Source organism: Paenibacillus terrae (assembly GCF_000943545.1).
Lineage (GTDB): Bacteria > Bacillota > Bacilli > Paenibacillales > Paenibacillaceae > Paenibacillus > Paenibacillus terrae_A.
The window spans coordinates 1-57,671 of sequence record NZ_JTHP01000002.1; the positions used below are offsets into that span (position 1 = coordinate 1).

At 47.1% G+C, this 57,671-nt stretch carries 57 protein-coding genes, 1 pseudogene and 1 riboswitch (1 of these 59 running past the window's edge); of the genes and pseudogenes, 14 read left to right on the top strand and 44 right to left on the bottom strand.

Annotation, left to right across the window (positions count from 1 at the left end; genetic code table 11):
• Positions 1 to 437 precede the first annotated feature (437 nt).
• The 15 genes from QD47_RS01360 to uptA form a co-directional block, all read right to left on the bottom strand.
• Positions 438 to 1,316: a nucleotidyltransferase-like protein gene (locus QD47_RS01360; RefSeq protein ID WP_044644433.1), complete on the bottom strand. Its 879-nt coding sequence runs from the start codon at positions 1,314 to 1,316 to the stop codon at positions 438 to 440.
• A 133-nt stretch (positions 1,317 to 1,449) separates the two neighbouring features.
• Entirely contained in the window at positions 1,450 to 3,168 is a 1,719-nt protein-coding gene (locus tag QD47_RS01365) for a glycosyl hydrolase family 18 protein (protein ID WP_044644434.1), read from the bottom strand.
• Between the two features lie 165 nt (positions 3,169 to 3,333).
• Positions 3,334 to 3,780, bottom strand: coding sequence for a peroxide-responsive transcriptional repressor PerR (gene perR, locus QD47_RS01370; protein ID WP_044644435.1), 447 nt, complete (start codon positions 3,778 to 3,780; stop codon positions 3,334 to 3,336).
• Between the two features lie 109 nt (positions 3,781 to 3,889).
• On the bottom strand, positions 3,890 to 5,293 hold the full coding sequence (locus tag QD47_RS01375) for a DUF4097 family beta strand repeat-containing protein (RefSeq protein ID WP_044644436.1): 1,404 nt from the start codon (positions 5,291 to 5,293) through the stop codon (positions 3,890 to 3,892).
• 7 nt (positions 5,294 to 5,300) lie between these two features.
• Positions 5,301 to 5,954 carry a hypothetical protein gene (locus tag QD47_RS01380; protein ID WP_044644437.1) on the bottom strand — a complete coding sequence of 218 codons (654 nt, stop codon included), beginning with the start codon at positions 5,952 to 5,954 and terminating at the stop codon, positions 5,301 to 5,303.
• Between the two features lie 81 nt (positions 5,955 to 6,035).
• A complete protein-coding gene (locus QD47_RS01385) occupies positions 6,036 to 6,749 on the bottom strand; it encodes an MgtC/SapB family protein (RefSeq protein ID WP_044644438.1) in 714 nt (237 codons plus the stop codon).
• Between the two features lie 76 nt (positions 6,750 to 6,825).
• A complete protein-coding gene (locus QD47_RS01390; RefSeq protein WP_044644439.1) occupies positions 6,826 to 7,287 on the bottom strand; it encodes a GNAT family N-acetyltransferase in 462 nt (153 codons plus the stop codon).
• Positions 7,288 to 7,449: 162 nt separating this feature from the next.
• Positions 7,450 to 8,895 carry an Asp-tRNA(Asn)/Glu-tRNA(Gln) amidotransferase subunit GatB gene (gatB, locus tag QD47_RS01395; RefSeq protein WP_044644440.1) on the bottom strand — a complete coding sequence of 482 codons (1,446 nt, stop codon included), beginning with the start codon at positions 8,893 to 8,895 and terminating at the stop codon, positions 7,450 to 7,452.
• A 26-nt stretch (positions 8,896 to 8,921) separates the two neighbouring features.
• Entirely contained in the window at positions 8,922 to 10,379 is a 1,458-nt protein-coding gene (gene gatA, locus QD47_RS01400; protein WP_044644441.1) for an Asp-tRNA(Asn)/Glu-tRNA(Gln) amidotransferase subunit GatA, read from the bottom strand.
• A gap of 27 nt (positions 10,380 to 10,406) precedes the next feature.
• Positions 10,407 to 10,694, bottom strand: a complete 288-nt coding sequence (gene gatC / locus QD47_RS01405; protein ID WP_044644442.1) for an Asp-tRNA(Asn)/Glu-tRNA(Gln) amidotransferase subunit GatC — start codon at positions 10,692 to 10,694, stop codon at positions 10,407 to 10,409.
• Between the two features lie 365 nt (positions 10,695 to 11,059).
• Positions 11,060 to 11,446 carry a hypothetical protein gene (locus tag QD47_RS01410; protein WP_014278076.1) on the bottom strand — a complete coding sequence of 129 codons (387 nt, stop codon included), beginning with the start codon at positions 11,444 to 11,446 and terminating at the stop codon, positions 11,060 to 11,062.
• An 80-nt stretch (positions 11,447 to 11,526) separates the two neighbouring features.
• Entirely contained in the window at positions 11,527 to 11,736 is a 210-nt protein-coding gene (locus tag QD47_RS01415) for a hypothetical protein (protein ID WP_044644443.1), read from the bottom strand.
• Positions 11,737 to 11,980: 244 nt separating this feature from the next.
• Positions 11,981 to 12,610 carry an MBL fold metallo-hydrolase gene (locus QD47_RS01420; protein WP_044644444.1) on the bottom strand — a complete coding sequence of 210 codons (630 nt, stop codon included), beginning with the start codon at positions 12,608 to 12,610 and terminating at the stop codon, positions 11,981 to 11,983.
• Positions 12,611 to 12,613: 3 nt separating this feature from the next.
• A complete protein-coding gene (locus QD47_RS01425) occupies positions 12,614 to 13,183 on the bottom strand; it encodes a thioredoxin family protein (protein ID WP_044644445.1) in 570 nt (189 codons plus the stop codon).
• A 1-nt stretch (position 13,184) separates the two neighbouring features.
• The gene (uptA, locus tag QD47_RS01430) at positions 13,185 to 13,799 is read right to left on the bottom strand and encodes an undecaprenyl phosphate transporter UptA (protein WP_044644446.1); all 615 of its coding nucleotides are present in this window, start codon (positions 13,797 to 13,799) and stop codon (positions 13,185 to 13,187) included.
• 143 nt (positions 13,800 to 13,942) lie between these two features.
• Here uptA and QD47_RS01435 point away from each other — a divergent pair, with 143 nt between their 5' ends.
• The gene (locus QD47_RS01435) at positions 13,943 to 14,266 is read left to right on the top strand and encodes a hypothetical protein (protein ID WP_044644447.1); all 324 of its coding nucleotides are present in this window, start codon (positions 13,943 to 13,945) and stop codon (positions 14,264 to 14,266) included.
• A gap of 120 nt (positions 14,267 to 14,386) precedes the next feature.
• On the opposite strand, the gene QD47_RS01440 is transcribed toward QD47_RS01435, so the two are convergent.
• From QD47_RS01440 to yyaC, 4 genes and pseudogenes are all read right to left on the bottom strand, one after another.
• Positions 14,387 to 15,601, bottom strand: a complete 1,215-nt coding sequence (locus QD47_RS01440) for a class I SAM-dependent methyltransferase (RefSeq protein WP_044644448.1) — start codon at positions 15,599 to 15,601, stop codon at positions 14,387 to 14,389.
• Positions 15,588 to 16,244: a DUF6483 family protein gene (locus QD47_RS01445; RefSeq protein ID WP_044644449.1), complete on the bottom strand. Its 657-nt coding sequence runs from the start codon at positions 16,242 to 16,244 to the stop codon at positions 15,588 to 15,590. Before QD47_RS01445 ends, QD47_RS01440 begins: the two co-directional genes overlap by 14 nt.
• Positions 16,245 to 16,447: 203 nt before the next feature.
• Positions 16,448 to 17,242: an alpha/beta fold hydrolase gene (locus tag QD47_RS01450; RefSeq protein ID WP_044644450.1), complete on the bottom strand. Its 795-nt coding sequence runs from the start codon at positions 17,240 to 17,242 to the stop codon at positions 16,448 to 16,450.
• A gap of 86 nt (positions 17,243 to 17,328) precedes the next feature.
• Positions 17,329 to 17,995: pseudogene (yyaC, locus tag QD47_RS01455) on the bottom strand (spore protease YyaC).
• A 42-nt stretch (positions 17,996 to 18,037) separates the two neighbouring features.
• On the opposite strand from yyaC, the gene QD47_RS01460 reads away from it, so the two are divergent.
• The 5 genes from QD47_RS01460 (at position 18,038) to QD47_RS01480 (ending at position 20,708) form a co-directional block, all read left to right on the top strand.
• Complete coding sequence (locus QD47_RS01460; RefSeq protein WP_044644451.1) at positions 18,038 to 18,265, top strand: DUF1128 domain-containing protein; 228 nt, start codon at positions 18,038 to 18,040, stop codon at positions 18,263 to 18,265.
• A gap of 354 nt (positions 18,266 to 18,619) precedes the next feature.
• A complete protein-coding gene (locus tag QD47_RS01465) occupies positions 18,620 to 19,333 on the top strand; it encodes a phosphatase PAP2 family protein (protein ID WP_044644452.1) in 714 nt (237 codons plus the stop codon).
• Between the two features lie 158 nt (positions 19,334 to 19,491).
• A complete protein-coding gene (locus QD47_RS01470; protein WP_044644453.1) occupies positions 19,492 to 19,749 on the top strand; it encodes a GlsB/YeaQ/YmgE family stress response membrane protein in 258 nt (85 codons plus the stop codon).
• Between the two features lie 41 nt (positions 19,750 to 19,790).
• Positions 19,791 to 20,195 carry a YtxH domain-containing protein gene (locus QD47_RS01475; RefSeq protein ID WP_044644454.1) on the top strand — a complete coding sequence of 135 codons (405 nt, stop codon included), beginning with the start codon at positions 19,791 to 19,793 and terminating at the stop codon, positions 20,193 to 20,195.
• A 99-nt stretch (positions 20,196 to 20,294) separates the two neighbouring features.
• Complete coding sequence (locus tag QD47_RS01480; RefSeq protein WP_043922285.1) at positions 20,295 to 20,708, top strand: DUF5665 domain-containing protein; 414 nt, start codon at positions 20,295 to 20,297, stop codon at positions 20,706 to 20,708.
• Between the two features lie 91 nt (positions 20,709 to 20,799).
• On the opposite strand, the gene QD47_RS01485 is transcribed toward QD47_RS01480, so the two are convergent.
• The 11 genes from QD47_RS01485 to QD47_RS01535 all read right to left on the bottom strand — a co-directional run bounded on the left by QD47_RS01485 (position 20,800) and on the right by QD47_RS01535 (position 32,849).
• Positions 20,800 to 21,768 (bottom strand): magnesium transporter CorA family protein, encoded by a 969-nt coding sequence (locus tag QD47_RS01485; RefSeq protein WP_044644455.1) that lies wholly within the window; start codon positions 21,766 to 21,768, stop codon positions 20,800 to 20,802.
• Positions 21,769 to 21,878: 110 nt separating this feature from the next.
• Positions 21,879 to 22,652, bottom strand: coding sequence for a sigma-70 family RNA polymerase sigma factor (locus QD47_RS01490; RefSeq protein WP_044644456.1), 774 nt, complete (start codon positions 22,650 to 22,652; stop codon positions 21,879 to 21,881).
• Positions 22,649 to 23,101, bottom strand: a complete 453-nt coding sequence (rsbW, locus tag QD47_RS01495) for an anti-sigma B factor RsbW (protein ID WP_044644457.1) — start codon at positions 23,099 to 23,101, stop codon at positions 22,649 to 22,651. The genes QD47_RS01490 and rsbW overlap by 4 nt, the downstream gene beginning before the upstream one ends.
• Before the next feature lie 18 nt (positions 23,102 to 23,119).
• Positions 23,120 to 23,458 carry an STAS domain-containing protein gene (locus QD47_RS01500; protein WP_044644458.1) on the bottom strand — a complete coding sequence of 113 codons (339 nt, stop codon included), beginning with the start codon at positions 23,456 to 23,458 and terminating at the stop codon, positions 23,120 to 23,122.
• Positions 23,459 to 23,570: 112 nt separating this feature from the next.
• A complete protein-coding gene (locus QD47_RS01505) occupies positions 23,571 to 25,241 on the bottom strand; it encodes a response regulator (RefSeq protein WP_044644459.1) in 1,671 nt (556 codons plus the stop codon).
• A gap of 19 nt (positions 25,242 to 25,260) precedes the next feature.
• The gene (locus QD47_RS01510) at positions 25,261 to 26,130 is read right to left on the bottom strand and encodes a CheR family methyltransferase (protein ID WP_044644460.1); all 870 of its coding nucleotides are present in this window, start codon (positions 26,128 to 26,130) and stop codon (positions 25,261 to 25,263) included.
• A 79-nt stretch (positions 26,131 to 26,209) separates the two neighbouring features.
• On the bottom strand, positions 26,210 to 29,908 hold the full coding sequence (locus tag QD47_RS01515) for a response regulator (protein WP_044644461.1): 3,699 nt from the start codon (positions 29,906 to 29,908) through the stop codon (positions 26,210 to 26,212).
• Positions 29,892 to 31,073, bottom strand: a complete 1,182-nt coding sequence (locus QD47_RS01520) for a PP2C family protein-serine/threonine phosphatase (RefSeq protein ID WP_044644462.1) — start codon at positions 31,071 to 31,073, stop codon at positions 29,892 to 29,894. Before QD47_RS01520 ends, QD47_RS01515 begins: the two co-directional genes overlap by 17 nt.
• Positions 31,074 to 31,315: 242 nt before the next feature.
• Positions 31,316 to 31,657, bottom strand: coding sequence for a YflT domain-containing protein (locus QD47_RS01525; RefSeq protein WP_025684488.1), 342 nt, complete (start codon positions 31,655 to 31,657; stop codon positions 31,316 to 31,318).
• Between the two features lie 100 nt (positions 31,658 to 31,757).
• Positions 31,758 to 32,276, bottom strand: coding sequence for a hypothetical protein (locus tag QD47_RS01530; protein ID WP_044644463.1), 519 nt, complete (start codon positions 32,274 to 32,276; stop codon positions 31,758 to 31,760).
• A 51-nt stretch (positions 32,277 to 32,327) separates the two neighbouring features.
• Entirely contained in the window at positions 32,328 to 32,849 is a 522-nt protein-coding gene (locus tag QD47_RS01535; protein ID WP_044644464.1) for a DUF948 domain-containing protein, read from the bottom strand.
• Positions 32,850 to 33,109: 260 nt separating this feature from the next.
• Between QD47_RS01535 and QD47_RS30430 the strand changes: the two genes are divergently transcribed.
• Positions 33,110 to 33,277, top strand: a complete 168-nt coding sequence (locus tag QD47_RS30430; protein ID WP_044644465.1) for a DUF1328 family protein — start codon at positions 33,110 to 33,112, stop codon at positions 33,275 to 33,277.
• A gap of 139 nt (positions 33,278 to 33,416) precedes the next feature.
• On the opposite strand, the gene QD47_RS01545 is transcribed toward QD47_RS30430, so the two are convergent.
• Together QD47_RS01545 and QD47_RS01550 are read right to left on the bottom strand one after the other, a co-directional pair.
• A complete protein-coding gene (locus tag QD47_RS01545) occupies positions 33,417 to 34,586 on the bottom strand; it encodes a C40 family peptidase (RefSeq protein ID WP_044644466.1) in 1,170 nt (389 codons plus the stop codon).
• A gap of 191 nt (positions 34,587 to 34,777) precedes the next feature.
• Positions 34,778 to 35,647: a cation diffusion facilitator family transporter gene (locus QD47_RS01550; protein WP_044644467.1), complete on the bottom strand. Its 870-nt coding sequence runs from the start codon at positions 35,645 to 35,647 to the stop codon at positions 34,778 to 34,780.
• Positions 35,648 to 36,174: 527 nt separating this feature from the next.
• Between QD47_RS01550 and QD47_RS01555 the strand changes: the two genes are divergently transcribed.
• Positions 36,175 to 36,360 (top strand): hypothetical protein, encoded by a 186-nt coding sequence (locus QD47_RS01555; RefSeq protein WP_044644468.1) that lies wholly within the window; start codon positions 36,175 to 36,177, stop codon positions 36,358 to 36,360.
• A 178-nt stretch (positions 36,361 to 36,538) separates the two neighbouring features.
• Here QD47_RS01555 and QD47_RS01560 read toward each other — a convergent pair whose 3' ends face one another.
• The 8 genes from QD47_RS01560 to isdC all read right to left on the bottom strand — a co-directional run bounded on the left by QD47_RS01560 (position 36,539) and on the right by isdC (position 47,659).
• Positions 36,539 to 38,167: an ABC-F family ATP-binding cassette domain-containing protein gene (locus QD47_RS01560; RefSeq protein ID WP_044644469.1), complete on the bottom strand. Its 1,629-nt coding sequence runs from the start codon at positions 38,165 to 38,167 to the stop codon at positions 36,539 to 36,541.
• A gap of 258 nt (positions 38,168 to 38,425) precedes the next feature.
• Complete coding sequence (locus tag QD47_RS01565; RefSeq protein ID WP_044644470.1) at positions 38,426 to 39,229, bottom strand: ABC transporter ATP-binding protein; 804 nt, start codon at positions 39,227 to 39,229, stop codon at positions 38,426 to 38,428.
• The gene (locus QD47_RS01570; RefSeq protein WP_044644471.1) at positions 39,219 to 40,202 is read right to left on the bottom strand and encodes a FecCD family ABC transporter permease; all 984 of its coding nucleotides are present in this window, start codon (positions 40,200 to 40,202) and stop codon (positions 39,219 to 39,221) included. The genes QD47_RS01565 and QD47_RS01570 overlap by 11 nt, the downstream gene beginning before the upstream one ends.
• A gap of 14 nt (positions 40,203 to 40,216) precedes the next feature.
• Positions 40,217 to 41,152, bottom strand: a complete 936-nt coding sequence (isdE, locus tag QD47_RS01575) for a heme ABC transporter substrate-binding protein IsdE (RefSeq protein ID WP_044644472.1) — start codon at positions 41,150 to 41,152, stop codon at positions 40,217 to 40,219.
• A 158-nt stretch (positions 41,153 to 41,310) separates the two neighbouring features.
• A complete protein-coding gene (locus tag QD47_RS01580) occupies positions 41,311 to 45,981 on the bottom strand; it encodes an NEAT domain-containing protein (protein ID WP_052646705.1) in 4,671 nt (1,556 codons plus the stop codon).
• 93 nt (positions 45,982 to 46,074) lie between these two features.
• Positions 46,075 to 46,572, bottom strand: coding sequence for an NEAT domain-containing protein (locus QD47_RS01585; RefSeq protein ID WP_044644473.1), 498 nt, complete (start codon positions 46,570 to 46,572; stop codon positions 46,075 to 46,077).
• 32 nt (positions 46,573 to 46,604) lie between these two features.
• Complete coding sequence (locus QD47_RS01590; protein WP_044644474.1) at positions 46,605 to 47,072, bottom strand: NEAT domain-containing protein; 468 nt, start codon at positions 47,070 to 47,072, stop codon at positions 46,605 to 46,607.
• Positions 47,073 to 47,143: 71 nt separating this feature from the next.
• Positions 47,144 to 47,659 carry a heme uptake protein IsdC gene (isdC, locus tag QD47_RS01595; protein WP_044644475.1) on the bottom strand — a complete coding sequence of 172 codons (516 nt, stop codon included), beginning with the start codon at positions 47,657 to 47,659 and terminating at the stop codon, positions 47,144 to 47,146.
• Positions 47,660 to 48,056: 397 nt separating this feature from the next.
• On the opposite strand from isdC, the gene QD47_RS01600 reads away from it, so the two are divergent.
• Genes QD47_RS01600 through isdG form a run of 4 tightly spaced genes read left to right on the top strand, consistent with a single transcriptional unit; the run spans position 48,057 to position 51,185 of the window.
• Positions 48,057 to 49,037, top strand: a complete 981-nt coding sequence (locus QD47_RS01600) for an ABC transporter substrate-binding protein (protein WP_044644476.1) — start codon at positions 48,057 to 48,059, stop codon at positions 49,035 to 49,037.
• A gap of 3 nt (positions 49,038 to 49,040) precedes the next feature.
• Positions 49,041 to 50,039 (top strand): FecCD family ABC transporter permease, encoded by a 999-nt coding sequence (locus tag QD47_RS01605; RefSeq protein ID WP_044644477.1) that lies wholly within the window; start codon positions 49,041 to 49,043, stop codon positions 50,037 to 50,039.
• Positions 50,036 to 50,827, top strand: coding sequence for an ABC transporter ATP-binding protein (locus QD47_RS01610; protein WP_044644478.1), 792 nt, complete (start codon positions 50,036 to 50,038; stop codon positions 50,825 to 50,827). Before QD47_RS01605 ends, QD47_RS01610 begins: the two co-directional genes overlap by 4 nt.
• A 1-nt stretch (position 50,828) precedes the next feature.
• Entirely contained in the window at positions 50,829 to 51,185 is a 357-nt protein-coding gene (gene isdG / locus QD47_RS01615; protein WP_044644479.1) for a heme oxygenase, read from the top strand.
• A gap of 113 nt (positions 51,186 to 51,298) precedes the next feature.
• Here the strand turns inward: isdG and QD47_RS01620 are convergent, their stop codons facing one another.
• From QD47_RS01620 to QD47_RS01630, 4 genes are all read right to left on the bottom strand, one after another.
• Positions 51,299 to 52,309, bottom strand: a complete 1,011-nt coding sequence (locus QD47_RS01620; RefSeq protein WP_044644480.1) for an MBL fold metallo-hydrolase — start codon at positions 52,307 to 52,309, stop codon at positions 51,299 to 51,301.
• 194 nt (positions 52,310 to 52,503) lie between these two features.
• A complete protein-coding gene (gene cydS / locus QD47_RS34005; protein ID WP_404520786.1) occupies positions 52,504 to 52,614 on the bottom strand; it encodes a cytochrome bd oxidase small subunit CydS in 111 nt (36 codons plus the stop codon).
• A 6-nt stretch (positions 52,615 to 52,620) separates the two neighbouring features.
• Positions 52,621 to 53,652, bottom strand: coding sequence for a cytochrome d ubiquinol oxidase subunit II (locus QD47_RS01625; RefSeq protein ID WP_044644481.1), 1,032 nt, complete (start codon positions 53,650 to 53,652; stop codon positions 52,621 to 52,623).
• A complete protein-coding gene (locus QD47_RS01630) occupies positions 53,649 to 54,995 on the bottom strand; it encodes a cytochrome ubiquinol oxidase subunit I (RefSeq protein ID WP_044644482.1) in 1,347 nt (448 codons plus the stop codon). The genes QD47_RS01625 and QD47_RS01630 overlap by 4 nt, the downstream gene beginning before the upstream one ends.
• Before the next feature lie 463 nt (positions 54,996 to 55,458).
• On the opposite strand from QD47_RS01630, the gene QD47_RS01635 reads away from it, so the two are divergent.
• Together QD47_RS01635 and QD47_RS01640 are read left to right on the top strand one after the other, a co-directional pair.
• Positions 55,459 to 56,592 (top strand): virulence factor, encoded by a 1,134-nt coding sequence (locus QD47_RS01635; protein WP_044644483.1) that lies wholly within the window; start codon positions 55,459 to 55,461, stop codon positions 56,590 to 56,592.
• 122 nt (positions 56,593 to 56,714) lie between these two features.
• Positions 56,715 to 56,916: riboswitch (Lysine riboswitch) on the top strand.
• 134 nt (positions 56,917 to 57,050) lie between these two features.
• Positions 57,051 to 57,671, top strand: the 5' portion of a protein-coding gene (locus QD47_RS01640) for an amino acid permease (RefSeq protein ID WP_044644484.1). 846 nt of this gene lie beyond the right edge of the window; only the first 621 of its 1,467 coding nucleotides appear in the window; it begins with the start codon at positions 57,051 to 57,053; the stop codon falls past the right edge of the window.

The window sequence follows — 57,671 nt, forward strand, 5'->3', positions numbered from 1 at the left end:
GTTGGCTTCCATTTTATACAGCCTGACGGCATGTACCAAAATCTCAGCTTGGATTTTGTAAACAAAATCCGTACTCACTCGTTGTTCAGTTTTCAAAGATCAAACCTACATTATGTTTTGCTTTTGTCTTACTTCGTTTCACCACCGCGTCTCAGCGGCGACTTAAATAATGTAACACATAACCTCATTTTACGTCAAGCTTTTTTTGTAAAATTTATTTTCATGCTTGTTTGCAATATATTTATCCTGCTGTAAACAGGTCTAAATTATTCATGCTGCTTAATGGGGCGAGTTATAACTTAGCATACCTTTTATAAGCTCGTCAACCTTTAACGACAATTTTTATGTTTTGAGCGTCAAAGTGACTCTATTACGCATAAAAAAAGGAAGAAAAACCCGTTTTAACGGACCTTCCTCCCGCTGATTCGATGTATCAATTAAATAAGGGAATAACGTAATTCACTATGGTGTCCGCGATTCCTGAGATTCCCGCCAGTCGATTCCCTGATCAATGAGCGGTATACGAGCTTACGTAGCACTACGGTAAGATCCAGTTGGAGATTTTTTAGCTCAGGATGATTGATAAGCTCATCTATGGACCAGGGCTCCCGTCTGCTGCCTAAAATGCGGAATAGCGGTGCTGAGCACCCCTCCATTTTAGACATCACTGAAAATTCGCAAGCAAGCAGCACAAGCTCAACCCGCTGCTCAAGAGTTTCCGTACTTAACGTGAGTTCGTTGTACAGCTTGTAGATCGTCCGATCCAACGGCTGTGTCTGAACCCACAAGTGAACCGTCGGATAAATCCCCCGCTCAATAAGCTCAATGGATGCCCAATGATCCAACGCCTTCAGAATACTCTGATGAGCGTCAATAATCCGACCTTCTCGCATCGCTCTTTTACCATGAACGTAATTAGCCAGAAAACGGGCGAACTCATGAAATTGCTTTTGCTCCCGTAACGGGCCGTTGAATTCGATAATTTCCCGCCTTAAAAGACTGACCCTTTCATCCCGCTCCCACATGATGCGGCCTTCCAGTAAATAATCTATTATGTTGGCATGTACACCGGCGATAATCCAGCCTTTCAGACAATCCAGTGTTACGTACAACACCTGACACCTTAAGCCATTAATCAGTAAATGCTGAATGGAACGGGCTGACTTCCGAACTTCTCCAATAATTAGAATGAGTTCATCAAAATCGTACAGCATGGCTCCATGAAAATATTCGCTCGGCTTTCTATACAAAATAATACCGATCGAATCTTCCTGCAACAATTCATCATACATCAAGCTTAATTTGGTTAGCTGCACTTCTCCCTCCATACCTGCAAGGCGGCCATTACCGCTAAATTTGGATATATGTGAGCATTTCTACATAAAAAAAAGAAATTTCCTTCTTCAAATCTATAAATTTTATGTTTTATTTCAGGATTTTGCAAATTCCTCATTTGCTTATTTCTTTTAAAGTATCCCAAGCGGCTTCATCCGCAAAGGTCCGGTTCCATACACCGATTCCCCCAAGTTTCAATGACTTGGCAAGTTGTACCCTCGCTTCCAGCGATACACGATCCTCCAGCCAAATCTTTTTAACAATGCCGTCTTCATTATACTCGACATAATTCTGGCCTTCCGACGCTCTGAATTTAGGCTTCAGCTTAAATTTCTCGATAATCGCTGCTGCTGACTCCATACCAAGTGATTTGGAGCTAACCTTGATGGTGTCCCCTTTAGGTGTTTCAGACCATACACGAGTGTATAGCGGAATGCCCAAGACAACTTTTTGAGATGGTACTTCATCCTCCTGAATGATTCGCTCGATCGACGCTTCCACCCACGGCAGTGAGGCGACTGAACCAGCCTTCGGGCTGGCTGCCCAATGCTCATCATAGGCCATAACCATGAGATAATCCGTAATGGAACCCAATGATTTTCGATCCAGAAAAGCAGACCACATCTCACTTTGAGATTTAGGTGTTACGTCGATAGACAATATCAAATCATGTTCACGTGCCATCGGCTTAAGCTCTCGCAAAAATTGGGTGACATTGGGTCCATCCTTCGTATGAACATTTTCAAAGTCAATATTGATACCGTCCAGACCATTTTCCCCGGCAAGTGTAATCATCTGATCTATAATCGACTTGCGCCGTTCAAAGGTAGACAAGGCCTCTGTCGTTAATTCAGGATTAAAGCTGTTGCTCAACAAACCCCATACCTCCATCCCCTTGCGATGCGCCCAACTGACATAGGCAGGGTCCGCTTTGCTTTGTACGGTGCCCTCATTATCTATGACACTGAACCAGGTGGGACTCACCACATTCACTCCAGGCATAGGGTCAAATTTGGAAGGATCAGGTTTACGGTTGTAAACGGCCTCCCAGGCGAGATTGACAGGCCTACCCTCCCAATGCTTCTCTGAGATGGATGGAGCATCTTTAACCGCGGCCACCGCAAGTTCCTCTCCTTCAGAGACATTGGGCGCCTGCACATATCCAGCGTAGCCATTATCAAGTTGAACAAAATACCAATCAGCCTGTTTGGACCAAATACGCACGTTCGTTTGTTGAGGTATATCCGTCAAAATAAAAGACAGGCTGGAGGCTTCTTTACGCAAAGCAATTTTGGCATCCTGTCGTCCATCCTTCTTCTCCACGTTCCCCAGTTTGACTTTCTCTCCGGCTTTCATCAGGATGACTGCACCCGTCACTGTGTCTTCATGAACGGATACACCATATACTTCACGAACAGCTTGCATAGGTATATAAACTGATCCACTAATAATCTGGGGAGCTGTGCTGAGCGTATATGATGTTCCATTCAATTCCCCTTGGGGCTTCGAAACGGTCATATGCAGCAAATTTTGCCTCGTAGCCAAAATAATAGTTTGGCTGTCGCCCTCATAACGAATCGCAGGATCAATTTTACTTTGCACAAATTTGAGCGGTACCAGCATGTTCTTGCCAGAGTTTTGGGCTTCATATCCGGTCAACTTTCCCTGGATAAAAATAGGACGGACACTGCCTTGCCAATCGGGTTTTTCATGCAGCGGATTACCGAACCATACGACAGTAATTGCGCAGATGATCGCTGCGAACAATAGCAAGCTTGCTGCCCCTTTGAAACGCGAACGTTTACGGCGGCTTCTGGAATGATTTCTGGCCAATATTCAACCTCCATTGTCGGAACTTTGAATTACAGGATAACGTAAACTGAACTGGTTGCTGACAGACAAGTTATTTAAACAAAAAAACGCGGTAAATCCCCGCTTGTGGGGAATTTCTCACGTTTCCAACCCATTAGAATATATACATACCGCACCAAAAAACTTCTATTCCTTGTTTTGCTGAATTTCCTTGTTAATACAAGCTTTGCACACTCCGTATAACTCCATACGATGTCCATGCACTTCGAAACCAGTCTCTAACGAGGCATGGTGTTCCACATCAGCCAAGTACGGATAACTGAAATCTTCAATCTTTCCGCATTTTTCGCAAATGATATGATAGTGCTCCGAAACATTGCCATCATAACGACTGGCGTTATCTCCATAGGTCAACTCATGTACCATACCCGCTTCTATAAACATCTTTAAGTTATTATAAACCGTAGCCACACTCATGCTTGGAAACTTGGATTCGAGCGCACGATATATTTCATCTGCGGTCGGATGTCCCATAGATTCCATCAAATAGTTTAATATGGCATGGCGCTGGGGTGTTATGCGTACACCTGTCTTCTTTAGAAGTTCCAAAGCATGCTGGACGCGAGCTGCCATATATGTCCACCGCCTTATCCCTTACTTACTATTCGCTTTATTACAAACATTTACATTCTATTCACGTTGTAAGGTCTATCCACATTGTACGGTCAATTCAAGTTTCTTGTCAACGCGCCGCATTATTGCTGGATGTCCCGTTGGAGGCCCCGGTAGCGGGAGATTCAGAATCAGCCGAAGGCGTTTCTGATGCATCAGGCACACTCGATCCCGCCGACTCGTCCAAGCCAGGTAGCGATGGCATCAGTAGCCTTTTGATCGTTAAATTACTGTTGCCTTCCACGTTGACCGTATACTTACCTGTCCCATTTTGGCCTGAGATACTTTTACTGTCTATTTTAAAAGGGAAGTCTGATCGAAGGTTACCGTAACTGCTGGACCCCTCCAACTGAAAGTCACCATTCGAAGGAAGGTCCAATGCAATATCACCGACGGCACTGTATATTTTCCAATCTCCGCCTACCTGCTCGCTATGCACTTTGATCCCACCATTGAGCGAATTTGCATTCAGCTTGGCTGTGGGATTCAGAACGTTCATGTCACCATTTTGGGTATCAACCGTAATATCACCTTCCGAGCGGGCAATCTGAATGTCACCTACCATCGTACGCAGCGCAACTGTTCCTTCAATATCCCCTGCCTGCATATCGCCGCGATTGGTTCGAACATCTACATCTCCAGTGATACGATGCAATTTGATCTGACCGTTCAAGGTAACTCCTTTGACATTGCCGATAGCATCATTAACCGTCAGATTCCCATTTCCGCTCTCAAGCCGGATGCTGTCGATGGCATCTACTCCGTTCAGGGTAATATCCCCGTTGGAGGTTCTGATCTGCATATTAAATCGCCGATCCTCCGGCACTGTAATTAGCATATTCGTACGGGGCTGACGTCTGCTCGATGCTCCGTATGACTGTACCTCAGGACGAATCTGAATGGTCTTGCCGTCGGTAGAAGTCAGCGAGGAGGCTTGAGCAATCTTGTCCGCTTCGGCAGCAGGCGCTTGATCCACCCACAAGGTCGCACGTACCTCTACATTGGATACAGGTCGTCTGATCAGCGTTACATCACCATTGACCGAATCAACTATCAAATCGGACGTCTGCATCGTTACAGGCACCAGGACGCCGCCCATATCATATCGGTTTCCTTTCGCCTGACTAAAATCCATGGACGCCGCGGTCAGATTCAAACTAACCTGGTTCCACAGGTACATATAATGATTTTGTTGGGTCATGGTAAAAACAGCAGCGGCCACTACCAATGCGGAGACAATTCCCTTCAGATCAGGTCTGAAACGCCGTCCGTTGTCGGGCTTGCCCTCCTTGCGGTAGTACACCCAAAAAAAAATCAGATACTCCAGTCCCCACAGCACAAAAATAATGGGCCACCATACGAGCAGCAAAAGCATATATTCGGTATGTTGAACAACATCCAGGATAAGCAGAACGCCTACAGCCATCAACAGAAGTGAAGAGGTGTAGCGCCCGACTCTTATTTTGCGGTGCACGCCAGCTTCACCCTCTTTCCTTAACCTTTTTACGCTTGACCGACAAGCCGACTTCTCGCAAAAAGACTAATAGTCCGATCAGCATTAATAAAATAGCTAACGTCAAAAAGCCATAATCCTCGAAAAAGTTGCCTAGCCAGCGTGGTTTCATACGAAACAGAATCATAAGTCCACCACCCACCACGAGCAGCACGGCAAAAGACAAGCCTCTCTCCCAAGCATAAAATGGACTGCTTTGTTGTCCTCGTGCATCCATCTGTGCATTACGATCCGGCTTACGGCGATAACGAACCATATAATCCGCTGATTGTAACACGTCATATACATTATAAAAATATAAAACAGGAATGAACAAGCCGAGCAAAATAAGCAACGGAATGTTAATCCTCAAACCGTCAGAAACAACATACAGCATTGCAAAAATATCTAACAAAAGCAATACGATAAATGTAAGCCCTCTAATGAAGAGCCCTAAAAAAAAATGTCCCAGCCCGGGTAACAATGCTGCCATTATGATGGCAATACCTTTGCGAAATTTAGTGTATTTCAGACGCTTTCCCTGTTTGGGGTGTTCCCGCTGCTCCAGCTCCGGTGACTGTTGTCCCTCTCCAGACAGTAACGGTTGTTCCGAGTTCATGCCATCCTCCCCTTTGAATTCCATGCGTGATCCGCAGCAAATGCTCCAATGGTTAGATAGTACCCCAATCGGATTCAAGAGTAACTGAAAAAATGTGGTAAACCATCATTCCACAGAAACAGCCGCTACATCCTCCCACTGCCGGAGATCAGCTGCAATACGCACTGGATTAAAATCGCCGCGGGCCAGCACCTCCAAGGAAACCTCCATGCTCTGCCGATCCGGGTGGACCTCGTGAAAAGGTACATTTTCATGCTCTTTGATCACTATTTTACGTATTTCCACCTTTTCTTGCTCTAAATAAGTCGAAATTTGCTCCAGTAATCCGTGAGAGGACAACCCGTACAGTGTAATGAGATGAGGCTGGCGTCCTCGCATATACCGCAACTCGATTTTGTTAAACACCCATAGGTTTAGAAATACGAGTACAGTCGCCACTATAGATGGAAAATAAAACCCTGCTCCGATTCCAAGGCCAATAGCTGCTACCACCCAGATAGAGGCGGCTGTCGTTAAACCAGTGATGGACTTGCCTGTAAATATAATAGTTCCAGCGCCTAAAAAACCCACTCCCGTAATCACAGCCGTAGCCAAGCGAGCCGGATCAATACGTACATTGGCTTCTTTGATAAAATCGGCAAAGCCGTAAATGGAGAGCAGCATAATAAGCGTCGAACCGAGACTGACCATAATATGAGTCCTCAAACCAGCCGCATGCTTTGAACGCTCGCGCTCAAAGCCAATGCATCCACCGAGGAGCATGGACAGCAAAAGCCGTAAAATGATATGCGAATTGTCTATAACCCAAGGATTATCCATAAAGCTCCCTTCTCCGGTTATGTTGTGCTTCCCTCGCCGGGTTCGTGGTTTCTGTGCTAGTAAGGCTATTTGAGTGCTATTTCACGTTATGCAGGTGGAATGTGGTTAATTCCACGCCCGGAGCCACCTCCACCGCCGATACAGGGCGAAAGCCATGTTTTCGATAAAGGGCCACCGCAGGAGCATTTAAAGTTCCTGTAGATACGATAAACAGCGGTATATGATGATATTCATTCAAAACATGCTTCATTAAGGAGTCGGCAATCCCTTTGCGAAAATGGTCCGGAAGAACCATCATACGTGTAAGAGTGAGCGAATCGGACGACTCAGACTGCACCGCCAGCGCCCCTAGCAGGTCGCCGTCCTCAATCCAGCCATAGAATGTCTCTCCGCAGCTTCGCAGCGTATCAAACGTATCCATAAGGGGTGGTATTTCATCAAAACCGATCCGCTCAGCCTCCAGTCTGTAAGCGATGTGCTGAAGATGCCATATCTGACTGACCATTTCATCATCTTCCAATGAACATATGCTAATCATACTGTATCCCTCCTTTTATTCAGGGCAGGCTGTGCTACTGTTTTCTATAGAAAAACTCGTAACATGCCATTGCACTTCCAAATTCCGTACCGCAGCTCATCACAGAGCCTATATAAAAAGGGGCCTGTCCCTATAAGACAAGCCCCTTTCAAATCTATGCCATTAGCGGTTTAGCACTTCCGTCAGCAGCTTGTTGGCGAGGCCAGGGTTTGCTTTGCCCTTGCTCTCCTTCATCACTTGACCAACCAGGAAGCCAATGGCCTTCTGCTTGCCAGCTTTGTAATCCTCAACCGATTGCGGGTTAGCCGCTACTACCTGCTCGACGATCGTCAGGATCGCGCCCTCGTCACTGATTTGCACAAGCCCTTTTTCTTCAACAATTTGCTGCGGCAGTTTATCACTCTCCAGCATTTCCTTGAAGACCGTTTTAGCGATTTTACTATTGATCGTCCCCTTTTCCAGCAGTCCGATCATTTCACCCAAGCCCCGACCTGTCAGTTTAACCTGCAACAGCTCCACACCGGCACTGTTCAAATACCCGAGCAAATCCCCCATAATCCAGTTGGATACTGCTTTGGCATCCTTCGTGTATTGGAGACTATCCTCGAACAAATCGGCCAGTGGCTTGGAAGACGTAATTACCAGTGCGTCATACTCAGGCAATCCATATTCCGAGGTGTAGCGTGCTTTACGCTGGTCAGGCAGTTCAGGAATCGAAGCACGGATGCGTTCTTTCCATTTTGCATCAATATGCAGCGTAACGAGATCCGGGTCCGGGAAATAACGATAGTCATGCGCCTGTTCCTTACCGCGCATGGACTGAGTTTTACCTTGGGCCTCATCCCAACGGCGTGTCTCCTGTACTATCGTTCCGCCTTCCTCCAGCGTCTGTTCCTGGCGGAACTGCTCATATTCCAATCCGCGCTGTACGCCACGGAAGGAGTTCATGTTTTTTAGCTCTGCTTTAGTACCCAGCTCTTTCTGTCCATGTTGACGAAGGCTGATGTTCGCGTCGCAGCGAAGCGAGCCTTCCTCCATCTTTACATCGGATACGTCACAATACTGCATGATCGCACGTATTTTTTCCAGGTAAGCCTTGGCTTCTTCCGGTGAAGATATTTCCGGTTCCGAAACGATCTCGACCAACGGTGTACCGACACGGTTAAAATCAACCAAAGACGCATAGCCGCCATCGACATGTGTTAATTTACCTGCGTCCTCTTCCAGATGCAGTCGGGTAATGCCGATACGCTTAGTCTCGCCGTTCACTTCAATATCAATCCAGCCATGCTCGCCAATCGGCTGATCGTATTGCGAAATTTGGTAAGCTTTGGGCGAATCGGGGTAAAAATAGTTTTTGCGGTCAAACTTGCTCACATCAGCAATCGTGCAATTAAGCGCCATCGCCGCTTTCATCGCATAATCAACGGCCTGACGGTTTAATACCGGCAGTACCCCCGGATGTCCAAGACAAATAGGACATGTATGCGAGTTTGGCGGTGCTCCGAAGGATGTCGAGCATCCGCAAAATATTTTAGACTTCGTATGCAGTTCCACATGGACTTCCAGTCCGATGACCGTCTCATATTTGGATGTAGTTGTAGACATAAATGGGTTCCCTCCTTTTCGGCAAATTACAGCTGCGGACGCTGCTTGTGAAATTCGGTATTTTGTTCAAAGGCATGTGCTACACGCAGCACGGAAGACTCGTCAAAGGCTTTTCCGATAATTTGCAGTCCAACCGGCAATCCATCCGCAAAGCCACAAGGGATGCTGATGGCCGGCACTCCAGCCAAACTCACCGGAATCGTCAAAATATCGTTCAAATACATCGTTAATGGATCATCCACTTGCGAACCGATTTTAAAAGCTGTTGTCGGCGCAGTAGGTCCGATAATGACATCATATTGTTCAAACACACGATCAAAATCCTGTTTGATCAGTGTACGCACTTTTTGAGCTTTCAAGTAGTAAGCATCATAGTACCCGGAACTCAGCGCATAGGTGCCCAGCATAATCCGGCGCTTCACCTCGGGGCCAAAGCCCTGCGTGCGGGATTGATGGTAAAGATCCAGCAGGTTGTCCGGGTTGTCTGCACGTACGCCATAGCGTACACCGTCAAAACGGGCCAGATTGGACGATGCTTCGGATGAAGCCAGCAGATAGTATGTGGCTACCGCATATTCGGTGTGCGGAAGAGAAACCTCTTCCCATACCGCGCCCAGTCCTTCCAGCGTTTTCAGCGCGTCCAGCACCTTTTCCTTGACCTGTGGATCGACACCCTCACCCAGATACTCCTTAGGTACAGCAATACGAAGTCCTTTTACATCTCCGGTCAAAGCGTTCAAGTAATCAGGAATGTCTACCTTCGCAGAAGTGGAGTCCTTGTGATCATAGCCTGCAATGGCTTGCAATACGTACGCCGAATCCTGAACATTCTTCGTAATCGGTCCAATTTGGTCCAAAGAAGAAGCAAAGGCCACCAAACCAAAACGTGATACCAGACCATAGGTTGGCTTCAAGCCGACTACGCCGCAATAAGAAGCGGGTTGGCGAATGGAGCCGCCTGTATCGGAGCCGAGGGTGAAATAAGCCTCGCCTGCTGCTACAGCCGCAGCCGAGCCGCCACTGGAGCCGCCGGGAACGCGTTCCAGATCCCAAGGATTTCGTGCCGGGAAGAAGCTGGAATTCTCGTTAGAGCCGCCCATCGCGAATTCGTCCATGTTCATTTTGCCCAATGTTACGGTTTGCGCCGCACGCAATTTGCCGACAACCGTTGCATCGTACACGGGATCAAAATTCTTCAAAAACTGACTGCCGCACGTTGTACGCAGCCCTTCTGTCACGATGTTATCCTTAATGCCAACCGGCAGGCCAAACAGCAAACCTCGTTCCTCTCCCAAGATCAGATGATCGTCCAGCTGACGTGCGGATGCACGTGCCTGCTCCTCGTCAACCGTAATATAGGCCCTGATCTTGTCTTCCCGCGCACCAATCGTCTCCAGAGCGTGACCCACCAGGTCACTCACGGAAATTTCCTTTTGATGCAGCTTGTTATGTATTTCCGGCAATGTGTTATCAAACAAGCTCAATTTGCATCCTCCTTTCAAATGTGAAATCTATTCCAAAACAGCAGGAACTTTAAACTGTCCGTCTTCTTCTTCAGGTGCATTGCGCATCACTTGCTCGTGTGTCAAACTTTCGCGAACTTCGTCGTCCCGCATGACATTGCTGACGTGCAGCACATGAGTGGTCGGTTTTACCTCTTCCGTATCCAACTCATTCAGCTTCTCCGCATAATGAAGAATAGCGTTCAATTGCCCTGTCATCGTGTCTTCCTCGGCTGCGGTCAGATTCAACCGGGACAGCTTGGCTACGTGACGGACATCTTCCGTGGAAATGTTCATACAAAAACCTCCTCGTGTATAAGAGGATTTTGCAAAAATCCAATAAGCGACTTCCAATGAACAATCTATAGATCGAAAGGGTCTAGTTCGTCTATATATTGCACTTCGGAGCGACTTGAATCGAATTTTGCAAAATCCTGATATCAAAAATGCTGCACCGAACTTTGAAATAACGTTTTTAATTATAGGATAGAACCCTTTACAATTCAATCTTTGACGCGGTACAGAATCAAACTGTATAGCCGAGCAGTAAATGTTACTAAATGTATAAAAAAAAGCACCTCTCGGTGCTCTTTCGAAAAGCGATAGGAGCTAAGAACGTGCTAATTATATATTCTTCAAAAGAGTCGGCATTAGCCGCCCCCCTATATCCAAGCACGTAAATTGACTTGTCTAATAAAATCAGCCTGTGACAACAATTCTGTCGCGGTTTCTTCTTCCTCAACCTCTACCGAATCAAGACCACCGTTCATCACATGTCTGAACAGCTTCTCATTATGCGTAGCAAGGGCGTAATCTATCAGCGCTTCACGCTCAATCCGCTCGGCTTCCAGCTTCAAAATACTTTCTTCCAGCTCAATGTCCCCGGAAGGTACAAAAAAGTTGCGATTCACCTTCGGGACGCGAATGACATAGTCAAAAGCATTGTCCGCATTACGGTCATAAGCGATGATATAACCATGTTCGCCCACAGGAAGATTCTGCTCAAAAGCATCCGCGACGATCATAATTCTAGTTCCTAAATGATGCATCGTTAGCCCCCCCGTTTGTCTGAACTTATCTGCTAAGTCTACTAAAAAAAAAGTAGCTTGTCTATATCATCTATGTATCTTCAAAACTGTCCGTCTCCACGTCCCAGCCTGTACTCATTTAGCCTTGCGTGCCAACTCTGTGCAATGGTTCCGTCCTGTTTTGTTACCTTTTTCCAAGTTATTACCTTCGGTTCAGAACCTTGCACAGAAGCTCCGTCTTCTGTCTTTATGGAAAAATGGCGGCTATCTCCATTCTCACGATGTAACCCAGATATATACTTCCTTTTCATTGATGCTCCCCCTTGTGATCTGACGGCCAAATGCCTCTTTATCCTCTTAATGGGCAAAAAAAAGAACGCAAACCGGGATTCATCCACAGCTTGCGTGCTTCGCGAGTTTAGTATGTAACTTCAATATGTGTATGTTAACAAAAATAAAAACCTTTGTCTATACATTATTTATAATTTGTTGTCGAAATGGGGCAAAACCTGTCACAACCTTGATTATGCCCCAGCCGAAAACATTCATCACTTTTTATCGTATATACGGATTGTTGGCTTTCTCATACCCGATGGACGTTTTGGGACCGTGACCGGAATACACCGTAATGTCATCTCCAAGCGGGAACAATTTGTTCTGAATGGAATCGTACAAGTCCCGTTCCCGCCCACCTGTCAAGTCTGTGCGGCCAACACCCTGACGGAATAATACATCGCCGGAGAACAAGTCCTTACCACACAAAAAGCTGACGCTTCCGGGTGAGTGCCCAGGTGTATGGAACACCTTGAATGTATGCCCGATCAGGTTCAATTGCTGACCTTCCGCCAAATCATATTCGGCAGGCTCCGTCGAGATCGGCGGGGATGCCTCGGGCCACATCAAAGAGCCGTTTAATTTAGGGGATGTAAGCCAGTCCTGCTCCAAAGGGTGCAGATAAACCGGACAACCCTTCGCTTTGCGAATCTCATCCACTCCACCGATATGATCAAAATGAGCATGGGTCAGCAAGATGGCTTCAATCTTCAGTGACTCAATGGCTCTCAGCAAAGGACCCGGATTCATGCCAGGATCAATGATAACGGCACGCTGCGGGTCATCCCCCTGAAGCAAATAGGCATTCGTTTGGAGCGGGCCCAGATTAAAGCTGCGAATAGACAACGTCATATTTTAAAATCCCGAGATTAGCTCGCGCAATTCCTGAACAATTACAGGATGAACCTCGGTTCCCTCCCCATATTTCTCAGCCATTTCTTTACGGGCCACCGCAATTTTTTCTTGATAATCATCGGCTTCCCGATCTGGATTTTCACGTTTGAACCCGATCATAATTTGTTGGACATGTGCAGGACGCGGTCCCCAGTGACCCAGTACATGGCCCCCTGTATCGGCAAAAATCACAATCGGTACAGCACGTCCGCCCATCGTCAGGAAGTCGTCCATCAGCGCTTGATGATTTTCCAAAATCAATACTTCAGTCGGAATCCCGCTATTCTCCAGCGCACGGAATACAACCGGCACGTTGCGTACTACATCTCCACACCAGTCGGCGGCCAAAATGAGTACATGCAGGTCATCCCGATGGTTCAGGCTTTCAAAATACTCACGGTCCTCTTCACGGTTCCACACAAACTGATCATACCCGGAGCGGAAGGCTTCCTTGTTCTTTTCCATCCCCTCCATAAACTGTTCGGGGCTTAGACCTTTTCCAAAATATTGTGACACGTTAGTACGACTCATGTTATACACTCCCTTTCTTCTTTTTGGACACAATCCATTTGATAACAAAATAAATGATCAAGAGCGCAAGGGCAACCAGCAAAATCGGTTTGATATAAGGTGCTGCCACTTCGTCAATCTGCTCCCACTTGTCTCCAAGCAGCATTCCTAAATATATAAACAGAACAGACCAAGGTATAACTGCCAGCGTCGTCAAAATAATAAAACGCCATACACTCATGCGAGCCAGCCCGGCAGGGATGGAGATCGCGTGACGCACAACAGGGATAAAGCGGGCTGTGAAAATGACCCCTGTGCCGTATTTGTTAAACCAGGCTTCGGCGTGGTCGACATGGCTTTTTTTGATGAGTATGTATTTTCCGTACTTATCCAATACCGGTCTGCCGCCATAGCGTCCAATCCAGTAAATAAACAGTTGTGCCAGCACTCCGCCGATGGTTCCAAACACGACCGCACCAAAAAAATTAATGTGACCCGAGGAAACTAAAAAGCCGCCATAAGCGAGGACAATTTCACTTGGAATGACCTCAACCATCAGGCCTAGCATAATACCAAAATACCCAAGACTACGAATGATCTCAAACAAATAATTAATGATACTAGATATATGGTCCATTTTACTTCCCACTCCCTGCCTGTTCTCTATTTCCATTAGTGTATCACAGCGGCAGAACAAGTCGCCACTTCGCCCAAACAGGGAGGTGAGTGACCCCCGCTCTTCTGCCCGCATAAGTTGAGAGAGAGAGGAGGGGATATGATATGCCTCCCGGCAAAATCCCCAAACATAACAATCCACAATCCCGTCTACCCACGGCTCGTGGTATCCGGCGCGCATGCAGCAAAGAGCTGTACAGAACCTGCAAGCGTCTGCCCGTTCACATCGCCCCCGATCTGGTCAAGCAGGGCGAGGAGCTGTACTGCCGCAAGGTCGCCGGACACCTCATCTGGATCGCCGAAAACCACAGCAACCGCAGACTACTATGCGACTGGTGGGATGAAGATGTCAGCGAGGAACTCGCAGCATTGTGGCAGGTGGATCGCGCCGTTTTGTGCACTGCCTTTAGAAGTGCCTATGGCGGATAGTTCTGCGCATCCAAGGATATGCGAAGCAAGGGAAGCATCTCAATCTGTAACTGCAAACTGTAAACTGTGATTTACAAAAAAGTGGAGCCACCCCGCAGTGGCCCCACTTTTGCTATATTTCTATCCCTGTTTCTTCGTCTGCCCTGCTCCCTCGGGAAGCAAATCCGCACAAGCACGCTCCAAATAAGGATCAGCATGAATAAAATCCCGAAATGCCGTGTATTCACGCCATAAAACAGAACGTTCCCCTGCTTGGCCTTTGACGGCACGGATCAAAATATTTTTAGGCGTATGCTCCATGTCGATAAATTCCAGCAACTGTGTCCGGTATCCCATCATGTCCAGCAGCTTGGCTCGGATACCGTCTGTTGCCAGCGCTGAAAAGCGCTCCTTCAAAATACCATGGGAAAGCAGCGGCTCCAGCACCGGATTTTCCAGCTGGCTGAACAGCTCATGCTGGCAGCACGGAACGGACAAAATGACAGATGCATCCCAACGAACTGCCTTCTCCAACGCGGCATCCGTTGCGGTATCACAGGCATGCAAAGTCACAACCATATCCACCTGCTCCAGCTCGTTATAGTCCGCGATGTCACCGACCAAAAACTCCAATTGGCGGTATTGCAGCTTTTGAGCCAGAAGATTACAGGTTTCAATAACATCTGCCTTCAAATCCAGACCGACGATCTGCAAAGGTCGTTTTTGCTGTACTGCCAAGTAATGATACAGCGCAAAGGTCAAATATGATTTGCCGCAGCCAAAATCCACAATTGTTAAAGGACGACCTACGGGAAGGTTAGGCAGTACATCCTGCACCATTTCGAGAAAACGATTGATTTGGCGGAACTTATCATACTTGCGGGCTAGTACCTTGCCGTCCTCATTCATGATCCCAAGCTCAATCAGGAAAGGAATCCGTTCCCCTTCCTCCAGCACATATTGCTTTTTGCGGTTATGAGACAGGTCGGCTGTACTTTTGCTCGGTGATTTTGTCAAAATAGACACTTTATATTTTTTACTGATCAGCACCTGATAGTCCGCATTCTTCGCACACAAGAGTCCTTGACGGAACGTGTCCTCAAACAAGGCGGTCATGCGCTCGTTAGCTTCGTCAGGGGGCAAGTTTTCATGAATGACTTTGTTGCTGTAATGAAAAGCAAACTGGTAATGCAGCTTGTTCTTCAATTCCACAGGCTTGATTTGCACTTTAGTAAAGGAAGCATCCTCCCGTTTACGAAGCTGACTCAGCGTCGCGGTTATGAGGGATCCTCCTGTAGTTAGTTGGTATATAAGTTCACGCAGTGAATCCAAAAGGTACATCTCACTTTCTTTCATGTAGTTGGGTAATCTCGACCAAACCCTCGGTTACTTCCCGGCGTGAAAGTCCACCCCGTTGAAGCTCCGCATCAGTCTTATCCAGCAATTGATTATAAAATGCCTCTGCTTCCGGCAACAGCTCCGGCTGCTCCCATGCCAGTCCGAACCAGACATCAGCGGCCTCGTCCAGTCTGTCCTCTCGCTCGTAATGGACAGCCAGCAGCTTGCTTGTATCGGCTGGTAGCTCATATTCCCGAACCAAATTGACGATACACGCAATTCGTTCAGGCAGAACCTGAATGTCACGGGTCGCGCCATTCAAATCACTGTACAAGTATAGATGAAGGGATTTAATCAAGATTCGTATCCCCTCGTCTGTTCTGTCGGTTTCCAGGTAAATAGCGGCTTCTTCTTCCAAAATGCGAGCCACCTGCTGAAGCTTGTCCGCTTCAATACCGGGACCCAGTCGGAAAAGCTCAATAATTTGTTCCGGCGGCAATCGTCTGAGCAAATCTGAACGAAGACGAAACTGCTTGTTAAGCAGGTCATCCAGTTGTTTTAGCGCTTCGACGTGTTTATTTTCACGCCTTAGACCGAGTACTGATGCCACTGCCGATGTCATTTCTTCCATCATACTGAGCAAATAATCTTTTCTAAGCAAGCCGTTCGCTTCCTTTCATCCCGATGCCTCGACAACCAGGAACCATTACATTCTGATTGTAAGTCATCCTTGTGCAAAAGCCAAATGACTCAGTCAAGACGGAAACCAGTTTGTACAACCAAAATCAATTTAAAACGCAAAAAAGCCGGAGACCCTCTGTATTTGCACCAGATGGTTCCGGTTTTTGGCTTTGCTGCTCGGGCTTACTGCTGGATGTTTTGTTGTAAAAATGCCAAAATGGCATGTGCCAGTTGTTCCGGCGCTTCGAACAGGCTCATATGGCCAACTTCGGATATAGTGACCTGAGTGACCCCGGCCCGATCTGTCGTAAACGTCCGGGCGGGAGGAACCGCCTGATCCTGCTCACCCGCCACTAACAGAGTTGGCAAGGTGGAGGCCGACAGCACGTCGCGGCGGTCAGAACGCTCACGCATGGCCAAAGATGTGCCCACGGCTCCTTGCGGCGGCGTTTTATAACCGATTTCTTTGACCTTGAGTACCTGATTCGATAAGGACTCTACATGTTCTGGAGCAAATAGTCTGGGGACGAGTCCATCTACAAATGTTGTAATCCCTTCGGTTTGAATAGTGGATACGGCCTTGTTCCGTTTTTCTTTTCCTTCCTCCGTATCCGCGTAGGCAGTGGAGTGAATCAGTCCGAAGGCTGTAAGCCGCTCGGGATGGCGCTGTACCGCAGAAAGCGTCAAATAACCCCCGAGGGAATGACCAAACCAGGCAGCCTTTGGGATGTCCAGTTGCTCTTGAAGCTTAAGCACATCGTTCGCCATTTGATCAATCGTGTAGGCTCCAAGCGGAGCATCGCTACGTCCATGACCACGCAAGTCCGGAACAATGCAGCGATAGCTTTGGGACAGCAATGGAACAACCTCATCCCAATAGGAAGAACTTCCACAAAATCCGTGCAACAGGATGATGGGCTCTCCTTTTCCCTGTTCGGCATAGCAGATTGTCGTTCCTTCACATAGTACCTTTTCCATGTAGAACCCTTCTTTCTCTGTATATAATCTATTGGTGCGAATATATTATGATTAGAACATGCTGATGTATATTATTAAGCAGACCATCAATATCTGAAACGGTAGCTCTCTGGAAATTCTTGCGAATCTGCTCTTAAGCCAAACCCGCAAGACGCAGCATGGACTATGTGTGCAGCCATCGTCATGACGAGATGTAGTGATGTCATTTGCAATGTCCAGTAGGGTTTGGGACTACGCTCATTCACAATAGCTGCGACGCTGTAATCTCCGACAGACGGCAGCCAGTCCGACCGAACGCGCCGGAGTTAGCGGCTCATGGGCAACCAGAAACATCCCCGCCGATCCTTGCTGCCCCAGACAAGCGTCGATGGCAATCACATGATGGTCCTGGGGAATACGCTCCAAATACGAAACCAGATGATCCGCGTCGCACGGCTCAGTCATGGTGCCGATGACGTGCGGAAAGCCCTGTTCCATAAGCATGGTGCCGACCAGCGGTCCCAGCGAATCGCCTGACGAACGATCCGTGCCGATACAAACAAAGGTCAGCTTATTCATCTCATGCTGAGAATGAATTCCCCGAAAAAACGGTACGAGCCCTTGGCGATCTGTTTTTTCCGCATTACTGTCTATAGGAGAGCGCCTGGATACAGAAGCCCGATTATACAAAGACACCTTCGTCCATCCTCCTTGATCCGGCCGTTGACCGATAATCTGACTTTCAGTACATTCTACAATAAAAACATGATACAATACAGGCAACTTCCCCTGATATGAAAGGATGGAACATTAACGATGGATTTGTCTGTACCGTCTCATGCCAACATTGAACATATGATTGAAGGCATCAAAACCAAGCTTCGTATGGCGAGTGGCGCTGCTATGCAGTCCTCCGCTTTCTCTCTGGAGCAATACGAGGATCTCCGTGATGTCTATGATATGGTGATAAACAAGCCTAATCTGAGTATTTCAGAAGTCGAGGCCATCGTCTCCGAGCTGGGCAGATTACGTAATCCCTCCTAATCAGAAGACAAATGCACGCCGTTTAGCTTACTTACAGCCTATCATCTTGGGTGACACTGTTCATGGTAGCGGCCTGTGCCCGTAAATAAAGCTCGTATCTCCGTTCGCATCAACAGACGCGCAACGGGATACGAGCTTTATTTTTTATCATTCTCTGATGGATTTCTTCGCGGATGTCTTTATGATAAATCTGCCAGCACCAGTTCAGACACTTCCTCATTACCTGTAGCTTGTATTTTTAATTGACAGAGCGGTGCTCCAGTCACGTTTTGCTCTCAAGTTCAATATTGGTTAAGTTTATAGTACAAAAAGATAAATCTATGTACGAAGCCATAAGGAGGAGATTCCCTACATATGCTTTCCCAAGAACCTCAGCCATCCCGTTTTTTTCCATACTATTTACGTCGCAGTCTGTACGCGTCCATCGTTATGATTGGCGTTTTGCTTTTCATTGCCTACACTGTTCGATGGATCGGTACAGCTCCTTTTTTATATTGGGATGAACGCATTCAGGCTGCAATCTTTCCAGACACAACGGCGGCTCATCACAAGCTCCTGCCTGTCGCTGTATTCATTACGTCTTTCGGTTCCTTCCGTGTCTCTTTACTCATTGCCCTGGGTATTGCCGCCTTGTGCCGGGTATATCTCCGTTCGAGAGCTTATGCCTTTGCAGTAATAAGCAGCTTTACGGCCATGTGGGTGTTGAACACGCTCATTAAAGAAGTTTTGCAACGGGAGCGCCCATCCCTTCAACATTTGGTAGAAGTCGGCGGCTATAGTTTTCCCAGTGGGCACGCCATGATTTCCATGGGATTTTACGGCATGATTTTTGCCATTTGGGCGATAGAACGAAAAATTCATGAGCGCTCTATCTTCCTTCCCTGCGTTCTTGGCACCCTTTTGATTCTCCTGATCGGGCTAAGCCGTGTCTATCTGGGGGTTCACTTTCCAACCGACATAGCGGGTGGTTATATCGCCGGAATCATTTGGCTCGTGTTTACCGTTCCTGTTATCTATTGGCGAGCACGGCTGCAGGGTTCTCTGCCTCCTTCTGTTCCCCGCCCGTAAGCGGTTCGAGACGGTTTCTTGTTTCACACGGAGTCACGGCGTTTATATACGAAGTAAGCAAGACAACGCAGCACTCTAAACTCAGCACTCACAAAAAGCATTATGATTCTGTTAAACAGATGTTTCTGCTAAACTGAAGGATAAAGGAGGCGATCCTTGTGTGGGGAATAGTATTAAGTATCGTAATGGCTATTATTATCGGATTGATTGGCGACGCGCTCGCTGGCCATGAAATGCCCGGCGGCATTATAGGCTCTATGATCGCTGGATTTGTAGGAGCTTGGCTCGGTGCCACGCTGCTGGGAAACTGGGGTCCGGTCATCGGTGATTTTGCAGTCATTCCGGCCATACTCGGAACCGCATTATTTGTGTTCCTGCTCGGACTTGTGTCCAGGCTTTTAAGAAGGGCTACCTAACATTTATATATTTTTTTATTCTATAAGAGGAGTGATATGACATGAGTAACATTGATAATCAAAATACGGTAGGTAATACTTCAAGCTTTGCAAAGGGTTTATTCATCGGAGGTTTGATTGGTGCTGCGGCAGCCCTGCTGTTCGCGCCGAAGCCGGGTCGCGATTTGCGCAGCGATTTGTCTGATAAAATTACAGTGGTTGCCGATAAAACAAAAGACGTTGCATCCGTAGTCAGCAACAAAGCAACGGATCTGGCTAAAACGGTTTCCACTAAAACAGAAGATGTAGCTAAAACCGTATCTGGTAGCAAAGACATTATTTTATCCAGCGTAGCCAGAGCCTCTGCCGATGTTGCTGATGAAGCAGTCAAGGCTGATCAAGAAATTATGGATGCAGCGGCCCAAGCTGCCAAGGAAACGCAAAAACAATTAAACACCACTTCCTAATGATAGGGAATTCTGTGTACAACAAGAATAGACCTTAAAACACTGAACAGCCAGCATGCACGAAGCTGGCTGTTTTTTTAGGATGACTGAAAGGCAGGGATGACGATGAGCAAACCAAACTCGTATGGAGATGACCTAAGCGTAAACAACAAACGGACCTTTCATCCCCGACAGGGTCAGGATCAAACAAGGGATTTTGATGTGAATGAGCACCCCTTTGAACTGCGTCATGAGGTGAAGCGGCTTAATAAGCGCTTAGATCAAATAGCCGACATGCTGGAAAGAGTAGAATTTCGCGATGTATTGGAAACCTATTCCAATCCCAAAAAAAGGATCATCAGCAACCTGACCGCAGGCATTGCAAGGGGGCTTGGCCTTACGCTGGGTACGGTCGTCATACTCGCTCTGCTCGCTTGGCTGCTCAGCTTCCTTGTACAACTGAATCTTCCGATCATCGGAGATTTTATTGCCGAGCTGCTGGGGTATATTAAAATGAGCCAAGGTGGAAATTAGACGGCAAACGATCCATAGTAACCAGAGGTTCGTGCGTACACGTAGCCCATTACCATGGATCGTTTTTATCTGTACATTTGGGATGACTCAGCTAAAGTTTGTTGCGCTTGTTCGTTTTCAGCAAATCTCCTGTCCATCCCTTCATCATCAGCCAGCCGTACATACCCACCATACTTAACAGGGTCGCCGCAATCACGGCGGTAAAGCCCCAGCCTGTTTTGATCCAGGGCAGGTTCTCGAAGTTCATGCCCCAAATGGCGCCCACTACGGTTGCAGGCGTAAATACGGCTGTTACAATGGTGAGTGTCTTCGTAATCTCATTTCCCCTAAATGCAGAAATGGCATCGTCAATGGAGATCAACGTGTCAATTTCCTTTTCATAATGCCGGAACAGCCCTTCCATTCGATTGACACGGTAAAGTAGCTGCTTAAAAAAGCGATTTTCCTCCAGCTCATCCAGATATGCTTCCCGGGAAGCCGTTACCAGCTCTGAAAATGGAATGAACATATTACTCCAATACAACAGCTCAAAACGCGCATTCAATATGGAGTCCATTAGCGTACGGGCATTTCTTTTCTCCATATTCTCTTCCAGTTTTCTCAGGTTAATCTCGAATTTGTCCATCCCCGTATGAAAATAATGAAGAACTGCCCTTGCCAGTACAAACATGCCATCAGCTGCACTTTCACATCGGTCGAGCATTTTTTGACGTTCGGCCGTGTGCATGATTTCGCGGGTATTCTGATCCAGGTTTAAGGTCACTAATTTCTGGCCAAGGACCAGGAAATAGAACTTGTTACAATCGCGTTGACTGTCGATTTCCTCCTGAATGGAATAGATCAGCGATCCGCATATCAAGGGTTGAACGCCATCCAGAAAGCGCACAGAAATAAAACTGGATGGGATGTCCTCTACCTTGTCCAGCCATTCCCGGGCCTCCGGAAGTTTCTCTTTCAGCTCTTGTATAATGGGGTCCTGCCAGTCTCTAGCACCGATGTCCCACCATTCCCACCCTCCGCGAAAGGAGGAAATCTGTTCAAATACAGCCGTAGATTTCAACCTTCCTCCCCCTCCTTTTCCGCTTTAAAAAAGGACACGCTTCCCTGATGGAATGGCGTGTCCTTACGATGTGACGTCCAGTAATCGAAACCATGAAGGCCGTCTTCCTCTCATGAGATAGAAGAATTAGACATGATCTGTTTCAGCTTCTCGGTCGCCCGCTTCTGGATGCGGGATACGCTCATCTGCGATACGCCCAAGGTCTGCGCAATCGCACGTTGAGATTGACCCTCCTGAAATGCCAGAAGGAACACCTTCTGTTCCTGCTCTTTAAGCTGGCTTAAAGCTTGTTGTAAATCCATTCGTTTTTCCACGGTGTCGTAGTCATTGGCATCCGAGCTGATAAGCTCGCCTAACGTAGCCGCACTCTCCTCCTGGGATAAAGGTGAGTCCAGTGACACATAATGGTAGCACTCACGGCCTGCGAGCACTTCGATCGTTTCCTCCACGGTAAGGTCCAAATACTCCGCGATCTCGTTCACATTCGGCGAACGTTCCAGTTTAACAGTCAGTTCGTCGATGGCATGCTGAACGAGCGCACCCTTTTCCTTGATGCGGCGAGGAACCTGAATGTACCAGGATTTGTCGCGCAAATAATTTTTCATATGTCCCAGCATACTTTTCATAGCATACGGTTCAAAGGGGATTCCCAAGCTGATATCGTATTGCTGAAGCAGACGTATCAATGCCATCTGACCGGTTTGATATAAATCCTCGTATAAGTCTGGGCGGTTACGGGAGATTTTCCCGGCAGCCATCTTGACCATCGGCTCATACTTGCGGATCAGTACGGTAGCAATCTCGTTATCTTTGGTTTGCTGGTACTCCCAGATTAGACCAACGGCTTCATCCATCGACTCCGGGGGAGTTACCTTTTCATTCATACTTTTTCCTCGCTTCTGACCAGACGCTTTACAAGCACGACTTCCGTGCCTTTTCCAGTCTCATTCAAGATATGGACATCGTCCATAAGCGCCTGCATGAGATAGAAGCCCAGTCCGCCTACCTGCGCATCATTCAGCTCTTTGTCATGCAAGGATGCAAGTCGGGACGGGTTCTCCATTCGTTCAAAGCTCTCCCCTTCATCTTTGACACGGATGGACAACGAAGCTTCGTCAAATTCGAATGTTACTTCCACCACTCCGCCTTCATGACCGTAAGCATAAAGAACAGAGTTATTACAGGCTTCAGATACAGCCACTTTCATGTCTTCTATATCCTCGTAAGAGAATCCCATTTTCGCGGCAATTCCGTACAAATTTAATCTTACAATATCGACAAAATCAGCAGTTGCCGGCAAATTAAGAACTACTTTTTGAATTTGAGCATTCATTTCTTTTTCTTTCCTTTCCTATTGGGAATTCTCCTGGGGGACAAAGAATTTGGCAATACCGGTCATATCGAACAGTTTTTGAATTTGAGGTGGTACCTCCTGAACGGCAAACCGGGACTCCATCCCATGCCTTGCCTTCAAAATAGATAACAAAATACCGATACCTGTACTGTCAATGTATTTAAGCTCTTTTAAGTTAATAATCAAGTCCTGGCCGGATTCCCCCACCAAAGGCTCCATCACCAGACGAAAATCAGGTGCCACCGAAAGATCCAGCTCTCCGCTAAGGTACACGGTATTTAATCCATCACTTGTTTCTGTAATCGCATTGAACTTTTCATTTTTATTAGTATTCATAGGCCTACTCTCCCGAAAAAAGATTTCCTTACATACTAACCCATTATACGATCGCTTGAATCACCGTATGATGCTTTCTGCACCTTCCAAATGTCACCATCTACGCATCAGGCTAGGCCTCGTGAATTTGGTCTTTGCCTGATTGCATTGGAAAATGATCCGGAGAATGCCGCAGTAGAGCCTGTTTTACACTGCTGATTTTCACGGGCTTGCTAATATAATCGTTCATTCCGGCCTCAATACATCGGGGCTGAATACCATCCATCACATTCGCTGTCATGGCGATAATAGCAGGCTGTGACCTTCCCGCCAATTGTTTACGCACCTTGCCCGTACACTCTAATCCGTCCATCACAGGCATTTGCAAGTCCATGAAGATATAGTCATAATCCTGGTTAGCCATGACCATATCAAGCGCCTGCTGCCCGTCTGCTGCCACATCCGAAGCCAAACCGAGCTTATCCAGTATATTGACCATCAGCTTCTGGTTGATCGGATGGTCATCCACGACCAATACAGGTTTACGGCTTGAGGAGTTCTGATGGGGAATTTCCCATTCGTGACTGGACTCTCCCTCCAGTTCATTTTCCTGAGCAAAGCCAAGCTTCGTTGTAAAATGGAACGTTACCCCCTGCTCGCCGCTGGTGTCCACACGGATATCCCCGCCCATCATATTCACCAATGTTTTGCAAATAGCGAGTCCTAAACCGGTTCCACCATATTTGCGCGTCATCGAGGAATCGAGCTGGGAAAAGGGCTGAAACAGCCTTCCAACCTTGGCTGGCTCAATACCAATGCCTGTATCCTTCACGGAAAACTCAACAGTAAGTCCTTCGTCGCTACGCTCTTTGACCGATGCGAAGACGTATACACCACCACGATCTGTAAATTTGACGGCATTGGATACCAGATTAATGAGAACCTGACGCAGTCTTCCCATATCACCGTATAACACTGGAGGTAGCTGTTCATCCAGAAAAAAATCCATCTCCAGATTCTTTCGATTGACTTCCACCGTAAACAGGCTGAAAACTTCCTTGATACAGGAAACCAGATCGAACGGATATTCCTCTACCTCCATTTTGCCTGACTCCAGCTTGGTAAAGTCCAAAATATCGTTAATGACCGCTACGAGCGCATCTGCACTGCGGCGAATGATATCGGCATATTCCTGCTGATCGCTTTGCAGTTCTGTTTCCATCAACAGGTCAATCATGCCAATCACACCGTTCATAGGTGTCCGAATTTCATGGCTCATCATTGCCAGGAACTCCGTTTTGGCATTAGCCGCGATTTCGGCTGCCTCCTTGGCGGCAATCAGTTCGCTATTCATCTTCTCCAGCTGTTGGGTCTTCTGATGAAGCAGCATGGACTGTGTCTTCAAGCGTTTGTTTGTCAGATACATTTGCACGAAGCCTTCAATTTTGGACTTGAGAATTTGAGGGACGAACGGCTTCACCATATAATCAATACCGCCCGCTGAATACCCCGCAAATAAATGCTCTGCTTCCTTACTGTTAGCTGAAATGAAGATAATCGGAATATCCTTCGTTTTCTCTCTGGCCTTGATTAACTTTGCAGTCTCAATTCCATCCATACCCGGCATCTGCACATCGAGGACTACCAGTGCGAATTCATCTTTTAACAGACATCGCAGCGCTTCTTCCCCGGATGTGGCCTTTACCAGATTATATTGTTCACTCTCCAGCACCGCCTCAAGAGCGAGCAGGTTCTCAGGTCTGTCATCTACCAGCAGTATATGAATCGGTTCATAAAGCCCCATGGGATCCTCCTAAGCACCTCTATTTAATCTTCCGGTATATTTTTTCTATCCGGTCCAGCAGCTCGTAGGAATCACTATAATCGGTAAAATGTATGGATTCCTTGGCCCCCAGCACCAATACGCCAAAATGGCTCAAGCTATCATAAAACAACCCGTGTACATGGTTGCGAAGTTCATCGTTAAAATAAATCATGACATTCCGGCAAAAAATAACGTTGAACTCGTTAAAGGACCGGTCTGTCGCCAAGTTGTGCTCCGCAAAAATAATGTTTTTACGTAAAAAAGGATGAAACATGACTGAATCATACTTGGCTGTATAATATTCGGAGAACGATTGCGTGCCCCCTGACTCCAAATAATTTTTGGTATACAGCTTCATTCGATCAATCCCGTATACGCCTTCCTTCGCCTGCTGTAAAGACAGGTTATTCATATCCGTCGCATAAATACGGGCTTTATCATATAAGCCTTCCTCATGCAGCATGATCGCCATCGAGTATACTTCCTCACCTGTCGAGCAACCTGCATGCCATATTCGAATGTACGGATATGTCCGTAAAATCGGTATGATTTTCTGCCTGAAATTCAGAAACAGCTCTGGATCGCGGAACATCTCGGTCACTGGAATCGAAAGGCTTTGCACCAGTCTGTCGAAGGCGCTGCGATCATGCAGTACCTTCTCCAGAAGCCCTGATATCGTGCTAACATTCTCGGACTGTGCATGATAATAAATACGCCGCTTGATCGATGGCAGAGCGTAGTTACGAAAATCGTAGCCGTACAGCCGATGAATGCCTTCCAGCAACAGCTCAATCTCAATCATTTCCCGCTCCGTTTCATTCGATTTCAGTTCAATAGCAGCATTATCCGCCGTATCCTTTGATGTCATAATCTCTCTCCAATTCCTGAATAGGTTTTGCCAGTACCGCTCCAATCATGTGTTGATTTATATTACCCATTTTTTCGGGCTACGAATACAGCCATACCCGCATTAATGACAAAAGCTGTTCGGTTTGAATCGGCTTCTTCACATAATCGGAAGCGCCTGCCTCAATACACTTGGAACGATCATCCTTCATAGCCTTGGCTGTGAGGGCAATAATAGGCAGCTTCTCGAATTGCGGCATCAGCCGGATTCGCCGCATGGCTTCATATCCGTCCATTTCAGGCATCATCATATCCATCAGCACCAGATCAAAATCAGGTGTCTGTTCCAGCATTTCCAGCGCTTCTCTACCATTTTCCGCAAAGGTAACCTCCATGCGGTAGCTTTCCAGCACGCTGGACAGGGCGAATACGTTCCGGATATCATCATCCACCAACAATATTTTTTTACCTTCAAACAATTCTTCTTTGTTATATAGCTTTTGCAAAATTTTACGTTTGTCCTCAGGGAGATTCGCTTCGACACGATGCAGGAACAGGGTCGTTTCATCCAAAAGCCGTTCGGGCGATTTGACATCCTTAATAATAATGGACTCCGCAAATTTGCGCAGTTGCGTTTCTTCTTTGCTGTCCAGGTCTTTACCCGTATAAATAATAATCGGCAGATCGGTCAGTTCCTCATTGTCCCGAATGCGGTCGAGCAATTCAAAGCCTGTCATATCGTTAAGCATAAGATCCAGCACCATACAATCATACCGCTGTACCCCCAGCTCATTCAGTGCTTCTTGCCCGGTGGACACCGCCGTAATAGCAACATCGTCATGGTCAATCAGTTCAATAATGGATTTACGCTGATTATCATCGTCCTCGACCACGAGAAGACGTTTCACCATTTTATCTGTATATGATTTAATATGTGAAAATGCCTTATCCAAACTTTCCTTTGAAGATGGCTTTTTGAGATAGGCAATTGCGCCCATCATCAAGCCTTGCTTCACATCGTCGATGACCGAAATAACATGTACCGGAATATGCCGCGTAGATGAATTTCCTTTCAGCTCGCCCAAAATGGACCAGCCATCCATTACAGGCAATTGAATATCCAGAATAATGGCGTCCGGCAAATAGGATCTGGCCATGTCCAGCCCATCGTCTCCCTGTAGAGCGATAAGTGCCTTAAAGTCACGGCTACGAGCCATATCGTACAGGATTTTAGCGAATTTAACATCATCCTCTATGATCAGTAATACCTTATCCTTCGAGGCAATCTCGTTCCGGTCGTCGCCCGGGTGCACGATGTTCTCCGATTTTTCCTTTGAAGGCATCTGATACATAGGCAACTGCTCAGCGGGAACAAGCATAGGAGAATTCGACTCTGCGGATGCTGCGACGCCACCAATATCCAGTTCTGCGCCCGATTGCGACTCCGCACCCTCTGTTGTTTGCGTTTGTTCTGGCAGATACAACGTGAAGCAACTGCCCTGCCCCTGCTCGGATTCTACTGTAATGACACCGCCCAGCAATCTTGAAAGCTCGCGGCTGATCGACAAGCCAAGCCCGGTTCCGCCGTATTTACGGCTGGTTGTTCCATCTACTTGCTGGAATGCCTCGAAAATCAGATCCGTTTTATCCGAAGCAATGCCGATACCCGTATCACGTACAGACAAGGCCAGATAGGATTTATGCGGATTTAGAAAGCCGGGAAGCAGGTCACCGGTTGCCCTTGATACACTAAAACGAACAGATCCCTCTATCGTAAACTTGAATGCATTAGACAGTAAATTCCGTAAAATTTGTTTGAGACGATAACCGTCACTTATAATGGCTTCCGGCAAGTTTTCTTCTATCTTGGTATGGAGTTGAAGCTCACGTTTGGCTGCGACTGGAGCAAAATTTTGCTCCACAAACATCTTCAGCTCTTTCAGATTGACGGCTTCATGGTTAATATCCATTTTCCCGGCGTCCACTTTGGATAAATCCAGAATTTCATCAATCATTTTCAGTAAATCTGCGCCTGACATATAAATGGTCTGTGCATACTCTACTTGCTTGGGCTTGAGATTGCCGTCCTTGTTCTCAGACAGGAGCTGGGAAAGAATGAGCAAGCTATTCAGCGGAGTACGCAGTTCATGCGACATGTTGGCCAAAAACTCGGATTTGTATTTGCTCGTGATACCCAACTGCATCGCCTGCTGTTCCAACTGGGCACGCGCACGTTCGATCTCATCGTTCTTTTCCTCCCCTTCCCGAACCTGCTCTTCCAGCGCTCTCGTCTTGGCTATCAGTTCGGTGTTAAAATGCTCCAGTTCCTCCTGCTGACGCTGTAGCAATTCTTCCGAACGTTTAAGCTCCTCCGTCTGCTTCTCCAAATTTCCGTTAGAACGCTTGAGCTCCTCTTGCTGGGTTTGAAGTTCCTCGGACTGGCACTGCAATTCCTCGGTCAACGCCTGCGATTCGCGCAGCAATTGTTCTACCCGCATCCGTCCCTTGATGTTATTCAAAATGATCCCCAAGCTCTCGACTAATTGAGCAAATAGCTTCGTTTCCAGATCACTAAAGCGATCCAGCGACGCTACTTCCACAGCACCGATACAATCGTCCTCGAACAAAATAGGGAAAATCATAATTCCCACCGGCTTACTCGCTCCCAATGCGGAGCCGATGGACAAGTATCCATCAGGAGCTTCTGTAATCAGGATCGGCTTACGATCCTGAACACTTTGTCCAAGCAAGCCTTCGCCAACATGGATAACGTCTTTGATCGAATCTTCACCAGACTCCTTCGCATAGGAGCCGTACAGCTTAAATTGGGCATCCTCCACTTCCTTGCCTTGCAAATAAATCGCTCCGTAGCTGCCTCCCAAAATGGGCGTAAACTCACTGATAAACATCTGTGCGACCTGCTCCAGTGAATTCACGCCTCGGAACAGCTCTGTTAATCGTGCCGTGTTGGCATTAAGCCAGGTTTGATCCTTCTGCGTCTGAAGAACGGAATGCTCAAATTTGCGTTTTTCCTCCAGGTCTCCAGCCATTTGTTGAAATACGCGGGCAACCTCCCCAATCTCGTCCTTGGAGGCTACATTCATTCGGCTGATCGCCCTGTATTTTCCTTTGCCAAAGCCGTTGATCATGAGACTAACGATATTTAGACCTTTGGCAATGCTTGGGAGCACCCACAAAATAACGAGTAAGCCCATCATCAGACCGGCTGCCATCAGGATTGTGGTAATCTGCACGGATTCCTCATAAGCCTGATTGGCTTGCTCCATATCATGATCTATTTCCCGATCCTGAAAAACGGCCAGGGCATTAATGCTGTCCAGCGCCTCCTCTTGAGCAGGTAACCCCGTACTATTACGGAAAGCATTCGCTTCCTCAATACGGTCTTGACTCAACAAAGAAATCAGCCTTTGCTCATAGCTCAAAAAGTCTTTCCAGGCGGCCGCTACCCGATCCACTTGCTGCTGCTCCTCACTGGTGCCGGAACCGGATTCCAGTTCTCCCAGCACCTTGGTTCCGGAAGCGCTAATACCATCAAGCTGGCGTTTAGCCTCACTGACAGAGGCCCCCGGATTCAGGATCAGATTGGCCATAACCTTCGCCATATCGTTCACCTGACCGCGAATGGCCGTTGTTTTTCGGACCTTCATATAGCGGTCCTGGTAAACCTGATTTAGCTGCTCATTCAGACTCCCCATTCGATCATAGCTGATTAGTGTCAGCACAAGGAGGATCGCCATAAGCGACCCGAAGCCGATCAGCAGTTTATTTCTGATTTTCATGCAAGCTCTCTCCCTCTTTCAATGAAATCCAGATCAGGCACTTATCATCATCGCGATCCTGCGGTGCTTCTTTACGAAAAAAAGCATCCAGCATCGCTTCTTCATTCCATTCCTCTTGCTTGCGCAGACATGCGGTCAAATACTCCAGTTGTTCCTCATATTCGCCCTCTACAGCCTCCAGCAAGCCATCGGTATACAAAGCGATATGCCCCGTTCCTTCATAATGGATCGTGTGCATTTCCGCATCAATTTTATCAAACAAACCTACTGGACTGCATGCACGGTCAAATTTGGTGATGCTGCCATCCTGACTGAACAATAAGCCGGGCGGATGCCCTGCATTCACATAATCAATCCGCCGAGAACGGGTATCAATGACCATATAGATCGCCGTAAAATAATACTGCACGAGCTGCTTGCCCAGATCCAGTTGATTAAAACGACGATTCAGCTCCTGAATCACCTTTTCGGGCTCTACGTATGTGGTCACGGTATCCTTGAGCACAGATGCAATGAACATGCAGAACAGTGAAGAAGAGATGCCATGACCCATCATATCCAGCAAAATGATCGCATATCTACCTTCCCCGAGCGGATACCAGGAATACAAGTCTCCCGCCAGTTCAAAGGAAGGCTGATACAGGGCATTGACTTGCAGTACAGGATCTTGGATGGCAGGACTAAGCACCGCCTGCTGTACCATCGCGGCCAGCTTCAGCTCGTCCTGAATCCGCTGGTCCCGGTCTTTATGCCAGTCCTTTTCCTGCTTGAGACGCAAGGCAAGCCGTATTCTGGCCATTAATTCTACCTTATTAATAGGCTTGGTGACATAATCGACGGCCCCCACGTCCAGTGCCTCTGCCAGTTTCTTGGAATCGCCTACAGCAGTTACCATGATGATAGGTATATCTTTCAGATGCTCGTATTCCTGCACGATGCTGCAAGCTTCAATACCATCCATCTCAGGCATCATCATATCCAGCAAAACCAAATCAATATCGGAAGGTCGGGGGCGCAGACTAACGGTACGGTCCCCAATCCCCAGATGCTCCAACATTTCTGCGGCTGAGCTGGCAGAGATAACATCCCTATAATTTTCTTTCTTTAATATTTCACGAATAATAATGACATTGGTCGGATTATCGTCAACAATCAGGATTCTCATTTCTCTCTCCTTATCTGTAACCCATGTATTATACTATACCTGTTTAAGCGGCAACACCCTTATGGATCTGAACCTGAAATAGCGTCTCCATAAGAAGGCATTCCAAAAACATAGATAAGGAATGAGGCCCTCGCCCCATTCCTTATCTATGTTTTTGGAGGAACCGCGAAGCACTTGTGCGGCGGTCAGCATCCTCTTTTTCAGCTCTAATGCCAGTCTATTTTCCTGTTCAACTGGCGTTATCAAGCTTTTTTGGCAATGACCAGAACTTTGCCCTGATCCAGTTCTTTTTCGTAAAAATCAGCTTCCGTATCTGTAAATCCCAAGGAAGTAATTTTAGCGCGAAGCTCGTCGCCACGGGAACGGAACAGATTGGCTAATGAATCAAAAACGCCCTCTTCCTTAATCCCGATTTCCTTGGCATCCACCGTATCTGCAATACGATCCGTCCGGTCCTGATCATGAGCGAGCACGAACACATCCTCATAACGATAGCCCGTGTTGCGCAATTCATTCACCGCTTCGACGGCTTGTACACCGTTCTCTACCACTTTGGCATAAGATTTATGATGGGTCTGATTCATGTTTCTCACGCTCCTTATTAGGATTGACTTCTCTGACTATTACACGCTGTACATTCGTTTGAAACTTCCATGTTATGTCATGCTCTTAAAATTAGAGACATTACCATTCGGCTTCGTCAAAAAACTCGACATATTTAGGCTTATCGGACGCCTCATCCATAAAAACTTTGATCGCACGCTGTCCACGAACGTATACCTCGCCGTCCTCTGCCGTAAATTGTGAGCCACCCAGCGCCTTATCCAGCGTTTGCCGTTTTAGCGGCAACCACTGGTCATTGACCTTGATCCGTCCAGCAGCGGGATCTACATGCACATAAGAAACCATATTACCTCGCATACCGACCACGACGTCAGGATATTGATATTCCGTAGAAAGCAGCAGCGTATCCTCCTTCACTTGAAGGGGCTTGCCCAGTTTTTTCAATACATCCGCACGCGTATCGTCCAAAGATATACCGTTTAACGTATGAAAATCAGCCGGTACGGCATTTTTGGCGGGAATCGTCTGCACAGCCCTTACTACATGCCCCGCCGTATGCGGGGAAACGGCTTGCTGAACCGTATCCTGTCCGGAAAAGGGAGTGAGCAAACCAGCAGCTAGCAATAAAATCTTCATCATAAATCTCACCCTTTCAATGAATTTCCTATAGTTTACGGTTCAGCCACTATGCTACTGACGCATTTTCTGCCACACCCCGGCAGCGATATCTACATAACCCAACCAGTTTTTGGCCGGCTTTGCCGCAGGCTCCTCGTAGGTCGCATTGTAGCTCTGAACCGTCCGTTCCGTTGAAGTTAATGGCCTGTTCGAAGAAGCTGACTTGATCGCGGTTTCCGTACCTGTCTTTTTATCCACTGTATGATGTGGCTTCTGAAACCGGGCGATTAATGCCGCGGAAGCCTGCTTCGCAGCTAGAGTGACTTCGTTAAGCACCTCGCCCAAGTTTCTAACCGATTCCATCACAGGCTCCACCTGCTTCAATTTATGATCAACGTCTGCGGTAATGTCATTGGCATGTCGAACCGTTTGCTTTACTTCATAGCTCAGTTCATCTACCGTTTTTTGTACATCCTGGAGAGTCTGAGTTACCTTTTCCAGAGAGCCTTGTGCTGCTTTAAGTGTTTTAATGAGGAAAATAACGAGAACTGCAAATGCGATAGCGATAATAAAAATACTGACCTGTGTTAACATGGCCTAACCCCTCTTTCGTTTTTCACGATGATGTTTATGATTACTGCATAGTTACCCCTTACGTTCAGACACGAAACAACGTCACAGCTCGCTTTTCCTCCACTCCTTACGCTATGTTTCACGGATTGGGGCACGGTTTAAAACAACATATAACGATGGCACAGACACGAAAGATTCAAATGATTCAGCCATCATTCGCAGCCATGCTCTATCGGGCGTGAGTATGCCACATTATATACAATTGAAGGAGGATGCAGAACATGCTGAAATGGTCCGCTTTATTTTTAGTTTTTGCCGTGATCGCCGGGATTTTAGGTTTTTTTGGTATCGTTGTATCCATAGCTGCTACAATCGCCAAAATATTGTTTGTGTTATTTCTGGTGTTGTTCGTCGTTTCACTCTTTACCGGAAGAAGACGAGCGTCATAGGCGTAATAGAAGAAGTCTGAATCAAGTGTAGTGAAGATATATCATTATATAGCTTTAAAAATAGGATGTTCCCGCCCCAATTACAGGGTTGTGGAACATCCTATTTTTGATGCGTAATTTTTTAAGGCTAATGGCGCTTTTATTGGATTACGCTACCCCCGAACAGGAAACGATCCTGCCAAGGCTTGCTGAAATCCGTAACTTTCACACCGCCACCCGCTACAGAAAACGTATGAAGAAGCTTGTTGTCTCCCAGATATACAGCTACGTGTGTAATCGTTTGGGAGGAATTATCCAAGGACGTATACGCCCCTGAAGACGCGTTGTAATTAGTAAAGAAAAGCAGATCGCCACGCTTCAGCGTGGTCATGTCTGTGTTTGGCTGACTATTCTGCTTGATCCACTCACCCTGTGAACGTGAATCCGCCGGAAGCTGAATACCTGCAGCCTGACGGAAAATTTGACGGGTAAATGCCGAGCAATCAAAAGTAACCGTACTATTACGATCCGAACCGTATTCATATGGAGTACCGAGATAAGTCATCCCTGTGTTAATAACCTGTTCAATGGCAGCCGCTGCGTCACCAGAAGGCAAGTTTATGGCTTCCGCAGGAGATGCTGCAGCAGGAATCACGGTAGTGTCAGGAGCAGATGTTACTGGAGCAGCCACAGGCTGCTGCACAACAACGCCCTCGCCAATACGAATATACTGTGGAGACGAGCTGACATAGCCCACCGTGCCATCAGCATTGGTAATCTTAAACCAATAGGCGTTACTTGGATCTGTAATGGTGACGATATCTCCTGCATTCAAAAAGCCCAAAACCTCGGATGAAGTGGATGCCTCCGCCCGCAAACGAACGGACGTTTGAATCGTAGCTTTCGTTTGACCGGCAGAACTATTCACTGAGGCTGGAGCCTCTTTGGCTGAACTGTTAGTTTTAAGCGATTCTTTGGCTTCCGGCTTACGGACGGCAGGCTCGGTGACAGCAGCAGCGACGCTGGTAGCGCCTACTTTTATGTACTTGTCGGAGCTGCTTGTGTATCCAGTTACCCCATCAGACGTCTTGATCTTATACCAATAGCTGTTTGTTTTCTCCAATACCGTTACGGCCTCTCCCTGCTTCATAAAGCTGACTACATCTCCCGTAGTCGAAGGGCCGGATCTAAGCTTTACAGCCGCCTGAATAACCGCCTTCTGTCCCGTAGATGCTGTCGATGCCGCTGCGTCAACCTGACCCGGCGCCACATGAATTGCTGCCAACAGCGCGGCTGACGTCATGAGCATTCCCATCACGCGTCTTCTCAATGTTGCACCTCCTGGCTGTTTTTACGAATTTGAAGAGCAAGTCCAATTCCGACGAATATAGCCGGACATGCTTTCATTATAGTAAAAGCAACAGGAAGAGAGATATAATCCAAACGTCACAAAAGGCAGCGTATACACCTTTTATGCATAGGTCTAAAGTCATTTTTAACACTAATTATTAAATAAATAATCTATAATTTGGGTTCCACATGGACATGAACATGCATCGTATTATGAACCTCTTGCAGGCGTTCCTCAATCCGGTCGCTGATCCGATGTCCTTCAATCAGGCTGAGTTGCGGGTTCACCTCTATAACAACATCCACCAAAGCATGATTGCCGTGTACCCGTGCCTTTACATCACGAATCCCCTCTACTCCGGGTATATGAGCAATCGTGCTGCGTAAGTCTGACAGCTCCTGCTCATCAAAACCATCCGTCAGGCTGTGTGTAGAGTCCTTGAAAATATCCCACGCCGTTTTACAGATTATGAATCCTACCGCTATAGCCGCAACCGTATCCAGCCAGGGCAATCCAAACTGTGCCCCGATAATACCAACCGCTGCACCGATACTGACGAGCGCATCTGACAGATTATCCTTCGCTGCCGCCAGTAACGCCTTGTTGTTAATTTTCCGGGCCAGTCTGTTGTTGTACATGTATACTCCCAGCATAATGACTGCACATATTACCGCTACTCCTGCGGAAGTAACATCAGGCGTCTGCTTGCCACCTCTGAAAATACTTCCGATCCCGTCAATAAGCACCTGAAGACCGACGACAGCCATAATAAAGGATGCCAGCAATGCCGCTATTGTTTCTGCTCTAAAATGTCCATAGGCATGGTCGGAGTCCGGCGGTTTTTGAGATATACGCAGACCGATCAGTACGGCAACGGACACCACAATATCAGTGACATTGTTAAATCCATCGGCCAGTAACGCACTGGAAGCAAATATATATCCACTAATCAGCTTAAAGGCAGACAGAAAAAGGTAGGCGATAATGCTCACCCATGCCCCTCGCTCACCTTTTCGTATTTCATCATACACATTCACCACAACGGGGGACACTCCTTCAAAATTAGAGTTCCCGACAGAACGTTCTCACCACCATAGTCACGGGAGAACCATAAAAGTCAGGATAAACACTTATACCATTTCATGCTGCGCCAGCCCAAAAAACTTTGCAAACCTAAAAAATAAAAATAGCAGCTTAGCTGCCCTATACAGTGACCCTTTAAACAAGCAGCTTAGCTGCCCTGAAAATAACCATTTGCCGTTGGGTAACGGTTATTTTCAGGATAACAGACCATGTTTGTGTGGGTCTAGAGAAACAGTCTTTCCGCTCCGCATCGCTGTAGGAACAACGAAAAAGTATTGCCAAGGCCCATTCCTGTGGGGTATATAAAACTTTTTTTCCTTTATGCAAAAAATAGGCATCCCCTCTTTCGGTCCGCCCCATCGTTTTGTTATCATTGTTGCCCTTGTCCCATCTTTTAAAAACGTATAAAATGGGGACACAGCCGCGTTTTCCTTCAATCCAGCATGATTGACATGAATTTGGCGGCAACAGGAGGAATTTATTCATGAGCGATGCTAATGAACCACGTAAAGTTAATCTCGCAGATGCCATTCGGGAAAAGCTGGCACAAAAAAACCAGCAGTCCGGCGCTTCACAGCAGGGCGGCTTTCAAGGCGGTTCCGCCAAAACACTGAAAAGCCAAAATACGAAGAAGCCGAACAACCAACGCCGTCGTACAGGCGGATCATAAGCCAACCCATTAGGCTATACCGCACCGGACTCAGGCAGAATTATCTTCGCCCTGTAGCCCTGACGGTGTGAGCCATTGGTAATGGCGCAAACGAAAAAGAGGAGTCTCCCCCGCCATCATAAATGGCCTGAAGGAGCTCCTCTTTTTTATTTATCGATTTACTGAAGGTTAGCTGGTTTTAGACGATTTCTACCGGATACATACTTTCACGCAATTTCGTGATTTCATCGTTTTCCAAGTATTCATCATAGCTCATCGTACGGTCGATTACACCGTTCGGCGTAATTTCCACGATGCGGTTTGCAATGGTTTGAATGAACTGATGGTCATGCGATGTGAATAATATGGTACCGTCAAAGTCGATCAGACCATTGTTCAGCGCTGTAATGGATTCCAGATCCAAGTGATTGGTCGGTTCATCCAGCAGCAGCACATTGGCGCCATTGAGCATCATCTTGGCCAGCATACAGCGAACCTTCTCTCCCCCGGACAGCACGCTTGCTTTCTTGAGCGCTTCTTCACCTGAGAAGAGCATACGCCCCAGAAACCCACGCAGGAACGTTTCGTCCTGGTCCTTGGAATATTGGCGCAGCCATTCTACTAGATTCATATCCACACCTTCAAAATAGGTGGAATTGTCTTTCGGGAAATAAGCCTGAGTGGTGGTAATCCCCCAAGAGAATTCACCGCTGTCCGCTTCAGTTTCGTTCATCAATACCTGAAAGAGCGTTGATTTAGGCAAACCGTTCGGGCCGACAAACGCGATTTTATCGCCTTTGTTCACAACCAGACTGAACTCATTCAGCACTTGCTCGCCTTCAATGGATTTGCTGAGACGGTCTACCGTCAACAGTTGTTTGCCCGCTTCGCGTTCGGGCTTGAAGTTCAGGAACGGATATTTACGGTTCGACGGACGAATATCGTCCAGCGTAATTTTATCCAGTTGTTTTTTACGTGAAGTAGCCTGTTTGGACTTGGAAGCATTCGCGGAAAAGCGCTGAATAAAGGCTTGCAGTTCCTTGATCTTCTCTTCCTTTTTCTTGTTGGAATCACGAGTCAAGGCAAGCGCAAGCTGGCTGGACTCATACCAGAAGTCGTAGTTGCCGACGTACATCTGGATTTTGCCAAAATCAATATCCGCAATATGTGTACATACCTTGTTCAGGAAGTGACGATCATGGGATACGACGATGACGGTGCCTTCATAGTCCATCAAGAAATTTTCCAGCCATTGAATGGATTCGAGGTCCAAATGGTTGGTAGGCTCATCGAGCAGCAAGTTGTTCGGACGACCAAACAACGCTTGAGCCAGCAAAACACGTACCTTGTCATTACCGCTCAGCTCAGACATGTTCTTGTCATGCAGATCACGCGGAATACCAAGACCGATCAGCAAGGAAGCCGCATCCGGCTCGGCATCCCATCCGTTCAGCTCCGCAAATTCACCTTCAAGCTCGCCGGCACGCAGGCCGTCTGCCTCTGTGAATTCCGATTTAGCGTACAGTGTATCTTTTTCCTTCATGATTTCATACAGACGCGTATGGCCCATAATAACGGTTTCCAGAACCGGAAATTCATCGTATTCGTAATGGTTCTGCTTGAGCACTGCCATCCGTTCGCCCGGTGTCATGTGAACCTCACCTGAATTGGCTTCAATTTCACCGGAAAGAATTTTCAAAAAGGTAGATTTGCCCGCGCCATTTGCCCCAATCAGGCCGTAGCAGTTCCCAGGAGTAAATTTGATATTTACGTCTTCAAAAAGTGGGCGTTTACCATAACGAAGCGTTACGCCGCTTGTACTGATCATATGAGCATACCATCCTTATCATTAGTAAAGTGCTAATCACAAAATTACCGACGGCAATAGTATAACACACAACGGATCGGATTCGAACCGTGTGTCAACCGAACAACCCTGAAACCTCCGTCAATATTTTGAAAATAAAATAAAAAATGCTTCCGTCCCCACGATTGTCTCCTGACAAAAACGCGGGCCAGAACCATTTTTTCTTGTTTCCAGATTCGATGCCACCAGGAGACAGACGAGCCATTCAGTAGGCAGTATCTACACTCCCTGTGCTTGTAAATGTACGGAAGCTCCCACACCTATCGGAATAAGATACATTCCCGCCTCAGCGTCATGTCTTACGACTACTTCCACGCCGTATACTGCCTGGATCATATCGGATGTGACGACCTTAGCGGGCGGACCGTTCGTTATAATGCGCCCTTCCTTCATGGCAATCATAACGTCGCTATAACGAATAGCCTGATTGATATCATGCAGCACCATTACGATCGTCAGGCCGTGTTCCTGATTTAACTGCCGGATGAGTTCCAAAATTTCAAGCTGGTAGTACATATCCAGATAAGTGGTCGGCTCATCCAAAAATAAAATCGGTGTCCGTTGTGCCAAGGCCATTGCAATCCATACACGCTGCCGTTCTCCCCCGGATAGCTGGTCCAGCGTGCGTGTTCTGCGTTCCTCCAGATTCGTACAGGCTATCGCCCATTCAACCGCCTGCTCGTCTTCGTCACGTCTCGCTGTGAACATGTTCTTATGAGGAAGCCTTCCGAAGCTGACTAGCTTTTCTACGGTCAAGTCAGAGGGTGCCTCATTCTGCTGATGAACCACCGCCAGTTGACGGGCCAGCTCCTTGGGCTTGTATCGGGCAATCTCTTTACCGTCCAAAATCACCTGACCCAGGCGGGGAGTCGCATTGTTCGACATGACGCTAAGCAGCGTCGATTTGCCACAGCCGTTGGGACCAATGATGGTTGTAATCCGTCCCGGCTCAATGACAGCATTGATGGCGTGAAGACGATCCGTTTTCCGGTCATATGAAAAGGTAATATCCTTAATGTCCATAGGTGCGATCCGCCTTTCTGATCAGGAATATCAGGAACGGCCCGCCAATGACGGCCATAATAATGGAAGCCGGAATTTCATTGGGAGCAAGCACTGTCCGGCCCAGTGTATCCGCAAGCAGTAGCAGCAACCCCCCGCATAAGGCGGAAAACGGAATCAGCCACTTGTGATCCGAACCAACCAAGTAGCGGGCACAATGCGGAACGAGCAGGCCGATAAAGGCAATAACTCCAGCAATAGCTGTAGCCGTTGCTGCAAGCAGCACAGCAATAACGGAAATTAAAAGACGCGCACGCGTCACACTGAATCCCAGGTTTTTAGCTGTTTTATCTTGCAGAGACAAAAAATTGCACCAGGAAAACACGAGCATGGCTAAAATCAGCCCAATCCCGCCATAGGTCATAATAACCTCGACATCGACCCATTTTTTCATGGACAAGGTTGAGGTTGTAACCTGATTAATGCTGGTGACCGCATAACTCCCCCGATAATTAAACGACTGTCCCAGACCCGAAAAAATCGCATTCACAGCGACCCCCATCAAGATCAGACGAATCGGATGCAGGCCGGATTTCCATGAAAATCCGTAAACCATGAGACAGGCCAGCGCACCACCGATAAAAGAAAAGAAAGGCATCCAGAAATAGAGCGCCGGAAAGATCGTAACTGCAATCAGCGAAACCAGAGCCGCCCCCGAAGAAATACCGATAACCCCGGCATCAGCCAGCGGGTTTTTCATCACAGCTTGCAGTAAAACACCCGCCACCGCAAGCGTGGCTCCCGCCATCACGGCTACGATAATTCTCGGTAGTCTCAAATCCTTGACCACATTCACCTGATCATCCGTACCTGTCCACAATCCGGTCACCAATTGACTCAAATTCACCTTGAGACTGCCTGTCATCGCTGAATAGAAAATGACACCGATGAGCAAGGCGATTACTACGATAAAGCTCCAACCTTTTTTCGACATGTCATCAGCTTCCTTTAATTCGAAGGATACAACATTTTCACTAGCTCATCCAGCGCCGAGTTTACCGCCAAATTTCCTGTTGTTCCAAACAGCGGCTCTGGCAGATCATAGACGTGTCCGTTTTTCACAGCGTTAAAATGTTTCCAAATATCGTTAGTTTTGAACTCTTCGTCGAACATTTTGACCACTTCATCCGGCATCCCGTGTGCAGCACGCAAGATAATATCCGGATTGGACTGTTGCAAGGCTTCTGTATTGTGGGCAATAAATTCAACCTTCTCACCTTGGACTACGTTCGTCCCGCCTGCAATTTTAACCAGATCCCCAATATAGGAATGCTCGGTAGCCACCAGATAGCTTCCCGGTACCCCCAGCAAGATCAATACTTTAGGGGATTTCTTCCCTTTGATCTTTTGTTGAATCTCGGCTACTTTAGCGTCCAAAGCTCCATTAATCTCCTTTGCCTTTTCGGCTTTGCCGAACGTATCTCCCAGCTTTTGAATTTCTTTTTGCATATTCGCTAGACTTTCAAAATTCAAAAATTCGGCATTGATCTTCATGTCCTTAAATTTAGGCTCCAGATCATATTTTAGTGTCGTAACCGACAGTACGTCCGTCGGCTTCAACGACATCACTTTTTCCATATCAGGACTCATCGGATTGCCCACATCAGGGACATCCTTGTAACGGTCAGGCAGCACTTTCGTGCTTGTCGGCTTGCCTGCCAAATCCAGGCCCAGCGCATCCGTAATTTCCGTAATGGCTACCGTTGTAGCGACAATACGTGATTGTGCTTTATCGCCAGACGTTGCCACCGATTTTGCACCTTCATTATCGTTCTCTCCGGCCGCCACCCCTCCCGAGCATCCGGCGAGCAACAAAAGCACCAGACCTATCAACATATAAAAGCAGAACGATTTCCCTTGTACCACAGCTGTATATCGTTTCATGAAAGCCAAATCACCTCAATTCAAAATATAGAAGCATCATGAGCCTCAACTTTTCGGGTAATGAAATGCTGACAAGTCTTGATGCCAGGGCACCAAGACTTGCTTGCATACAAGCTATTCTGTTATTTGAGCAGGTTTGATGCTACTGCGACCTGATGTTATTTTGCTTTCAGACTCGCTTCATCAAACTGGAATTGAACTGTATACCAGTGATCATATGGCACGCCGCCAAGAACTAAACCAGGTACAATGACGTGTGTGTAGGCACTGATTTTCTGAGACAAGTCCACTACTTCAAATTGAACGACACGCGTATCGCCAGATGTCGAGATGACCTCTACATCTTTCAGGCTACCATTCTGCTCCACTTGTAGAACAGGCATCCAAGAGCTATTCTTCAAAGTGACTTGAATATAACGCTTATCTCCCTTTTCAATCAATGTAGCAGGCTTGTTGAGGTATCCATCCATGACGGAAGCTTCGCTCGTTTTATCTTTAAATACGTTGTAATTGATCGTGTATTGCTTCTCGGAAGTGACTGTTTGAGCTGGTTGCTCCACTACAGGTTTCGTTTCAGCCACAGGTGTTGGCGTTTCTGCTGTCCGCTCAGCAGCTGGTGCGGTTGTAGCTGCATTGACTCCCTCACCTTTAAGCGATGCACGGTCAAATTGAATTTGTCCGCCGAATTTTTCATTCAAAATAAATTTCTCAGGCAAGTATACCTGTGTGTACACACTCAGCTTTTTGTCCAGATCAGGCACTTCAAAAGCGATGGTGCGCGTGTCACCTTTCGTGTTGGAACCAACAACGGTTGGATTGGCATAACGGCCTTCAAAGTCCGTTTGGAACAACTTCAAAGCCTGATTGTCCGTCACGGTCAGATGTGCTTGCACTTTGCCATTCTTCACAACCAGCTTCGCCAGACTCTGTACAAAAGGAGCCACAAGAGAATCCTTGTCCGTTCCATTCGCCAGCACACGGAAGTTCGCTGTGTACTCTCCATCGGCTAAATTGCTTTTCCCTTTTTCAACTTCGCCTGTCTTTTTATCGTTGTAATACGTTACATCGCTAGTATTGAATTTGAATTCAAAATCGTATACCTTCTCCACACGATCCTCAGCCTTGAAGACCATCGGAGCAGCACTCGCTACCTTCGGAGCTTCGTAAACAACCAGTTGGCCTTTTACGTTGTTCTTAAAGTCGCTTACGCTAAAACGAACGTTCTTTGTATTACTTGCTGCATCTTCCTGGGTCACTTCTGCGTCTTTGTAGCCTCCGCTTGCGTTATCCCAAATGCGCAATGCCTTCACTTCATTACTGTTTTGCAGCTTCAGACCTACAAACCGTTTGTCGCCTTCCACGACCAATTGCGCTGGTTCATTGGCAATAAAGCGTTGAGCCGGAGAATTCTCTCCTGTTGTTCCATCCGCTAAAACAATACTGAATTTCAAAACATATTTACCATTAGCGAGCTTGTCAAAATCCAATTTCACGATTGGATCTGCCGCTCCTGTAGAGGACGGTTCGACAAAGCTACGAATGGTAGCAGGCTCGAATTGATACTGCACATCATATACGTGGTCATAAGGGATGCCACCCAAATCCAGACCCGGTACAATGACATGTGTATTAACCATAACTTTATCCGATAGATCTGCGACTTCAAATTGGACGGTTCTTGTATCTGCGGAGGTCGATTGATCAATAACCTGAGCCTCTGCACCGTTTACCTTGAATGTTTTAATCCAGCTGCTCTTGTCCATTTTGATCTGGATCAAATTTTTGCCGGATTGCTTCAACAGAGTGGCTGGTTTTTGCATATAGCCATCCATTACAGATATTTCATTGCTTCCATTTTTGAGCACGGAGAAATCAATGCTGTATCTGCCGTTCTCAGTCCCAGGAGTTGTACCGCCATCCGTTCCATTAACCGCAATGCTGCTACGGTCAAATTGAAGACGAATCTTATGGTCCATCTCATAAACCGTTCCGTTATAGCTCGTACTTACGTGGACCTGTGCATTCAGAATAGCGTCCAAGTCTGCCACTTTGAACTTTACAACACGAGTGTCGGCTTTCTTGTCCACACTTACGACATCTGCATCCGTCAACGTTCCGTTTTGTTCCGTTTTAAACTCCGTCACTGTGGCGCTGTCTTTGATCGTAAAGGAAGCTTCATACTTACCCTTCGATACTGTCAATGTTGCTGGAGACAACAAATATTGCGCCATTGCTGATTTTTGATCTTTCGTTGCATGCAATGCATCGAAGTTGATTGAATAAGTTCCATCAGCTAAGGCCTTTCCGGGCGTACCGGGCGTTCCAGGGTCAACCGGGGTTGTTGCCGCTCCTAACTGGAGATCAACATCATAGGTATTTACATAGTTCAATTCAGGCCAGTTTATGCTTACCCATGCGTTCAGCTTGGCAGGCACTTCTTTAACCTCGAATTCAATGACACGTGTATTGGCCGTTTTGTCTTCGCTTACTACGATCGCGTTGGTCAACACTCCGTTTTGTTCTACTTTGAAGCCATCAATTTGCTTGCTGTTTTTCAAAGTGAACTGTACATATTTCTTGCCACTACGTTCAACCAGAGTACCTGGTTTTTCCGTATATCCATCCATCATGGACTTTTCACTTGAACCGTCTTTTAACAGCGTGAAGTCCAGATTTGATGTTACCGGATTTGAACCATTGTCCGTTCCTGGCAGGCTACTTTTGTCAAATTTAAGGCGAATATTATGATCCATTTCATACGGAGTTCCATTAAAACTCGTGCTAATATGCACTTGTGCATTCAAAACGGCATCCAAATCGGCTACTTTGAATTTCACTACGCGAGTATTCGCTGCTTTATCCTCACTCACAATATCCGTGTCCGTCAAAGTTCCATTTTGTTCCGTTTTCAGCTTCGTTACTGTAGTGCTGTCTTTAACAGTAAAGGAAGCTTCATACTTACCCTTTTGCACCGTCAATGTTGCAGGAGACACCAGGTATCTTGCCATCGAAGATGCTTCTTCCTTGGTTGCATGAAGCGTATCGAACTTAATCGAATACGTTCCATCGGCCAAGCCTGATGAGGTTGCAGGACCCAGTTGAAGATCAACATTATACGTCTGCACGTAGTTCAATTCAGGCCAATTGATACTTACCCATGCGTTCAGCTTGGCAGGCACTTCTTTGACTTCAAATTCAACAACGCGCGTGTTAGCATTTTTGTCCTCACTTACCGTGGTAACATTCGCTAATACTCCCTTTTGTTCTACTTTAAAGCCATCAATTTGCTTGCTGTTTTTCAAGGTGAAACGAACATACTTCTTACCATCACGTTCAACCAAAACGCCTGGTTTTTCCGTATATCCATCCATCATGGACTTTTCATCTGTTCCATCCTTCAAAAGGGTGAAGTTCAAACTAGAACTCGTTACTGGAGGAGATGTACCCGTTTCAGTAATACTACTCTTGTCGAACTGGAGACGGATCTTATGATCCATTTCATACACAGTTCCTTGAAAACTTGTGCTTACATGTACTTGTGCATTCAGAATAGCGTCCAAATCCGCTACCTTGAATTTCACAATGCGAGTATTGGCTGTCTTGTCCTCACTTACAATATCTGCATCCGTTAGCGTTCCGTTTTGCTCTGTTTTGAACTCCGTCACTGTCGTGCTGTCTTTGATGGTAAAAGAAGCCTCATATTGACCCTTCGTTACCGTCAAAGTCGCCGGAGACAACAGATATTGCGCCATTGCCGAAGCTTGATCCTTGGTAGCATGCAGAGCATTGAAGTTAATGGAGTATGTTCCATCTGCCAAAGTTGATGGTGACTGTACTGCAGCCAACTGAAGATCTACATTGTAGGTGCCTACATAGTTTACCTCCGGCCAGTTGATACTTACCCATGCGTTCAACTTGGCAGGCAGTTCCTGGACTTCAAATTCAATCATTCGTGTATTCGCAGTTTGATCTTCACTTACTACGGAAGTGTCCGTTAACACCCCATTTTGTTCTACCTTGAAGCCATCAATCTGCTTACTGTTCTTCAATGTAAATTGGGCATATTGTTTACCGTCACGTCTAATCAGAGCACCCGGTTTCTCCGTATACCCATCCATCGTAGACTTTTCACCCGTTCCATCCTTCAAAAGGAAAAAGTCCAAATCGGATAGCTTTTCTCCTCCACTAGGAGGCGTTACTGGTGGAACGGTTGGATTCTCCGTTGAGTTTTTAAGTCTCAGACTGGAAGGATCAAACTCAATCCATTCCTTCACCGAATAGTCCGGATCGGTATCTACATACCATGGAGAACTGCTATTAAATCCAAACTCCGTATTTACATTTTGATGAAAATCATAAACATCGAAACTTACAGTTCCCGAAGTTTTTCCGGAATCTACTTCTATTTTTGCGGGAACCGTTTCCCCGTTTTGTTCTACTAAAAATTTCGAAAGACCTTGAGCCTCCGCAAACTTAAATGAAAAATGATATTTTCCATCTTGGATTGTCAAATCCCCAGGGAAGTTATAGTTCGTTTTAAAACTCGAATCCCGAGTGCTTCCAGTAGAGGTCTTTTTTAAAGGCTTGTAGTCGATAAGATATTCCCCATCAGCATAGGTAGCCGTTGTGGCATTAGTAGGTCCGGTATATGTGCTAGGTGCTTCCTCATAGGTAGCATAGGTTGCACTAGTTACTGTAGTGCTGGAGCTAGACTGATTAGTTTGAGATGACTCATCCTCAGACGCCGCCAGTACATACGGGGAAAATAAAGAAAACAACATTATAATAGTGGCAAATGTCGTAAAATATTTGTTGAATCGGCTTTTCAAAGTGATGTATCCCCCTACTTAAAATATACTCATTTGGAGCTTTGAAACTCCAAATGAGTATTCAGTTCAAATCAATATTTTTACAAAAAAACCTTAAATATCGCTGTCGTCAAATTGGAATTGAACCACATAATCATGATCGTATGGAATACCACCAGTGTATTCTTTAGGCACACTTACATGCAGTTTAACGTTCAATTTTTGGGATGAGCTACTTACAGGGAACTCTACTATTCTTGTATCTCCTGATGTGCTTACCACAGTCGCATTCACATATTGACCGTTTTGTTGCGTTTTAAACTCAGTTACCCAAGCACTCTTCGTAATAGCTACTCTAACTTTGTTTTGACCATTAGAAACAATTAAAGTAGCAGGTTTTTTAACATAACCATTGGTATCCATGTAGGATTTTTCAGTGGTTCCATCTTTATAAACCGTATAAGGTAACTGATACGTACCGTTAGGCAAAGCCGCATTCGCTTTATTTGCAGAAAACGGAGCTAGTACAACAAATACCAGAGCAGCCATCAATACAGTAAGCATCACTTTTTTTAAAGACAATTTTTCCATACGGTTCATGATCATGTTCATGTTCTCATTCTCCTTTTACGTTTTATTTTGGATTAGATTTCGTCGAATTGCAGTTGTACATCATACTTGCCTGTGTAGCCAATGACTGGAATGGTGATTTCAGCGTAAGCGTTGACTTTAGCATTCAGGTCAGCAACTTGGAATTCTACTACACGAGTGTTGTTGGCAGTATCTGTGCTTACCACAGTCGCGTCTTGCAGTACGCCGTTTTGTTCCACTTTGAACGTTGTGATCAGATTGCTGCTTTTCACAGTCAAACGAACAACATTTTTGCCATTAGCTACAATAACCTGAGCTGGTTTCGTCAAATAGCTGTCCAGACGGGAGGTTTCATTCGTTTGATCTTTCAGAACATTATAGTTGACTGCATACGTGCCATCGGCTGCTGCCGCTTTAGCTGAGAATGGAGCAATAACTGCAAAAACAAGCGCTGTCATGATCAATGCCACGAGTACCTTTTTGAAAGAAAACTGTTCAAAGCGATTCATTACCATATTCATATCTACACACACTCCTCCATTTTTTATGCTTGAATTTATGTTGATTTCATGAACGATAAGATTGCTTGAATTTACTTCTTAGAAGATTTCGTTGATTTCGTAGACTGGACAACTGCTACTTTTTTGACACTTTTGGAATCAAAAGCGAAGCGAATGGTATAGTCATGATCGTAGTTATACGCAGGGACGGTAACATGAATTTTTGAAATCAGCGGGCTGTTCACAGTTGTAATTGGAAATTGTACAGTACGGGTATCCGTTTTGGCATCCTTATGAATGACCTTTGTGTCGATGATTTTGCCTTTGTAATCCACTTTAAACCCGGTTGTCCATTCGCTGTGATTCAGCTTGATTTGCATGGTCATTTGGCCTTTTTTCACATACAACTTGGCTGGCTTCTCAAAATAATCATTAGCCATGGATACAGAATCGTTTTCGGCCTTGAGAATATCGTATTTAAGCGTGTATGTACCATCCGCCAATTTTGTAGAAGCCGTAGCGGCTACCACAGATGATGAAGTTGGCCAAAAGCTCAGCACACTGACCAGCAGAAACACAGCAATCATTGCAGAATAACCCTTCCTCATTTTGACAGCAGTCCCTCCCCACGAGAATATAAGTTAATTGATTATCATTCTCAATTGAATTTTAAAAAAAATAGCTCTTCTTGAGCTTTTTCTCCCCACCTTCCCATCCAGAAATTCGCAAAGCCAAGTGAACCCATCACCAATATATCTTACACTTTTCGAATATGTCAATATGTATTTGCGTGTATATAACCCTTGATATATGCTATTTTTTAAGAAAAATTTAGGACACCTTCCTCTATACCAAGAATCCCCTCCTCTCCATTTCAATAAAAAAATTATTTAAAATTTTGGTTTTTTCAATTGACAATTCCTATTGATATTCATTATCATTCTCTTATACATAAATGAAAATGATTATCATTATTGTTTAACTTAAAATTGCAGGAGGAATGACATGAAATCTTATGTGTTGTGGTCATCCGCAGCGCTTTTATTGGCAGTTACCGGATGTAGTAATGGTACTCCAGCCGCAGATCACAAACCAACTACTGCATCTGTATCTGCCACTTCCGGCACAACAAGCGGTGCGGCGATTCAGGTTACTGATTTTTCAAAACGGACGTTGGTGTTCCAAGGTGTCCCTCAACATATCATTGCGCTCAGCAATGGCGATCTGGATATTATATATGCTTTGGGCGGAACAGCCGTCGGCAGACCCAACTCGAATGGACCTTCCGTCGTGCCTGCTGCTGAAAACGTTCAACAAGTAGGCTCTACTCATGAGGTCGATCTGGAGAAAATTACGATGCTCAAACCGGATGTCGTATTAGGCAATTACCCTATGAATGAGAAGGACATTCCATCTATTGAAGGTGTCGGTTCACAGCTGCTGCTGACAGGGGCCAATTCAGTCAAAGATATTCAGTCGCAAATTACACTCTTCGGGCAATTATTGCAAAAGCAGGCTCAGGCGGTGAAATTGAATCAGCAAATTGACCAACAGGTAGCCACATTACAAAAGGAAACAGCCTCTACCTCCAAACCTAAAGTGCTGCTTGTTTACGGAGCCCCGGCCACATATATGGCGGCATTGCCGAATTCATTAGGCGGAAATATTCTGGAAATGGCTGGCGGTGCTAATATTGCCGCTGATTTTCCGGGCCTGCAAAATTTCCCGCAATACGCGCAGCTAAACACGGAACGCATCGTACAGGCCGACCCTGACTACATCCTGATTATGACCCACGGCAATACGGAAGAGGTCAAAGCCGCATTTATCAAGGAAATGCAAGAAAATGCAGCTTGGAGCGGAATCAAGGCGGTCAAAAACAATCAGGTTGAAGTATTACCCTCCGATCTGTTCGGAACAAATCCGGGCACACGGGTTACTGAGGCACTGGATTTGATGCACCAAAAGCTGTATCCGGCGAAATAAGCGATGAACAAACTACAACGCGCCAGAAGACGCACCATCGCCTGGATTACGCTTCCGATCTTGCTGTTAGCTGTATCCGTGTACGGCCTGGCTTACGGATCGGTGTCGATTCCACTACGAGAAATCAATCAGGTTTTGCTACATAATGATGACTCCACCTATCGCACGATCCTAATGGATCTCCGGCTGCCCAGAGTATTAGTGGGTCTGCTCGTAGGAGCCTGTCTGGCAGCTGCGGGAGCACTTCTTCAGGGAGTCATGAAAAATCCACTGGCTGATCCCGGCATTATTGGTGTATCAGCTGGTGGCGGACTCGCTGCGGTCATCACGATGGTCATGCTTCCACAGCTTAGCTACCTTCTTCCGGTAACTGCCTTTTTGGGAGCCTTCCTGACTGCCGTTGCCATTTACCTGCTGGCTTGGGATCGGGGAGCCTCTCCCATCAAAATCGTATTAGCGGGTGTTGCAATCAACGCACTGCTGGGCGCGGTCATGAACGGCGTGATGGTCATGTACAGCGACCGCGTGCAAGCGGTTCTCCCTTGGCTATCCGGCGGATTGAACGGACGAAGCTGGCATCATCTGGAGTTCATGGCGCCTTACGCCATCATTGGCTTAATCGCCTCCCTGTTTGCGATCAAGCCTGCCAATTTGCTGCTACTGGGCGACGATTCAGCTCAACTGCTCGGACAGCGTGTAGAGCTTCAGCGACTGCTCATTATTTTGCTCTCTGCCCTGCTCGCCGGTACGGCAGTCAGTGTAGCGGGGCCGATCGGTTTTGTAGGACTGGTCGTTCCTCATGTCATCCGACTGCTGATCGGGGAGGATTACCGTTTCCTCCTTCCCCTTTCCATTCTGGGCGGCGGGACACTGGTCGTACTGGCAGATACGGTGGCACGGTCCTGGTTTGATCCGATTGAACTGCCTGTAGGTATTTTGCTGGCCGTCATCGGAGCGCCGTTCTTCTTAATCCTGCTCAAGAAACGGGGGAATTTCGGATGACAGCCATTCAGGGTGAACATATCTCCTTACAGCGCGGGTATTTCAAGCTGGACGATGTAAACATTACCTTGCCTGCCGGACAGCTCACCGCAATTGTCGGGCCCAACGGTTCGGGCAAATCCACGCTTTTGCGGATTATTACAAGGCTGCTCAAGCAGGATCAGGGACAGGTTTCTGTACTGGGCAAGCCCGTGCAGGAGTACAAGCGGCGTGATTTTGCCCAGACGATTACAATGCTGCCGCAAATGAAGGATATGCTGCCGTTATTAACAGTTCGTGAGCTGGTCGCTTACGGAAGATCCCCTCATGTCAAAGGCTTGAGGACACGGCATATCGGACAGGATCAGCATATTGTGGACCATGTCATGGAAATCACAGGCATGAAGCCCTATGCGGATCGGATGTTCCATACTCTATCGGGAGGTGAACAACAAAAAGCGCGAATTGCAATGGCTTTGGCCCAACAAACGGGCATTCTTTTGCTCGATGAACCTACCACTTTTCTGGATATCGCCCATCAATTTGAGGTTATGGATATGCTGAGGCGTATCAATCACGAGTCCAGCTTGACGATTGTTATGGTACTGCATGATTTGCAGCAAGCTGCGGCCTATTGTCATCATATGATTGCGCTTAAAAGGGGACGAATCGCCATGGCTGGCGAACCCCGTCAGATTTTGACGTCTGCTTTTCTTCGCGACATTTATGAAATGAACGCTACAATCAAATTTGAGGGTGGCTATCCGGTCATTATACCGACCATACCACATCATTCAGGAGGAATTTAATATGGTTATTGTTACAAACACATCTAAAATCACCCCGGGCAATGCCCACCTGCTCATCGAACGCTTTAACAAAGAAGGCAAAGTGGAGAAAATGGAAGGCTTCCTAGGTCTGGAAGTACTGCTCACTGAAAACACAAAAGATTATGATGAAGTAACGATTAGCACACGCTGGAAGGAAAAAGAGAACTTCCAAGGCTGGACCAAAAGCGAAGCTTTCCGTGAATCACACAGCCACCGCCAAATTCCGGACTATATTTTAGAAAATAAAATTACGTTTTATGAAGTCAAAATCGTGCGGCATCCCATTACCAACACCGATTCCGATTCCTTTCTGGTGAACGATACCGAAGCGGTTTAATCCTGTAACACAGCGACAGACTTGTCTGCCTGTACCTTTTCACTCATACAAAACAACCATAAAAAGCGACTCCGCATACCTTTGTCCGCAGAGTCGCTTTTTATATGGAATCCTCAGATTATAGTTGAACAGCGGCTTTGAATTTTCAGTGTCTCACCGTGTCCCAGTATATGAATGCGCTCCTTGGCGATACCCAAGCGTTCACGCTCCGCTTCGAGACGATCCAGCGCCTCTCTCGGCGTATCATCCGCCAGTTTAAAGGCTCCGTAATGCATCGGGATCATCTGATCCGCGTCGCAATCCACAAACCCCTGCAACGCCTCCTCCGGTGTCACATGCTGCGAGGTCATGAACCATTCCGGCTCATACGCACCAATCGGCATAAAGGTCAGGTCAATGTCAAAGCGCTCGCCAACCTCCTTAAAGCCACGGAAATACCCGGTATCTCCCACAAAGTACAACGTCGGTGCAGCTGCTGTATCTGAAATAGAATGAGTATGCGATTCTGTGACGGACGTGGCAGAGTTGATCACCTGCTGCTCACTTTGCAGCACGTATCCTCCCCAATGCGAAGTATTCGTATCAAACGGCGTACGCCGCGTCCAATGCTGGGCCGGAACAAATGTGAAGCGCACCCCGCCTACCGTAAAATGATCCCACCATTTCAGCTCATGGCAGTTACGGAAGCCTTTGCGGACCATTTTCGACTTCAACCCCGAAGGTACAAGCATCAGCGTATCTGCACGATACAATTTGCGCAACGATTCCATATGCAAATGATCATAATGCGAATGAGACAGCAGAATGATATCCAACGGCGGTACATCCTGAATGCGGATGCCGGGCGGAGCCAGTCTTTTGTCGAAAGCCATACGCTCAGCCCACACCGGATCCGTAACGATGTTCAGTCCAAGATACTGGATGAAAAAGGTAGAATGCCCCACCCAAGTCGCCGTCGTCGTTTCCCGGTTACTGTGCAAAAACTCCAGCTCCGGGGGATGATTCGGAACAACGAACGTATAATCCTTCGTTTTGCTGCGGCGCTCCTGCCGCCATTGTCTGAATTGCTTGAGTGTTTTATCCGTGTTGACATGATCCATGTTGTTAAAACGAACTTTGGGCATGATGTAACTCCTCCCCTGATGGACCCGTTCTCCAAAGAAACCGAAACGGTTCAATTCATTTATATATTACACGCGAGTGTGAACATCAAATGATGCAACATGCTGGTGTATGTAAAGTATAATTCAATCCGCCTTTTACATGCAAAAATGGACCCTCCCCCATCAATCAGGAAGGGCCATCTCAGATGTTGCTGTCAGTCCTGTGGATTTTTAAAGCGTGCCGAGTACATAAACAGAAACACAATCGCCACCACAATAATAATAGGCGACTCATACATGATCGTAAAATGCTCGAAAGCAGCCATTTGTACTCACCCTTTCTTCCCCGCTTGTCCTCGCACATAATCCGCATCGAACAGGAACAGTCTCAAAATCAGGATCAGTGACGGAATCAGCACCAGCAGCCCCGCACTAAACGCCGTAATCAATGCATACGCCATGGCGGAGTTCGTAAAGCTGTGATGCACATTAATGTAGGGATACAAAACATACGGCAGATGCGAGCGGCCATAGCCATACCAGGCAAATGCAAATTGCATCATGACCAGAATAAAGGAGGTTCCGAGATGACGCCGCCGCCATACCAGATAAACAGCTCCGACAAAGCATACGAAGGAGGCGACAAACATCCAGGCCATGTTCAGCATATTGGCAAAGTGGTCTGGATTTTGTTTGTTAATCTGAAAAAATGCGAGCAGACTCGCCACAATCGTAGGACCGCTCCAGAGTAGCGCGTACCCGCGCACGATTTCAAAAGCGACCTTGTCCCCTGCCCTTTTGGCATAGTACGACAAAAACATCGCCGAGATATACAGCACACTCACCAGCGCCAGGAAAATAACCGCCCACGTATAGGAGTTGCTTAATAACTCCCCCCATCGCAGATGAACACCTGTGCCGTTCTCCACAATAATGCCGCCTTCCGAAATGGCGAGAACCGTCGACAGCGCCGCCGGAATGAGCAGCCCCGTCGCACCGTACAATGCCATGTAGACGATATTATTTGTACCGGAATGTCCATACGTGTTGTACGCATAGTACACCCCGCGGATCGCGAGAAGCACAATTGCAATACTGCCGGGAACGAGCAGCGCGGTGCCATAGTAATAAGCCGCATCCGGGAAGAAACCATTCAGTCCCACCACGAAAAAAATGAGAAATACGTTCGTTACCTCCCACACCGGTGATAAATACCGTTGAATAATATTGTGGATTTTATTCTGGTGACCTGTCAGCACACTGTAAAAGCTGAAAAAGCCTGCGCCAAAATCAATAGATGCCACAATCAAATAACCGAACAGGAAGGTCCACAAAATGGCGATACCGACAATTTCATAGCTCACTTTCCTTCAGCCCCTTCCAGCCCCAGTTGCTTCAGCTCTTCCACTGCATCTTTATTACGAAACAGCTTGCTGAGGACCTTAATGGCCGAGAAGCACAACACAAGATACAAAATGATAAACAGAACGAGCATCCATCCCACACTGGTGGAGGTGGTCGCTGCTTCTGACACCTTCATGTAGCCGCGCAAAATCCACGGCTGTCTGCCGACCTCCGCAAACATCCATCCGAGCTCAATAGCTACCATCGCCATCGGCCCTACCAGAATGAGCGCCAGCAGCAGCCATCTGGGATACGGTTTGCGACCGGGCAAACGCTTGCGGATCAGATATAACAGCGGAATAACGAGAATCAGCACCCCTGTGGTGATTTTGAGGTCAAACATATAATGGATAGACAGCGGCGGACGCTGGTCTACGGGATAATCATTTAAGCCCTTGACCTCCGTACTGGGCAGGTTCCCGGCCAACACACTAAGTGCATAAGGCACTTTCAGCGCATACTTGATTTCACCGTTCTTATCCATGTATCCGCCATATACGAAGGGCGCGTGCGTCATCGTATCAAAATGCCATTCGGCAGCAGCCAGCTTTTCCGGCTGATATTTGGCTAGGAATTTACCGGAAGCGTCTCCGATCATCACGGTGCTGATAGCAAACACAATGGTACAGGTGGCAGTCAGCTTCAGCGCCTTTTTGAAATAAGGGTGATTACGTCCCCGCAGCATACTGTAAGCAGCCAGTCCCATCAGCACCCCCGCGCTCAACGTATACGAGGAAGCCAGCACATGAGAAACTTTGGTCGGCGTGGCCGGATTCAGCATGGCCTGGATGGGATGAATATCTGTCATGACTCCATTTTTAAGTGTAAAGCCTTGAGGCTGGTTCATGAACGAGTTCACAGTTGTAATAAAAACCGCTGATGCAGATGAGGCAATCGCTACCGGAATGAGCAGCATCAGGTGAAAATATTTGCTTTTAAACCGATCCCAGGTGTACAAGTAGATACCCAGAAAAATGGCTTCAATGAAAAAAGCAAACGTCTCCAAAAACAGGGGCAGCGCAATCGCTTGTCCAGCCACCCGCATAAAGGTAGGCCAAAGCAAGCTGAGTTGCAGTCCAATGGAAGTACCTGTGACGACACCTACGGCAACGGTGATGACAAACCCCCGCGCCCACCGTCGGGCCAGCAGCGTATAGTGCGGATCACCAGTTCGCAGCCCGCGCCATTCCGCGAGCGCAATCATCAAAGGTACGCCAACGCCAATGGATGCAAATACAATATGAACAAACAGGGTAATTCCGGTCAACATCCGGCTTAGCAATACGGGGTCCAGTGAAGACAAATGGTACTCACTCCTTCATTTCACATTTTAAATAGAAAGCACCTGCATATATTCCTTTGGATTACGATCTAGGGAGTCAGGCGGGCTATGCTTTTAATGACTGCGTACAGCATAATAGCCGCTATCACAATACACACAATAATGAGCGTCCTTTCCTGCTTGCGGAACATAGGAACGCCTCCTTTACTCGTCGTTTGGAGCATGGGGAGAACACATCTTAGTCTAGCTAAATTTTGTTATTTTTAACCATGCTGCCGTTATAAATTTAGCAGGATTCCATTTTGGATATTGCCATGTGCATTCAAATCGTCTGGGCAGCTACTTTTTAGCCTCATTAGTGTGATATTTATCATTGTATTTTCATCAAAATGACGAACTCCCTCTTTGGAGACATTCGTAGAATGAGGTACAATACAGATAAGCTATATATGGAGAACTTTTGAATAGGAGGCTGTACCGAGCTATGAAAATAACATCTATCGAGCCAACTCCCAGTCCGAACACCATGATGCTGCATCTGGATGAACGTCTGGAAGCGGGCATTCGCAGAACATATACACGGGATAATGAACGCTCCGCTCCCCCATTTATCCGGCGTATGCTGGGCATTGAAGGAGTCAAAAGCGTGTTTCATACGACGGATTTTGTAGCCCTTGACCGCAAAGGGAACGCAGATTGGTCTACCATTCTGGGCCAGGTTCGCGACCAGCTAGGCGAGGAAGGCGCAGACGCCAATTGGGACTTGCCGGAGGAAACCTCCGGGGAAGCGTTTGGTGAGGCACAGGTATTTGTGCAATTTTTCCGGGGCATTCCGATGCAAATCCGGGTCAAAGCGGGCCAGCTGGAGGAACGGATTTCCTTGTCCGACCGTTTCGTGCAGGCCGTAACCCGGGTAGCCAGCGCGACGCTGATCAAGGAGCGCAAGCTGAGCGATTACGGCGTTCGCTACGGAGAGCTGCCGGATATCGCACGCGAGGTGGAGCAGGAGCTGGAGGCGGCCTTCCCGCAGGAGCGGCTGGAGCAGATTATCCAGCAGGCGATTGCCCACGGCGCGGACAACAGCGAATTCGTGGAAGAACGTCGCGAATGGAGCGATGCAGAGCTGGAGCAGGCCCTACAGCACGAGGATTGGCGTACCCGCTACGCCGCGCTGGATCGGCTGGAGCCGACGCCCGAGCACTTGCCGCTCATCCGGCAAGCGTTGCATGACGACAAAATGCAGCTACGGCGGCTGGGGGTCGTCTATCTGGGCGATCTGCGCACACCGGAGGCGATGGAGCTGCTGTTCGAGGCGCTGCGTGATCCTTCAGCGGCCGTACGCCGTACGGCGGGCGATACGCTGTCGGATATCGGCGATCCGGCGGCTACCGGAGCTATGATCGGAGCCTTGTCAGATAACAGCAAGCTGGTTCGCTGGCGGGCTGCCCGCTTTTTGTACGAGGTCGGCACCGAGGACGCGCGTGACGCGCTGGAGAAGGCTGTTGATGACCCCGAATTCGAGGTCAGTCTACAGGCCAAAATGGCGCTGGAGCGCATTGAGTCAGGTGAGCAAGCCGCAGGTACGGTTTGGCAGCAGATGGCCAAGCGTAACTCTTGATTTATGATTTTACGACTGGACCTTCAAAAAAATGTCGATTGTCAGAAGATGTACAGGTACGCTATACTTTAGTTTGCTATACAATAACATATCATGTCATACACCTCATCAAACCTGTTTTATGATGAGGTAGAGGTCGCGGATGTAATCAGTACACCGGAGGAGACGCCAAGAGCCGTCTGTGATTCCTGTGGAAAGGTGCACCCGCCGAAGTATGCGGAGTCGACTCTTTGTAATACTCCGAATGCTGGGGCTGCTGACCGAAAGGAGCAGAACTGTCACGCGATGTCCTGACACAGACACGTGTGTTGAGCTATCTTGTTATAGAAGAAGGTATGGTGCGGAATGCATAGACAAGACCGCAGGCGTATTCCCTGCGGTCTTTTGACATTTGTACTCCCCCTCCTTCAGGCTCTTGCCCTGACATGAAATACTATTTCATGAAGGAGTGTTTGAACGTGCAACACGAAGCAACACCTGCCGCAACCTTGCGGAAAAGTCTCAAAGCCCGACATATGACGATGATCGCCCTCGGGGGTTCCATCGGAACGGGCCTGTTCCTCGCCAGTGGAGGCGCGGTTGCAGAAGCCGGTCCCGGAGGCGCCCTGTTGGCTTATGCAGCGGTCGGCCTCATGGTTTACTTCCTGATGACCAGCCTCGGTGAGCTGGCTACGTTTATGCCTGAATCTGGCTCTTTTAATACCTACGCAGGCCGCTTCGTCGATCCGGCTTTTGGTTTCGCCATGGGCTGGAACTTCTGGTACAACTGGGCCGTGACGATTGCCGCCGAATTGGCAGCAGCGACCGTGCTGATCAAATACTGGTTTCCCGAAAGTCACTCCGCCTGGTGGAGTTTGTTATTTCTGGCCGTGATCTTCGCGCTGAACGCGCTGACGGTCAAAGGCTACGGTGAATCCGAATACTGGTTCGCGATGATTAAAATTGTGACCGTGGTTATCTTTCTCGCCGTTGGTGTGCTGATGATCTTCGGCATTATGGGAGGTCCAGCGATTGGCTTCGCTAACTTCACTGTGGGCGATGCCCCGTTCCACGGCGGATTTTTCGCCGTATTGGGCGTG

Bases quoted from the DNA above. Each gene is read 5' to 3' on its own strand.
- perR (WP_044644435.1), bottom strand. From the start codon at position 3,780: ATGGCAGCTCGCGTCCAGCATGCTTTGGAACTTCTAAAGAAGACAGGT.
- QD47_RS01380 (WP_044644437.1), bottom strand. From the start codon at position 5,954: ATGGAATTCAAAGGGGAGGATGGCATGAACTCGGAACAACCGTTACTG.
- QD47_RS01385 (WP_044644438.1), bottom strand. From the start codon at position 6,749: ATGGATAATCCTTGGGTTATAGACAATTCGCATATCATTTTACGGCTT.
- QD47_RS01390 (WP_044644439.1), bottom strand. From the start codon at position 7,287: ATGATTAGCATATGTTCATTGGAAGATGATGAAATGGTCAGTCAGATA.
- gatB (WP_044644440.1), bottom strand. From the start codon at position 8,895: ATGTCTACAACTACATCCAAATATGAGACGGTCATCGGACTGGAAGTC.
- gatC (WP_044644442.1), bottom strand. From the start codon at position 10,694: ATGAACATTTCCACGGAAGATGTCCGTCACGTAGCCAAGCTGTCCCGG.
- QD47_RS01410 (WP_014278076.1), bottom strand. From the start codon at position 11,446: ATGCATCATTTAGGAACTAGAATTATGATCGTCGCGGATGCTTTTGAG.
- QD47_RS01415 (WP_044644443.1), bottom strand. From the start codon at position 11,736: ATGAAAAGGAAGTATATATCTGGGTTACATCGTGAGAATGGAGATAGC.
- QD47_RS01420 (WP_044644444.1), bottom strand. From the start codon at position 12,610: ATGACGTTGTCTATTCGCAGCTTTAATCTGGGCCCGCTCCAAACGAAT.
- QD47_RS01425 (WP_044644445.1), bottom strand. From the start codon at position 13,183: ATGAGTCGTACTAACGTGTCACAATATTTTGGAAAAGGTCTAAGCCCC.
- uptA (WP_044644446.1), bottom strand. From the start codon at position 13,799: ATGGACCATATATCTAGTATCATTAATTATTTGTTTGAGATCATTCGT.
- QD47_RS01435 (WP_044644447.1), top strand. From the start codon at position 13,943: ATGCCTCCCGGCAAAATCCCCAAACATAACAATCCACAATCCCGTCTA.
- QD47_RS01440 (WP_044644448.1), bottom strand. From the start codon at position 15,601: ATGAAAGAAAGTGAGATGTACCTTTTGGATTCACTGCGTGAACTTATA.
- QD47_RS01450 (WP_044644450.1), bottom strand. From the start codon at position 17,242: ATGGAAAAGGTACTATGTGAAGGAACGACAATCTGCTATGCCGAACAG.
- QD47_RS01460 (WP_044644451.1), top strand. From the start codon at position 18,038: ATGGATTTGTCTGTACCGTCTCATGCCAACATTGAACATATGATTGAA.
- QD47_RS01465 (WP_044644452.1), top strand. From the start codon at position 18,620: ATGCTTTCCCAAGAACCTCAGCCATCCCGTTTTTTTCCATACTATTTA.
- QD47_RS01475 (WP_044644454.1), top strand. From the start codon at position 19,791: ATGAGTAACATTGATAATCAAAATACGGTAGGTAATACTTCAAGCTTT.
- QD47_RS01480 (WP_043922285.1), top strand. From the start codon at position 20,295: ATGACGATGAGCAAACCAAACTCGTATGGAGATGACCTAAGCGTAAAC.
- QD47_RS01490 (WP_044644456.1), bottom strand. From the start codon at position 22,652: ATGAATGAAAAGGTAACTCCCCCGGAGTCGATGGATGAAGCCGTTGGT.
- rsbW (WP_044644457.1), bottom strand. From the start codon at position 23,101: ATGAATGCTCAAATTCAAAAAGTAGTTCTTAATTTGCCGGCAACTGCT.
- QD47_RS01500 (WP_044644458.1), bottom strand. From the start codon at position 23,458: ATGAATACTAATAAAAATGAAAAGTTCAATGCGATTACAGAAACAAGT.
- QD47_RS01505 (WP_044644459.1), bottom strand. From the start codon at position 25,241: ATGGGGCTTTATGAACCGATTCATATACTGCTGGTAGATGACAGACCT.
- QD47_RS01510 (WP_044644460.1), bottom strand. From the start codon at position 26,130: ATGACATCAAAGGATACGGCGGATAATGCTGCTATTGAACTGAAATCG.
- QD47_RS01515 (WP_044644461.1), bottom strand. From the start codon at position 29,908: ATGAAAATCAGAAATAAACTGCTGATCGGCTTCGGGTCGCTTATGGCG.
- QD47_RS01520 (WP_044644462.1), bottom strand. From the start codon at position 31,073: ATGAGAATCCTGATTGTTGACGATAATCCGACCAATGTCATTATTATT.
- QD47_RS01525 (WP_025684488.1), bottom strand. From the start codon at position 31,657: ATGAATCAGACCCATCATAAATCTTATGCCAAAGTGGTAGAGAACGGT.
- QD47_RS01530 (WP_044644463.1), bottom strand. From the start codon at position 32,276: ATGATGAAGATTTTATTGCTAGCTGCTGGTTTGCTCACTCCCTTTTCC.
- QD47_RS01535 (WP_044644464.1), bottom strand. From the start codon at position 32,849: ATGTTAACACAGGTCAGTATTTTTATTATCGCTATCGCATTTGCAGTT.
- QD47_RS30430 (WP_044644465.1), top strand. From the start codon at position 33,110: ATGCTGAAATGGTCCGCTTTATTTTTAGTTTTTGCCGTGATCGCCGGG.
- QD47_RS01555 (WP_044644468.1), top strand. From the start codon at position 36,175: ATGAGCGATGCTAATGAACCACGTAAAGTTAATCTCGCAGATGCCATT.
- QD47_RS01560 (WP_044644469.1), bottom strand. From the start codon at position 38,167: ATGATCAGTACAAGCGGCGTAACGCTTCGTTATGGTAAACGCCCACTT.
- QD47_RS01565 (WP_044644470.1), bottom strand. From the start codon at position 39,229: ATGGACATTAAGGATATTACCTTTTCATATGACCGGAAAACGGATCGT.
- QD47_RS01570 (WP_044644471.1), bottom strand. From the start codon at position 40,202: ATGTCGAAAAAAGGTTGGAGCTTTATCGTAGTAATCGCCTTGCTCATC.
- isdE (WP_044644472.1), bottom strand. From the start codon at position 41,152: ATGAAACGATATACAGCTGTGGTACAAGGGAAATCGTTCTGCTTTTAT.
- QD47_RS01585 (WP_044644473.1), bottom strand. From the start codon at position 46,572: ATGAACATGATCATGAACCGTATGGAAAAATTGTCTTTAAAAAAAGTG.
- QD47_RS01590 (WP_044644474.1), bottom strand. From the start codon at position 47,072: ATGAATATGGTAATGAATCGCTTTGAACAGTTTTCTTTCAAAAAGGTA.
- isdC (WP_044644475.1), bottom strand. From the start codon at position 47,659: ATGAGGAAGGGTTATTCTGCAATGATTGCTGTGTTTCTGCTGGTCAGT.
- QD47_RS01600 (WP_044644476.1), top strand. From the start codon at position 48,057: ATGAAATCTTATGTGTTGTGGTCATCCGCAGCGCTTTTATTGGCAGTT.
- QD47_RS01605 (WP_044644477.1), top strand. From the start codon at position 49,041: ATGAACAAACTACAACGCGCCAGAAGACGCACCATCGCCTGGATTACG.
- QD47_RS01610 (WP_044644478.1), top strand. From the start codon at position 50,036: ATGACAGCCATTCAGGGTGAACATATCTCCTTACAGCGCGGGTATTTC.
- isdG (WP_044644479.1), top strand. From the start codon at position 50,829: ATGGTTATTGTTACAAACACATCTAAAATCACCCCGGGCAATGCCCAC.
- QD47_RS01620 (WP_044644480.1), bottom strand. From the start codon at position 52,309: ATGCCCAAAGTTCGTTTTAACAACATGGATCATGTCAACACGGATAAA.
- cydS (WP_404520786.1), bottom strand. From the start codon at position 52,614: ATGGCTGCTTTCGAGCATTTTACGATCATGTATGAGTCGCCTATTATT.
- QD47_RS01635 (WP_044644483.1), top strand. From the start codon at position 55,459: ATGAAAATAACATCTATCGAGCCAACTCCCAGTCCGAACACCATGATG.